This is a genomic window from Aestuariimicrobium sp. G57 (assembly GCF_050110855.1).
In the GTDB taxonomy this organism is placed as follows: Bacteria; Actinomycetota; Actinomycetes; order Propionibacteriales; family Propionibacteriaceae; genus Aestuariimicrobium.
The window spans coordinates 126407-180296 of sequence record NZ_JBNINW010000002.1 but is presented as its reverse complement, the minus strand read 5'-3'; the positions used below and the strand labels follow the sequence as shown (position 1 = coordinate 180296).

Below are 53890 nucleotides of genomic sequence, written 5' to 3'. Positions count from 1 at the left end.
CGGTGCCCGGCCCGGCTGCTTCGCCGATGACCGGACGAAGCCCCGCCTCGCGCAACAACCGCTGGCTCAGCACCGAATGGACCGACCACCACGCCGGCATCGCCAACCGCCTGCCCGAGAGTTGTTCGGTGCTGGTGATGTCGTCGGACACCGTCAGCGTCGAGCCATTGGTGTGGCCCCAGGCCACCACCTTCAGCGGCACCTGCTTGCCGAGCCGCAGCTGCAGGGCCAGCGGCATCAACAGGTGCACGGCGTCGACGGCGCCGACCGACAGTGCCTGCGCGAGTGCGTCCCACGAGCGGAACAGCACCGGCTTGGCCGACGGCAGGCCGGCGGCGGCCAGCATCCCGCGCTGGTGGGCGACCAGCAGCGCCGAGGCGTCGGTGATGGGCAGGTAGCCGATGCGCAGTTCGCGGTCGAGCACGGCCGCATCGCGCACCAAGTGGGGTTCGGCGGCGAGCCAGGCGCCGCGCGCGCCGAGGGTGGTGAGTCCGGCGGCGGCGCCGACGCGGCCTGCGGTGCGCAGCAGTGAGCGGCGGTTGAGGTCAGCCATGGCGGTGTCCGGGGGTGTAGTGGGTGGTGGTGGCGAAACCCGAGAACTCCGCGTCGTCGGGCTCGTTGACGGACTCATCCGCGGTGCCCGCGTCGTAGCCGCGCCGCAGTTGCGCCCGCAGCGGGTGGGTCAGCGCCGCGGTGGCATCAGCGGCCGGGGCATGGTTCGTCCAACCGTGCAGGATGTGCCCGGTGCGACTGACCAGCACGATGTCGTCGGCGACCACCAGTGCCTCGTCCAGGTCGTGGGTGACCAGCACGGTGGTGAGCTGTTCGGTGAACGCAGTGGCGCGCAGCCACTGCTGCAGCTCGTGGCGGGTGGCCGGGTCGAGTGCGCTGAACGGTTCGTCGAGCAGCAGCAGCCCGGGCGAGATCGCCAGCGCCCGCGCCAGGGCCGTGCGCTGGGCCTGGCCGCCGCTGACCTCGTCGGGGTAGCGGTCGACGACGTCCTCGAGCTGCAGCAGGGTGACGATGCGCTCGACCTCGGTGGCGCCGCCCGCAACCAGGTCGTGATTGGCGCGAAACCGCAGGCCGAGCTCAATGTTCTCGCGGACGGTCAGCCACTCGAACAGGTCGGGGTTCTGGCCCACGACCCCCTCGCGCGGCTTGGCATCGCCGTCGAACGTCACGGTGCCGGCCAGGGGCGCCAGCTCGCGGGTCAGCAGCTTGAGCAGCGTCGACTTGCCCGCGCCCGAGGGCCCGAGCACGGCGAGCTGCCGCCCCCGGACGATCTCGAGCGACAGGTCGTGCAGCACCGGCCGGCCGGCGTATCCGGCATCGACACCGGTCAGGCGAGCGAGGACAGTTCCCACCGCAGGTGTCCTTCCGAGGGTGACTGCACGGGCAGGAATGCGGCCTCGCGGAAGCGCCGGTTGGCGCCTGACGAGACCAGGTAGCCACGACCGCCGGCCAGCGTCAGCTCAAGGCGGGTGACCTGCTGGGCCAGGTGGCTGGCGTCGAGACGCAGCTGCAGCAGCTCGCGCACGGGGGCGGCGGTGACGTCGGCTGCCAGCCGCTGCCAGCGGTCGAAGAACTCGCCGACCTGGTCGCCCAGCTCGCGGGCCTCGGCACCGAACACCGAGTTCTCGGACCGGTCGAGTGCCGGCTCGAGCTCGGCCCACGACCGTTGGATCAGCCCCGCCGCGAACGAGGTCTGCAGCACCAGGAAGCTCGGCTTCACGGCACGGACGAACCCCGCCAGGTCAGTGCTGAGCACCTGGTGGGCGCCGATGCGCACACCCTCGAGCTTCAGCGTGCCCGAGGCGGTGGCATCGAGGGCCAGCAGCCCGTCAATGTGCCGCGGGGCCAAGCCATCGTCCCCGTGGCGCACCCACACGACCAGCCCGCCGCCGTCGGGCGTGCGGGCCGGCAGCACCAGCACGGCGCCGGGCACCTGGTTGCTGATCCAGGTGACCTGGCCGTCGAGTGTCCAGCCGCCGTCGGTGGTGGGGGTGGCGGTGATGCCCAGGTCGCCGAGCCCCGCGAGCGACTTCAGCGCCTGGGCCATGCCGGTGGCACCGACGACCTCACCGCGGCGCAGGTCCGCGAGCAGGGTGGTGGTCTCAGCGCTCGCCGGGTGCGCCGGGTCGAGCGTGCCACGGGCCAGGTAGTCGACCACCACGCGGTGGGCCCACACGGCGAAGCCCGTCGACAGGCATTCGCCGGCCAGTGCGGCGATCGTCTGGGCGCTGGCGCGCAGGTCGGACGACTCTGGGCGGGCCGCCAACAGGTCGTCGACGCCCTGGTCGAGCAGGCCGGCCTCGCCCAGGTCGCGCAGTTTCGGGGCGACGGGCGTCCCGAGGCTGTCGACATCGCGGGCGTCGGCGGCGAGCTGGCGCAGTGCGTGGCTGAGCGCGGGCGAGGTGAGCGCGGGGCTGGGGGCGGCGACGGCTGTCATGCGGATTCCTCGGCGAGCTGGATCTGGGTGAGCTGGTGCAGCCGGTCGATCGGGGTGCTGACGACGGCGCGGGCGCGTTCGATGGCGGCCTCGTCCGGGCCGTTGTAGAAGCACAGGCACTTCGCCATGTCTTCACGCACGTAGGTGCGCAGGAAGTCGACCTCGGGCACATTCGCGTACAGCGGGGTCTTCTCGGCCTTGCGGGTCAGGTAGGTGTCCATGTCGATGTGGCTCGGGATGTCCCACTCGACCAGGTAGCCGGCCTCGGGACGGGCGGCCTTGATGTCGTCGAGGTCGGCGCCGACCAGCCGCACCAGGGCGGGCTCGGTGGCGACCTCGGCGTCGAGGCCCTCGAGCAGCGCGGCGACGGTGTCGGTGGTGTCGGCCTCGATGATCGCGAAGATGCGCGACTGCTCGGCGGTGACCTGGGCCTCGATGAGCTGGGCATCGTGGGCCCGGGCGCGGTTGTCGAGGTCGGTCAGCGTGGCCAGGGCGTCGGGCTGGGTGGCGGCGGGGACGATCTCGACGAGGAACAGGTTGGACATGGTGGTGCTCTCTTTCAGGGTGTGTGGTGGTACCCGGCGTGGGTGTGGTTGCCCCCGGGTACGGCGAAGCGGCCCCAACGCAGGTGTGGGGTCGTTCGGGTGTGCGGGGGCATGCTGGCGCGAGGTCGCGTCAGCGGCTCAGGGATGCGCGGGCAGTCGTCGTCCGGGTGCGTGGAGCCGGGGACGGGAGTGCGCTCAGCGCGGGGTGTGCCCGCTCAGCGGGGGCAACAGGGGGCGTGCTGCATCTTGCCGGCGCGGCCGATGCTCGCAGCGGACAGGGCCAGGGTCGCGTTCTGCGACTGGAAAACCTGCATCATGATGTGAACCCTTCTGGACGTCCCGCAAGAAGCGGGCGTGGCACAGAAGCTACGCGAGGCGGTGGCGCGCCGTGAAGGGGTGGTCCAGAGCCTGAGAAATCTGGGTCGCGGGAATAATCCGGGGGTGGGGTGGGGTTCGCGGGCAGGGCTGGCTCAGCCGCCCATGGGGGCACACTGACACTCAGGGCACGCTGACACTCAGGGGCGCGCTGACACCCTTGTGAGCACGCTGACACCCGTACGCGGGTGTCGAGGTGCATCCAAAGGTGTCGGCGTGATCATCCGATGTGGATCGGCCCCCGCGCCCGTCTGCGGCATCGAAACCTGCACACGTGACCTGGGTGCCATGAATGCGCCTTGTCCCGGGCGAACGAACTGCGGACGAGGCACTGGTGCCACTTGTGCAAGATGTGGGGCTTGTCACGCCGGCCCCAACCCCACATCCGGTCCGCGGAGGGGGCTGAGGAGCTCCAGTCGGCCTCGTCCACGGGCCCTACCGCCATGCAGGGGCACGCTGACACCCTTGTGAGCACGCTGACACCTGCACACGGGTGTCGAGGTGTCTCGAAAGGTGTCGGCGCGCACATCCGATGGGGATCGGCCCCCCGGGCTCAGGCAGCCGCGGCCCGACGTGGGGCGAGCAGCTCGCAGCGGGTCGCCATCTCGTTGAGCATGGGGACGATGGCCTCGGTGGTCTCCGGGGCCGGGGTGAAGACCCCGTCGGCCACGCTCTTCATCGCGAACGGGATGGCCACGTGCTGGGTCACGACAGACATCTGCAGGGCGAGCAGTGTCTCTTTGAGGTGCGAGGCGGCGCGCAGGCCGGCCGAGACGCCGCCATAGCTGACCAGGCCGACCGGCTTGTTGGCCCATTCGGCGCTCAGGTAGTCGAGGGCGTTCTTCAGCGGTGCCGAGAAGCTGTGGTTGTATTCGTTGATCACCATGACGAACGCATCGCAGCTGCCGACGAGGGCGGCCCAGTTCTTCGTGTGCTCGTGCTGGTAGTTGCCCATGCGCGGGTGGAATGGCTCGTCGAAGAACGGCAGGTTGATCTCGGCCAGATCGAGCGTCTTGACCTCGAAGGCGCCGTGCTCTGCCGCCGCTTGCGCGACCCACTCGCCGATGGGCAGGCCGATGCGGCCGGGGCGGGTGCTGGCGATGATGACGCCGACGACAGGCTTCGTTGAAGATTCACTCATGGTGCCAGTCTTCCACTGGCGCAGGAGTGGTCACGTGCGTGCTCGCTCAGGCGGGCAGTGTGTAGGCCAGCTCGTAGTGGTGCACCCCGGCATCGTCGATCTCGAGGTCGAGTTGGCCGCGCAGGCCAGCGAGCTCACCGGTGCCGGAGCCGTTGACGACCTGGTAGTGCAGGATCTCGTTGCCGTCGTCGAGGTCGCCAAACTGCTGCAGCAAGAACGTGCCACCGCGTCCATGGACGGTGCCCTCGATGACCTCGATCGCGACATAACCGGCGTGGCCGGTCTCGGGGTCGCCGCCGGCAAGCATGACGCCCGTGCCGGTGCCGGTGATGTCGCCCGACCAGGACTTGGTGAGCCCGAAGCGGGCGACCTGGCCATTGACGACCATCTTCGGGGCCGACATCTCGATGGTGAACGTTCCCGTGGCAGTGGTCTGCATGGCCGTCACGTTACCCGCGTGCGTCGGGTCGGGACGCCGCTTCGAGCCGATCCCGGACAACCGCGGGTGGGGGGTTGGTGATGGCAATGCCGTCGAACACCACGGTCGGCACCACCTCGTTGCCCGCATTGACGCTGCGGACGAACTCGGCGGCCTGCGGGTCCTGCCAGATGTTGACCCACTGCGCGTCGTCGGCCAGGCTGCCAAGGGACGAGCGCAGCTGCGCGCAATACTGGCAGCCGGGGCGCCAGTAGACGACGACGGGACGATCCTGGTCGGCCATGGACATGTCCTCCTGGGTGGCGAATGCTCAGGGCCAGCTTTTCACGGTCTGGCCAACCGGGTCACGTTCGGTCTAGCCCGCCGGCCAGTAGGTGTTTGGGTCGAGCCGCGAGCCGAAGATGGCCTGGCCCACCCGCACGCAGGTGGCGCCGTGCTCGATCGCCAGTTCGAAGTCGCCGGACATGCCCATCGACAGCTCGTCCCAGCCCCCGCCGTCGGCATCGCGCAGCTCGCGCTGGGTCTGCTGCATCACTTCGAAGCATGCGCGGATGCGGTCGTGGTCGTCGGTGAACAGCGCCAGCGTCATCAGCCCGCGCACGTCGAGGGAGTCGAACGCGGCAATCTTGCGGGTGAACGTCAGCACCTCGGCGGAGGGCAGACCGAACTTCTGCGGTTCGTCGGACGAGTTCACCTGCACCAGCACCTGCAGGCGACGGCCCGCGGCCTGCAGGCGCTTGTCGAGCTCGGCGGCCAGCTTGAGTGACGACAGCGCCTGGAACTCGGTGGCGAACTCGGCGACGAGCTTTGCCTTGTTGGTCTGCAGGTGGCCGATGACGGCCCATTCGATGTCGGTTTCGGCGAGTTCGAGCCACTTGGCGTGGGCCTCCTGGGCCTTGTTCTCACCGAAGCGGCGGTAGCCTGCGGCGCGGGCCTCGAGGATGTCAGCCGGTGGCTTGGTCTTGCTGACCGGCAGCAGACGCACCTCGCCGGCATCACGCCCGACGCGGGCGGCGGCATCGGCGATGCGGCGTTCGACCGCGGCGAGGTTCTGGGCGATGGTGCTGGTCATGTGTCATGACTACCACGCCGGCCGGGCGGGACGTCACTCGATGCGGGGGCGTCGGCGGTGGTGGTGGCCAGAACCCGAGTGACCTGACGCGTGTGACCTGAACGCGTGTGACCTGAACGCGTGTGACCTGAACCCGGCCGGAGTTCGCCAAATGCGCCTGTGGCGGGCGGAATTGGCGAACTCCTGCCGGGTTCTGGACGGCCGAGCACAGCCCCGCGTCGCCAGGCGAGGGGGCGCCAGAGGAGGGGCGGGCTCCGCGGAGGCCGAGTGGGGCGGGAACTTGCACAAGTGGCAGGGGTGCCGCTTCTGCAAGCGATTCGGCCGCTGCGGGCTGCTTTCGTGGCGCTGGTGTCACGAGTGCAAGTTTTGGCTCGGGGCGCCGCCCGGAACCGGCGGCACCGACGGGCTCGACAAGGCGGACGCTCGTGCGGTGGCGGCTGGTCCAATCGTGTGACCAGAACCCGGCCGGAGTCGGCCGGAAGCGTCTGTGGCGGGCGGTCTTCGTGAACTCTGGCCGGGTTCTGGACAGCGTCCAGGCGTGTGACCAGAACACGGCTGGAGTCGGCCGGAAGCGTCTGTGGCGGGCGGTCTTCGTGAACTCTGGCCGGGTTCTGGACACGCATACCCGAACAGCCCCAGCCCAGCCGAGCCAGCCCAGCCCCAGCCCCAGCCCAGCCCCCGGGTCAGCCCTCGCGCATCGCCAGGAAGGCATCCACGAACTGGGCCACGCCGTCCTCCAGGTGGTGGGGCAGCACCAGCTTGGCGACGTCCTTGACCTCCTGGCGGGCGTTGTCCATCGCCATGGGCCAGCCGATGCTCGACAGCCAGCGCACGTCGTTGCCGCCGTCGCCGGCACCGGCCACCGTCTCCGGGTCGATGCCCAGGTGCTCGAGCAGGTAGTGCACACCGTCCTCCTTGTCCGAATGCGGCCCCGTGACCTCGCAGGCCTCATCCAGTGACAGCGACGTGTTCGGCGTCAGTGCCTGCACCTTGGGGAAGAACTGCGCCATGCGCTCGGCCGAGGTGCCCGGCATCAGCTTCAACATCGTGCCCGGGTCGACATCGCGCAGGTCGGTGATGATCGGCTGCATGCCCTCGTTGGCCGCGGGCAGGAAGTTCAGCAGCCAGTCGTCGCCCTCGGCACCCTGCTGCAGCAGGATCGCGTCGTCGGTGAACGCCGAGCACGGCACCTGTTCGGCATGGCACAGCTCGATGACCTGCCGCGCCAGGTCGGCCGGCACGGGGTCGCGGCGCAGCACCTCGCCGGTGGCGATGTCGGCGTTCAGCGCACCATTGGCGGCGCTCGTCCAACCATGCAGCCCCGCATCGTGCAGCGCCTTCGCGCAGGCATACGGGTGGCGCCCCGAGACGATGATCAGCTTGATGCCGGCCTGGTCGAGCTTGCGCAGCGCGTCGAGGCTGGCCGGGCTCACCTGGTGGTCGGCATCGGTGAGCGTGCCGTCGACGTCGAAGCACAGGGTGGTGACAGTGGCCATCTCGGCGGGGATCTGCATGGCACCTGATCCTAGGGGCTGCGGACGACGTGTGGCCCGGCGACCACAGCTGCTGTCGCGCCCACCGCCGGGGTTTGCTCGTGTGAGCGCAACTCAGAGCTCGTCGTCGAGGTCTGTGCGGTCCTGGGTGACCTCGACGCCCAGCGTGTCGACGCCCTTCCAGACCCGGTCGACCAGCCACGCCGGCAGCGTGATGCCGAACCCCACCGCCAGCGGCGCGAGCACCCACAGCGGCAGGCAGACCAGCACCGCGAACACCGCCGCCAGCGCGCGCACCGGGTGGGTGATGATCCGGCGCATGGTGACGTCCATGACCTGGTTGCGGGTGGCGGCGTAGGGCAGGGTGCCGGCCGCGTGGGTGTAGTTGACCAGCAGCAGCGCCATGATGCAGTACAGGAACAGCGCCCCGGCCAGCAGCCCCCACCTGGTGCTGCCCTCGAAATAGGCCCACGACGTGAAGGCCGTGAACAGGCCCAGGAAGATCAGCACCACCGACAGCAGGCTCATCATCCAGTCGCGTTTCAGGGTGCGCCTGACCTGGCGCAGCACCACCTTGTGGGCAACCTCAGCCTGGGTGTCCAGGTCGTCCATCACCCGCGTCGCGCCGGCCCACGCCGGCAATGCCGTGATGATGCCCATCGTGCACGCGAAGGCGACGACATTGGCAGCGGCCTGGCCAGTGCTGGCCCGCAAGATTCCCACGCGGTGATGCTACCGGGCGGCCGCACGCCGCCGCCCGGCCGCCCCGCCGCACGCTCGTCGTCAGGCCAGCAGCCGGATGCCCGTCAGCCCACTCGCGATCTCGGCCGGCCCTCCCCAGGTCGTGCCGTTGTTCCAATAGGCCCACAGCGTGCCGTCGGCGCGCAGCGAGACCAGGTCGCGGCGCCGGTCGTTGTTGATGTCGCCGGGTGAGGTCACCAGCCCCATCGACTGCCAGTTGCGGCCCACCTGGGCCACACCGGTGATGCGCCCGTCGCCGAACGCGTAGCGCAGCAGCGCCCCCGCCTCGGTCACGGCGAGCAGGTCGGGCACGCCGTCGCCACTGAAGTCGTCGGCGCTGGTGGTGAGCCGGATGCCGTCCCAGTTCTTGCCGATCACCCGCACGTCACCCAGGAACCCGCTGCCGCCGGTGAACGAGTAGCGCACCAGCAGCCCGTCGCCATTGCGGGCGACCAGGTCGGGACGACCATCGCCGGTGATGTCGTTGAGCACCGTCATCAGCGACATCGACCCCCAGCCGCGGCCGACCTGCTGGGCATCGCCGAACCGGCCCTCACCCACGCCGGCATAGGCCCACAGCGTGCCGTCGGCGCGCAGCCCGACCAGGTCGGTGCGGCCATCGCCGTCCATGTCGGGCACCAGCGAGAGCCAGCGGAAGTTGCCCCAGCCCTGCCCGACCGGTGTCGGCGCCGAGACGGTGGTGCCGAGCGTGGCATACAACTGCAGCGTGCCGTCGGTGTGCACGGCCAGCACATCAGGGGTGCCATCGGAATTGAGGTCGCCGAACTGGTTCACCTCGCCATAGCTGCACGCGCCACCTGCAGGCGCCGCGCAGACCCAGTACTGGCCAGAGGCGGTCTGCGAGGTGGTCGCGGTGACCAGGGCGTACAGTGCCGTGCCGGGCGCGGTCACCGTCAGCTCGTTGCAGGTCGCACCCGACCCGGACGCGCACGGCGCCGACGTGCCCAGCAATGACCCGCTCGGCGCGTAGAGCTTCAGCGTCAGGCCACGCCCCAGGCTGTCAGCCAGGTTGGTCGTCGAGAAGGTGTAGCGCTGGCCCGCCGTCGTCGCGACCCGGAACACATCGACATCAGTGCCCTCATGGGCATACGCGCCCGGCAGGCCGTACAGGCTCTGGGTGCTCCACCGGCCCAGGGCCAGCGGCGAGGCCGTGTTGAGTGAGTTGTTCGGCTCACTCGACGGGTCCCATGACATGTCCGCCGGGGCCGGCAGCACCCGCAGGCTGTAGTTGCCCGTGCGCCCCAGTGGGTGGCGCACCCGGACGAAGCGCTTCTGGCCGGCGCTGGCGTTGACCTCGAGCCTGGCCACCGTCAATCCCGAGCCGACGCAGCTTTCACCCGTCTTCGACTGCGCCTGGTTGTAACCGACGACGCAGGCACCGTCGAGCGCGGCCGAGGCGTTGTACAGCTCGACCGTGTACGTGCCCGTGGCGGGGGCGGTGAACGTGAACATGTCGAGGTCGCTGCTGCTCGACAGGGCGCCCGTGCGGCCGGTCAGGTCGACCGCCACAGGGGTCGCCGTGGCGAAGGAGTTGTTCGGTTCCGGGTCGCTGGCGTGCGCGGTGGCAGCGGGCAGCAGCGCCACCAGCAATGCCGTCGTAGCGACGACAGCCGCGGCTCGTGAGGGGATGGAGGATGATCTGCGGGGGAAGAAGCGCATGCCCCACACGGTAGAACATGCCTCTGACAAGTCCCACCCACGACGACCGGGGCGCCCCCGTGGGAGCGCCCCGGACTCAACCAGCGCTTGAGACTCGAACCCGGCCGACCAGCCCTCAGTCGAGCTGGCGGGCAGCACCCTTGTCAGCCGACTGGGCAAACTTCGCGAAGATCTTCAACGCATCCGAGACGTGGCGCTCCCGGTTCGCGGGCTTCCAGCCCTGCTGCTCCTGGTGGGCGCGTCGGGCGGCGAGTTCGTCATCGGCGACGTCCAGGTGGATCCGGCGGTCGGGGATCGAGATCTCGATCATGTCGCCGTCCTTGACCAGGCCGATGGTGCCACCGGATGCCGCCTCGGGCGAGATGTGCCCCAGCGACAGGCCCGACGAGCCGCCCGAGAAGCGGCCGTCGGTGATCAGTGCACACTTCGGGCCGAGCCCGACACCCTTCAGGTAGGAAGTGGGGTACAGCATCTCCTGCATGCCGGGGCCACCCTTCGGCCCCTCGTAGCGCACGACCACGACGTCACCGGCAACGATCCTGCCGCCCAGGATCATCTCGACAGCTTCGTCCTGGCTCTCGGCCACCTTCGCCGGGCCACGGAAGACCCACTGTTCTTCGGGCACACCCGCGGTCTTGACGATGCAGCCGTCCTCGGCGAGGTTGCCGTACAGCACGGCCAGGCCGCCGTCCTTGGTGTAGGCATGCTCGACCGACCGGATGCAGCCGTTCTCGGCATCGGTGTCCAGGCTTTCCCAGCGGTTCGTCGACGAGAACGCCTCGGTGGTGCGCACCCCGCCGGGGGCGGCGTACCAGAGGTCCATGGCCTGCTCGTCAGCGGTGCCGCTGCGCAGGTCCCACGTCTGCATCCACGACGCGAGCGTGGACGAGTGCACCGCATGCACCGACTCGTCGAGCAGGCCGCCGCGGTACAGCTCACCCATGATGGCCGGGATGCCGCCCGCGCGGTGCACGTCCTCCATGTAGTAGTTGTGCGTGTTCGGGGCCACCTTGCAGACGCAGGGGGTGTGGCGGCTCAGCCGGTCGATGTCGGGCTGGGTGAAGTCGACCCCAGCCTCGTGGGCGGCGGCCAGCAGGTGCAGCACGGTGTTCGTCGACCCGCCCATGGCGATGTCCACGGTCATGGCGTTCTCGAAGGCCGACTTGGTGGCGATCGAGCGCGGCAGCACCGACTCGTCGTCCTCGTCGTAATAGCGCTTGGCCAGGTCGACGACCAGTCGCCCGGCATTCAGGAACAGGTCGCGACGCTTCGACGCGGTGGCCAACGTCGAGCCGTTGCCGGGCAGCGACAGGCCGAGCACCTCGGTGAGGCAGTTCATCGAGTTGGCGGTGAACATGCCTGAGCACGAGCCACAGGTGGGGCAGGCCGATTCTTCGATGAGCGAGATGGTCTCGTCCGACACGTTCTGGTCGACGGCGCTGACCATGGCGTCGATCAGGTCGAGGCGGGTCTTCGCGGTGCCGTTGGTGGGGTCGATGACCGCGGTGCCGGCCTCCATGGGGCCGCCCGAGACGAACACCGTGGGGATGTTGAGCCGCAGCGCCGCCAGCAGGTGGCCCGGGGTGATCTTGTCGCAGTTGCTGATGCAGACCAGCGCGTCGGCCTGGTGGGCATTGACCATGTACTCGATCGAATCGGCGATGACCTCGCGGCTCGGCAGCGAGTACAGCATGCCCGAATGGCCCATCGCGATGCCGTCGTCCACGGCAATGGTGTTGAACTCCTTGGCCACACCGCCCGCCTCGTGCACGGCGCCGGCGACCAGCTGGCCCATGTCCTTCAGGTGCACGTGGCCCGGCACGAACTGCGTGAACGAATTGGCCACCGCCACAATCGGCTTCCCGAAATCCGACTCGGCGGTGCCGGTGGCGCGCCACAGCGCGCGGGCACCGGCCATGTTGCGGCCGTGAGTGGTGGTGCGGGACCGAAGTGCTGGCATTGAGCTGTATTCCTTCCTGGGGGCGCCGACGGTGACCGACGACCGGCAACAGTCTAGGTCGCAGCGTGGACGACGCCCGTCGCGCGTCGACATGCGACCCTGCCGCGGTGCGGGGCGGGCGACCCGGACGCGCGGCCGCCTAGGATGAACCCGACCGCGGCGGCGTCGAATGGGGGCGGAGGGGATGATGACGGCCATCTGGCACTTCATCGGCCTGGTGTTCGCATCTGCCGGCGACGTGATGCTGCTTCGTCCGCCCGCCGAACTGTTGCAGGGCGACGAGGTGCGCTGGGGTGTTGCCATCGCGGTGGTCGTGGTCTCGGCCATTTCGGGGCTGGTCGGCAAGGCCGGGTTCCTGGCGATCAACCGCGTGCGCGGGTTCGGCTGGGTGCTGACATTGCTGCTCGTCAGCCTGCAGACGCTGGTGGGTCTGGTGTTCCAGGGGCTGGTGCTGTGGGCGGCGGCGTGGGCCATCGTGAACGAGCCGCCCGACGTCGGTGTGGTCGTCAAGGTCGTGATGTTGTCGACGGCCCCGCTGTGGTTCTCGTTCTTCGGGGTGATGCCCTATCTCGGCACCCTGGTCGAGCGGGTGTTGTGGGCCTGGACGCTGGTGACGCTGTGGGCCCTGATGGACCACCTTTTGCCCAGTACCGCACCCTGGCTGGTGCTGGTGGTCGTGGCCGTCGGCTGGTTGGTCGCCCGGCTGGCCACGATGCTGCTGGGTGCGCCATTGCAGTGGGTGCGCCGCACGGTCTGGCATGCGGTGATGCGGCGGCCGTTGCAGCCGAGCGCCCGGGTGCTGCTGGATGCCGCCAGCCCGCAGGTGCTCGCCCAGCACCATGCCCCGCCCACCCAGGCCGTCGACGCCGGGTCGGTGCTGCATTCTGTGCCCGCAAGGTCGTCCCGGGGTGGTCGCTGATGGTGCAGGTCGTGCAGTCGCTGTTCGTGCTGGTGCTCGCGGTGGTCGTGATCGCCTGGGTGCTCTCGCCCCTGGAATCGCTTGCCTGGTGGACCGCCCGTGGTGAGAAGCAGAGCGCGAAGGCCGCCCTCGAATACGAGGCCGCCATGGAACAGCCCCTCGGCGACGAGCGGGTGCGGCGGGTCTTCGTCGTCTACTACTCCGGCATCGCGGCGTTCGACGATGACTTCCTGGCCCGGGCCGAACGGCCGATCCTGCGCCGGCTCGAGCAGCATTTTCCCGAGATCACCGTCATCGAGGAGCTCTATCCATACGCCGTTGAGAACCGGGGGCTGGTCGATGACAGGCGTTCGTCCCCGTTCTGGCGGTGGGTGGTCAAGGGGCAGAAGTCGAAGCGCTGGTCGCCGCTGTTCACCACAGTGCTGAACCTGCGCAACATCTACCAGGTGCTGGTCTCGGCCGACCCGCGCTATGGCCCGGTGTATTCGGCCGGCATCGCGCAGGTGGCGTGGACGCGGCTGGCCCGCAACGGCTACATCCCCGGGCTGGACGAGGTCATCCTGCTCGGCTGGAGCGGCGGCGCCCAGATCGCCGCCGGTGCCGCGTGGTACCTGGGGTCGGCGGGTGCCCGGGTGACGCTGGTCTCGCTGGGCGGGATCTTCACCAGCGACCCCGGTCTCGAGCGCTGCCAGCGGATCATCCACCTGACGGGCTCGAAGGACTGGCAGTCGCGGCAGATGGCGCCGATGGTGTTCCCCGGACGACGCTCGTGGGTGAAGCGCTCGGCCTGGAACCGCGCCAGGGCCGAGGGACGGGTGACCGAGCAGGTGATCGGGCCGTTCAAGCATGTGGGGCGCGGGTCGTACCTGTCGGCAACCAGGCTGGCGGACGGGCGGACGTATTCGGAAGCCACCTCGGATGCCCTGGCCGAGGCGCTGGAGCAGGCGGGCTTGTTGGTGCGGCAGGACTGAGCGGCTCCGTGTGCCGGACGACCTCAGATCCGGCTGCGTACTTCGCGCAGCAGGTCAGCGGGCGCCAGGTACATCGAGGGGTAGTCACCCTGCCAGAGCTGGTTGCCGTCCGCGTCAATCAGGACGAAGCCATGACCGGGCAGGCCGGCGTGCATGCCCTTGCCGATGGTGTTGTACGCCTTGGACACCGTGCCATCGTCGAGCAGGTAGGGCGTCGAGACACCGAACCGGGCAAGGTCGGGCTGGATCTCGGCGGCAGTGTTCATCACGATGGGCAGCACCACGATCCCCGAGGCTGCGAACTCCGGATCCTGTTCAATCAGGGCCATCTGTTGGGTGCACGAGGCGCAGCCGGCCCCCTCGTTGAAGTACAGCACGACAGGCTTGCCGCGGAAGTCCGACAGTGACACCTTCGTGCCCGCGGTCGTGGTGAGGGTGAAGTCCGGGGCCCTCCCGGAAGCGCTGCCTGAGGTGGGACGGGCGCTCCACAACCCGAACGCGACCACACCGGCGATCAGGAGCGCAGCCAGCACCGTGCCCGCCCGGAACAAGCGTCGTCGACGGGTCTGCGTGGCGGCTGCCCTGGCCCGCTGTTCATGCAGCTGTTGGCGTCGACCAGTCGTGGGATGCTGGCTCGGGGGATGGTGGCTGGTGGGCATGGTCATGACCTCGACTCTTCGGGCTCGGTGGCGGATGCATCGTCGGTGGCTGCTTCGTGGCAGTCCGCGGTCCCGGTGGCAGCCATCCAGTTCGTTGTCGCAGCAACGCGGCGGGTCGCGCGCCGCCTGTCGTGCAGGGTGAACCAGACCAGTCCGCCCGCGAGTGCCAACAGACCGAGGCCGAGCAGGGGGTCGGGCACGGGTGCCAGCCAGGTCAGGATCGCCTGGGCCGCGTCCGTGACCCAGTCGCCTGCAGCCTGCTGCACGGCGTTGCCCGAACCGGTCATGTTCGGTGAATCCGCCAGCGTGATGACCCACACGCCCATGACGACGAAGGCGATGGCCACCGCCAGGTTGAGGGTGTTCGTGCGCAGGGTGCGTCCCAGCACCGTCGGGCGCAGTGGCCGGGCTCTGATCCAGGTGCGCTCACCCAGGCGTGCGGCGTCCCACACCAGCGCCATGAGGAACAGGGGGATCACCATGCCGAAGACAAACGCAACTCCCAGCACGAGGCCGCCGATGGGGCTGCCCGACAGCGCCGAGAGTGTCATGACGCCCATCAGCACGGGTGCGCAGCAACTCGAGGCGATGCCCGAGAACACACCGAGGCTGAAGAACGTCGCTGAGTCGCTGCGGGTGGTGTCCGGGGCGCGCAGGGACGAGGGCATCGACCACATCTTTCCCGAGATGGCGAGCACCGCCAGGCCGATCATCAGCAGTCCCCCGGCCCAGTAGAGCACCGCGTGGTATTTCGCGATCGCGCCGGCGATCAGGCTGACGCCCAGCGTGATGGGTACGAGCACCAGCGCCAGCCCGGCCGCGAAGACGAACGTCAGGGGAAGCAGTCGCCACCGGTTGTTCTTGGCGGCAGCGGCCAGGTAGGACGGCGCCAGGAACACGATGCAGCAGGGGGCGAAGAGCGCCACCATGCCGGCAAAGAAGGCGGCCAGGATGCTGCCCGTGGCCAACAGCTCGGAGCCCATCAGGCACCCTGCCGCTCAGGGATCGCCCTGTCGAGCCTTCGGACGGGCAGTCGGCCGGCGCTGAAGAACTGCCCGTCCACCAGGGTGAGGGGGAACATCGCCGGACGATGCTGCGCGAGCAGTTGCTGGCCCCGTGGTGAGGTGGCCGGCAGCACCTCGAGGGTGATCTGCCCCCGCGCCTGCCTGGCGAAAAGTTCCTCATGCGCCGCGTCGCAGAAGTGGCAGGCCGTCGTCGTCACGAGCACGACATGTGGCAGGTCGGGGATGGTCCGGTGGAATGGGTCAACGGGCTGGCTGCTGGTCACGCTGTTCATGGTTTCCGACCGAGATCGGGCAGGCGTCAAGTCATGGTCAAGGCCCGGTCAAGACTGGGCAACAAGTGATCGCGGGTCACCGATGATGCTGGCGCCCCGGATGCGCTCGTTGACAGCTGGTCGGCTGGCATTGCCCTGAAGGTGGTGCAGTGCCGGTTGGCTAGCGACTGTGCCTTGAGTGGCCTGTTTCCGACGAGCGATTCATGAAGAACATCATCGCCGCCATGATGATCATGCAGAGCACAGGAAAGACCAGGGCCGAAAGACTGGCCGACCCCGTGGGGATCAGGTAGCCGACGATCAGGAACATCGGCAGGCACATGAGCACGTGCATCCAGTGGTTACCGTGGCGTGTGTGTCCCGTGCCCGCAGCATCCCGCTCGGGCAGCCGCGTCGAGGCGTACGGATCCGCCGCGAACCGGTCGTACTGCTCGTCAGTGACGCCGGTGACGGGGTCGCGGTCCTGGGTGCTCATGGAAGTCTCCTCACCTGGTAGTGGCTGTGTCCCCAGCCTGCCCGCCGTTTGTCGATCCGACATCGGCGGCAGGTCAAGAACGCCTCAAACCTTGGTGCTTCAGGCGCTCAGGCCACGTACTTCAAGGCGATCATCATCCCGGCCTCGGCGTGGTAGATGTTGTGGCAGTGCACGGCCCAATCGCCGACATTGTCCGCATCCAGGTCGATGGCCATTGACTGCATCGGCGCCAGCAGCACTGTGTCCTTGCGCAGGCCGGACGGCAGGGCAAATGTGTGCCCATGCAGGTGCAACGGGTGGGTCATCATGGTCATGTTCATGACATTGAGGCGCAGCCGCTGGCCGGACTTGACTGTCAGGGGCTTGTTCTCGCCGAACTTGGCGCCGTTCATGCCCCACTGGTACGGCTTCATCGAGCCCTCGAGCGTGAGCTGCTCCGTGGCGTCCACCCCCTTGCCCGGCAGCCGTGCGGAGTCCGCGGGTTGCAGCTGCGAGCCCATGAGCACCTCGCCCGAGAGCTCTGCAGGGCTGACATCGCGGCCCGGTGCCTGGCCGGCCCCGGTCTTGACCAGGGCCAGGGCCTGACCCCCGTCCATCTTGCCGAAAGGCCGTGCCACCAGCGGGAACACCCCGTCACCCAGGGTGACAACCGCGTCGAAGCGTTCACCCATGCCGATGTAGAAGGCGCCGACCTCTTGTGACACGACCGGGAACCCGTCGGTGTGGGTGAGCGTCATGCGGTGACCGCCGAGCGCCACGGTGAAGATGGTGTCGGACGCTGCATTGATGATCCTCAGCCGAATCCGCTGGCCCGGCTTGGCGGTGAAGACCTCGGGGGCGTCCGGCACTCGTCCATTGATGAGGAAGTGCGGGTAGGTGACGTCGCCGGCGTCACCCCACGGCTGCGTGCCCCCCATGCCGTGGGAACCGTGGTCCATGCCGCCCATGCTTGGGCCGGTGCCGCCATCGGCAATCAGCTTGGCCAGTACCCCGTCGGGGGTCTGCCCGGTGCCGTCCAGCCAGTCGTCGAGTACGACGACCCACTCGGCGTCGTACTTTCCCGGCTCCTGGGGGTCATCGATGATGAGGGGGGCGTACAGCGCCCGGTCAAGTTGTACGCCCACATGGGGATGGAAGAAGTAGGTGCCGGGGTCGGGGGCGGTGAACTCATAGACATGTTTGCCTCCGGAGGGGACGGGGTCCTGGGTCATCCCGGGCACGCCATCGGCGGTGTTGTTCAGCCGGATGCCGTGCCAGTGGATGGAGGTGTCTGCAGGGAGCTGGTTGTCGAGGGTGATGCGCAGGAAATCGCCGGCAGTGGCACGCAGCACGGCCCCGGGGGCGCTGTCGCCGTACGCCCACGTCGCATAGCGCGGCCCGCCAAGGTCGACGGTCACCGGCTTCGCGACGACGGTCTTCTGCACCAGCTTCTGTCCAGCGCTCGGTGTCGCGGGGGCGGGTGTGACAGGGCTGGTTGCAGAGTTGTCACTGCAGCCGGCGAGGGCGGCGCTGCCGACCCCCAGTCCGGCGACCAGCAGGTGGCGGCGGGTGAGCAAGTTCATGTATCGCCTTTCGGTCGGTGGGGGTGAAGGCCGGCCGGTCGCTGCCTGTCAGCAGGCCGCCGGCGCCGAGCAGGACGGCGATCCAGAGCGCGGCTACGCCCATGAGCAGTAGCAGCAACAAGCCCCAGCCCATGTATTGCCCTCCTCCGGCAGGGCGCCGGCAGTCGCAAACCGTCCGGCGTGACGTGTCGAGTGTGCTGGCGCAGCACGAAGGAAACGTCCTCGTTGGGTCAAGGTTTGGCCAAGATGACCCTGTCGTCCGGGCCGGGGCGGCGCAGTGCTGACCCGCTCGTCATACTGGGTGCCATGACCACAGCCGTGTCCGCAGGTGCCACCGTGCTTGTTGTCGACGACGAGAGGCCCCTGGCCGGAGTGATCGCGTCCTACCTTGCCAAGGCGGGATTCAGCACCCTGCAGGCGCACACAGGGCCGGACGCCGTGGCGCAGGCGAGGCTGCATGACCCGGACGTCATCCTGCTTGACCTCGGGCTTCCCGAGCTGGACGGCATCGAGGTGTGCCGGCAGGTGCGCACCTTCTCGGAGTGCTACATCCTGGTGCTGACAGCTCGCGGTGACGAGGTGGACCGGCTCATCGGGCTGTCGGTGGGGGCCGATGACTACCTGGTCAAACCTGTCAGCAACCGCGAACTGGTCGCCCGGGTGCAGGCAGTGCTGCGTCGCCCCCGCCGTTCCGTTGCGGCCCAGACCGAGCCCCAACGCGTGGTGGGTGCGCTGCGCATCGACCCCGGCGCCCGCGAGGTGTGGGTGGCCGGCCAGCCGGTGGCCCTCACGCGCACCGAGTTCGACATCCTCGACGTCATCTCGGCCCAGCCGCGCATCGCGCTCAGCCGTCGCCAGATCATCGACAGCGTCTGGGACGCCGCGTGGGTCGGCGATGAGCACGTCGTCGACGTCCATGTCGCGAACCTGCGCCACAAACTGGACGACGACCCTGCAGCGCCGCGCTACATCACGACCATCCGCGGCGTCGGCTACCGCTTGGGCAGGGGGTGACCCCGATGCGCGGACGGGTGGCATCGTGGCGACTCGGCACCCGCATTTTCGTCGCGCAGGCCGTCGTGCTGGTCGCCATCGTCGTGACCGCTGGCCTCGTGGCGACGTTCATTGGTCCCCCGGTCTTCCATTCCCACCTTGTCGAGTCGGGCCACGCCGAGAACACCGTGGGCCTCACCCACATCGAGCGGGCCTTCGCCGATGCCAGCCTGATCTCGTTGGCCGTCGGCCTGCTCGTGGCGCTCGCCTGCGCCCTCGTCATCACCTGGTTCCTCGCCCGACGGACGGGACGCCCGGTCGAACAACTCACCCGGGCCGCCGCGGCCTTGAGCCGGGGGCATTACGAGGCACGCGTCGATGTCGACTCCGGCGGCCCCGAGCTGGCGCTGCTGGGCACCACGTTCAACGCCATGGCCGATCGCCTTGCGAATGTCGAGAACACCCGCCGCCGCCTGCTCTCAGACCTCGCCCACGAGATGCGCACGCCCATCGCCACCCTCAACGCCCATCTCGAGGGCATGGCCGATGGCGTTCTGACGTGGGACGCCAACACCCGCGCCGTGGTGGAACAGCAGGCCGAACGGCTCACCCGTCTCGTCCGCGACCTGGACGAGGTCTCACGCGCCGAAGAGGGCCGGATCGTGCTCGAGCCCAGCCCGCAGCAGGTCAACGACCTTGTCGAGCCGGTCCTGCAGCAGTTCCAGCGCAGCTACGCGGCCAAGAGGGTGGAACTCACCAGCACCCCCTGCGAGGCAGTGGTGATGGCCGACCCGCAGCGCATCGCCCAGGTGCTGGGCAACCTGCTCAGCAATGCCCTGCGCCACACGTCGGCCGGCGGTCGGGTCAGCGTCACCTGCAAGCGCCGCAACGACGAGGTGACGATCACCGTGGCTGACACAGGCGAAGGCATGACCGATGACCAGCTGGCGCACATCTTTGAACGGTTCTACCGCGGTGACCATGCGCGGCAGGAAGAAGGTGGATCGGGGATCGGGCTCACCATTGCGCGCGCCCTTGCCGAGGCCCATGGGGGACGCGTGGTGGCCTACAGCGCCGGGGTTGGACTCGGGTCCCGGTTTCAGCTGACCCTTCCCAGCGTTGGCGGCAGCGGCGAGTGAGGCGGCCAGTCCTTGTGCCCCGGGTCGGCCGGACGACCTCAGCGCTCGCCAGACGGGGCCCAACCCAGGCGTGGCGCCAGTTCAGTGGCGATGTCATTGACGATCTGGTCGTAGTCGCTCGGCTGCAGCGTGAACGGCAGTGCGAAGGCCACCTCTTCGACCTGCCGGAAGGCGTCGCGGGCCAGCAGCTGCTCTGCCAGCTCTTCGCTCGTCCCCAGCAGGTCTGGCGCGAACTGGGCGTGCTTGGGGCCGAAGGTCTTGCCCACCCGCTGGTCGCGTTCGGCCTTGTAGGCACGGTAACGCTCGACCTGCTCAGGGGTCGCCGAGTCGGTGGGGATGACCACCAGCCCCTGCGAGACCCGCGCCTTGTCGCCGTCCTTGTGCAGCGAGCGGAACGCGCGGATCTGCGCTGCCTGGACGTCGTCGAAATCGCCCTCACCCATGATCACGCTGGACGTCAGGAAGTTGAGCCCGGCCTTCGCAGCGAACTCGACCGAGTTCTGGGAACCGGCGCCGTACCAGACGCGGTCGACCAGCCCGGGGGAATGCGGCTGCACGCGGTCGGAGAACTCCTCGATGCCCTTGCGGCCCGAGAACGTGCTCAGCGCATCGCCGCGCAGGGCCTCGATGAGCCGTTCGACGCGGCGGTAGCTGAAGTCCTCGTGCTCGGCGGTGTCGGGGTAGAGCGCGTGGGCGAAGTTCTCGTAGTTCATGGGGGCGCCGGTGCTGATGCCCGGGTTGATCCGCCCGCCCGACAGCACGTCGACGGTGGCCAGGTCTTCGGCCAGCCGCAGCGGGTTCTCGGCGCCGAGCGGGGTCACTGCCGTGCCGAGTTCGATGCGGGACGTGCGCTGGCTGGCGGCAGCCATCACCGCGATCGGCGACGAGATGCCGTGTTGGAAGTGGCGGTGGCGCAGCCAGACGGAGTCGTAGCCGAGGGCCTCGAGGTGTTCGATGAGGGTGAGGGTGTACTCATGCCCGGCGGCGGGGTTGTCACCGTCGAACGTGCCGAGGGTCAGCACACCGAGGCGGCGCAGGGGGCGATTCGCGGCGGGCTCGTGCTCTGGGTTCGCGGGGGGCTGGTTCTCGGTCACGGGCCCATTCTTGTGGGTCGGCCGTGCCGGTGTGGGGGTCGTCCTCTGTCAGCGAAAAACGGCTTGGGCGACCGATCTAGCATGGGGCATGGCCAGTGACCTGAACCCTGAACCGCCGCCGTCGGAACCGCTCTGGCGCGACCTGCTCGGCGGGCGTCTGCGCCGACGCCGGTATGAGCGTGGCGAGACCTTGGACGATGTCGCGGCGAGGGCCGGTGTGTCGCCGCAGTATCTGTCCGAGATCGAGCGTGGCCGTAAGGAACCCTCGAGCGAGATGGTGCAGGCGGTGGCGGGGGCCCTGGACCTGACCCTGCTCGACCTGACCACCGGAATCGCCCGCGACCTGACCGCCAGGCAGCCCCTGCCGTTGCGCCGCACCCCGGCGAGGTCTGGTTCGGTGTCGGCCTCGTCCGGGCTGCAGGGTGCGGGCAGGGTGCTGGCGCTGGCGGCGTGAGCTTCAGCGCTGGTGGATCACCTCGTCGAGCAGGCCGTAGCGGCGGGCGGTCTCGGCGGTGAAGACACGGTCATGGGCGGTGTCGGCACGTAGCGTCTCGACGCTCTGGCCCGTGTGTTCGGCGAGCACGGCTTCGATGTCGGCCCGCACGCGCACGACCTCGTCGGCCTGCAGGATCAGGTCGGGGATCGCGCCGCGGCCCTGGGTGGCGGGTTGGTGCAGCACCACCCGCGCGTGGGGAAGGGCGGATCGTCGTCCGGGGGCGCCGCCGGCCAGCAGCAGGGCACCGACGGCCACGGCCTGGCCCACGCACGTCGTCGCCACGGGCGGCTGGATCAGGCGCATCGTGTCATAGATGGCCAGGGCAGCACTCGGGTCGCCGCCTTCGCAGTTGATGTAGAGGTTGACCTCCTGGTCGGGGTTGGCCGATTCGAGGTAGAGCAGCTGGGCGATCAGGGCGTTGGCCACGCCGGCGTCGATGCCGGTGCCGAGGTAGACGATGCGTTCGGTGAGCAGGTGGGAATAGACGTCCATGACCCGCTCGCCGCGGGGGTGCTGGGCGATCACCTGGGGGATGGTGTAGGCGCTCATCGGGTCACCGTCTGCACTCGTTCGAAGCCGGAGCTGAGGCGGCGGCGGGGTCGGTAGTCGGCGAAGCTGTCGACGATGGTGTCGATGAACCCGTAGTCACGGGCCTGTTCGGCGGTGTACCAGTGGTCGTGCAGCGAATCTTCGAAAACACGCTCGGGCGGCTGGCCGGTGTCGTCGGCGATCAGGCGCAGCACGGTGTCGCGGGTGTGGCGCAGGTCGTCTGCCTGCAGTTCGATGTCGACGGCGGTGCCGCCGATGCCCGAGCTGCCCTGGTGCATGAGCACTCGGGCGTGGGGCAGGGCGCGGCGTTTGCCGTGGGTGCCGGCCGACAGCAGGAACTGGCCGGCGCTGTAGGCGATGCCGAGCGCCAGGGTCGAGACGTCAGTGGGGATGGTCCTGATGATGTCGCGGATGGCGAGCATGGCGGGCACAGAGCCGCCGGGGGAGTGGATCCACAGGTCGATGTCAGCGGATTCATCTTCGGTGGCGAGGGTGATGAGCTGGCTGGCCAGCAGCACGCCGTTGTCGTCGGTGAGCACGCCGTCGAGCACCAGCACACGGCGCTCATAGAACTCGCGGCGCACCGCTTCGCTGAACAGGGGCGGGGTGGGGGTGTCGTCCATGGGCCCACGATGGCGCGGGGCGGGCGGTGAGGGCGAGGGAATCTGCTGGGGGCAGGGCTGCTGTGGGCAGAGGTCTGGGGTAGATGGTGTCCAGAACCAGGCAGGAGTTGGCGGTGGGGGCTCTGGAAGGGCGCGGAATCGGAAGTTCGGCCGGGTTCTGGACACAGGTGCGGACAGCGATGAACATAACGATTGACGATAACAACGAGAGTCGTTATGGTGATGGTTGGGCCCACCCTCCAACCCCCGAGCAAGGACCACGCCATGTCCGCTGAAACGACCCCCGAGAAGCCGAACCCCCTCATCCGTCTGGTCAACACCCCGCCATCGACCGCAGACATCGTCGTGCTGCGGGCGTTGCTGGTGTTGATCATGATCGGTGCCGCTGTGGCCACCGTGGCCGCACTGTGGCCCACGAGCAGCATCAGCTACACCGCCCTGACCGATGACACCACCCCCGCACCCGGGCCCGCCGGCACAGCCGCCAATGTCTCGCTCGCCCATGCTGACGAACTGCTCTGGATCATCACCGACCCCACCCTCGGTCAGCGCCTGCTCGTGGCCCTGCCGGTGGTCTTCGTGGCCGCTTTGGTGGCTGTGGGGGCGTGGCTCGTGCTGGGCATCGTCACCAGGATCAGCCGGGGTGAAGCCTTTGGTCCGGCCGCCATCCGCAGGCTGTCCCTGGTGGTGCTGCTCGGCGGCATCACCGCCCCCTTTGTTGAGCTGGCCAGCAGGTTCGCCCTCAGCGCGCAGCTGCAGGACCAGCCCCAGGTGTTCTTCCGGTTCGAGCTGATGGACATCTGGCCGATCGTGGTGGGCATGGTGTTGTTGCTCATCACCCAGGTCTTCAGGCGCGGCGCCGCCATGACCGACGAGCTGGCGGGGGTCATCTGATGCCCGTCGACGAACCCCACCGGGTGGTCTGCCTGCTCGATGACGTGCTGACCGCGCGGGGCATGACCCTGACGGCGCTGGCCGACCAGGTCGGGGTCAGCGTGGTGAACCTCAGCATCCTCAAGAACAACCGCGCCAAGGCGGTGCGCTTCTCGACGCTGACGGCCATCTGCGATGCGCTCGGGTGCACCGTGGGCGACCTGTTCCAGGTGGTGCCGCCGCAGTGACCACAACCGGGCAGGAGTTCGCGAAAAGGCCCGTGGACCGGCGCCAATCCTGAACTTCTGCCCGGTTCTGGGCACGTGGCGCCGATGAGCGACCTCCAACCGCGCCGCGACCTCCGACCGCGCCCCGACCGCGCCCGAACCGCCCCCCAACCGCGGCCCGGACTCAGCCCCGGTCTCACTCCCGGCCCGGCACCGCCAGCCCCAGCAGCGGCACCTCATCGGCCGCAGCGCCGACGACGCCGGCCACCACACCCGCCAGCCAGCCCGTGGCCTGCTGCTTCAACTCCGGCGACAACCCCTTGATCGCCGTCAGGTAGTCATCGCCCGCCTCGGCCCGCGATGCCAGGTGCTCCACCAGCTGCGCCGGCGCCACCACCTGGCCCGACCCCGCCGCCGCAGCCAGGAACCCCTCGACATTCGCCACCAGCTCAGCCCTGGCCTCGTCCTCAGGCTCAATCCGTGCCACCAACGCCTGCAGCCGCTTCACCCGCTCCTTGATGCCGGCGGCCAGCTGCGCCTGGGCACCGTCCAGCACCAGGCCACCGAACTGCTGGCGGGCGAAGAACAGGCTGCGCACCTGCGCGTACCAGTTCTGCAGCGCCACCAGCGAACCGATGTAGCCCAGGTTCTTTTCGAGCAGCGGGTTCAGCCGACGGTACCGGTGGCGCTTGTTCGGCCGGCGCAATCCGGCGACCGCCTCGGGCAGCACCAGCACGCCGTCCTCGTCGATGTCGTCACGCAGCACCGACCCGGCGCCGACGACGACCCCGAACCCGGTGCGCACCGGCCCGACGGCGCCGCCCTGCCCGCCCAGGAAGATTGCCGGCTGGTCGACCAGCACCCCGCGCGGCACGTCGCCGAACAGTGACGGGGTGGTCTTGTCGCCGTCCGGGGTGAAATTGAAGTGGATATAGCTCGAGCCCACCTCGGAATGGTCCTTGGGTCCGGTGCCGCCGGTCAGCATCGCATCGCAGAAGTTGATCAAGCTGCCGAGCGTCGCGTACGGGAACAAGATCGTCTGCTTCAGCCCCACCGTGTGTGCACCGCTGGCATGTTCCTCGAGGATCGTCCCGGGCCGCACATGCGCCCCCAGCCCCATCGCCGCCCCCTGCAGGAACACCGCCCCACTGAAGAACCCGGCCTCGAGCCGCACATCGGGCCCGAGCTGGCAGTTCTCCACCGTCGCCGGCCCCTCGGCGCCGAGCACGCAGCCCGCCGAGATCACCGTGCGCGCGCCGCGCAGCCGCACCCCCGGGTGCAGCGTCACGTCGTCCGCGATCTGGTCGATGGTGACGTCGTCGTCGATGTCGACGCTCCAGGGGTTGGGCACGGACGCGCCGCGCGCGATCAGGGCCGCGACCTTCGCGGCGCCGCGCGGCGGGGGCAGGGGCAGGGCAGCTACGTCCATGGAGTCCTCCTGGGATGGTCTGGGACGCAGCCTAGTGTGACCGAGCGTTTCGTAAGCTGGGGGCATGGCCGAGATCCGAAAGTTCGCCCCGGGACGCGGGGGCGACATCGCGCAGGCCCTCGCGAAAGCGATGGGCGAGGGGGTGCGTCCGGCGACACCGGGCGCCGGCGACAAGCCGGCACCCCGCAGCAAAGCCCCGGCCGCAGGGCCGACGGCGACGTCGGGTGCGCTGTGGGACCCGTTCCTGAAGGCCACGCCGGCCAAGGTGGTGCGCAAGTCCGAGAAGGGCGAGGACGAGGGCACCGCGGGCACCGAGCAGGAGTGAACCCGCACCACCTGAACGTGCCCACCCGGCTCCGCTTGCCCTCGACCCTTTGTAGCAGTACATTGATTGTATCAATACGAAGGAGTCGCCATGAGCATCGCTGTCTGGGTCGCCATCTCGATCGCCATCGTCTACGCTTCGGCACCCGTGACCTCCGGAGGCCTGCGCACCCTCGACGACAAGGCGCTCGCGCGCTACGTGCACAAACGCGGCCTGCCGCTGCCGTACTCGTTGCGTGACCCTGTCATGAACCGCATCCGGGCCACCGAACGCGCGGCCGTCGCCTGCGGATCGGTCGGCGTGGTCGTCGGAGCGGTGCTCGCGTTCGTGCTCGAACGCGTCGGATCGGGCTCGACGGGCTGGGGCGCACTGGCCCTGGCCGGCGCATCCGTCGGTGCGGCGCTCGGCGGGTTTGTCGCCACCCGGCGCAGCCCACAACTCCTGCCGCACGCGCCACGGGTCGCCCGTGCCACCGCCACCACCGTGGCGGACTACGTCACCCCGGGGGAACGCCGGGCCTTCTGGCTCGTCCCCGGTGTGATCGCCGCGGGCATTGCCGCAGCCTGCGTCTGGTGGGCGCTGTTGTCGTCCAAGCCCGAAGGCCACCTGACGCTCATGGCCATCGCCACGATCGTCCCGCTGGTGCTGCTGGGCACATGGGCGCTGATGTTGCCGGCGACGAACCGCGTGCTCGCCGCGCCGCAGCGCGCCACCACCGACCTCGAGCTGGCCTGGGACGATGCCACCCGCAGCGATGCCCTGCGCGGATTGTTGGACGTCGGCATCACGGCGGGCTTCGCGGCCCCGCTGGTCTCGCTGTCGGTGGTCGCGAACCTGATGCTGACCGCCGACCTGGGCGACGACCTGGTCTGGATGGGCTTCGGCGCGCTGCTCACCGGGCTGGTGCTCTGGATCGTGCTGCTCATTCCGTACGCCTCGGGCCGTGCGGTGCGCAATCCGTCCCGGTCGCTGTGGGCGGGGCGAGCATTTGGCGAGGACAACCTGGGCGGGGCCACGGCATGACCCTGCGCATTGATCCCGGCGCCGTCCAGCCGCCATACGAGCAGCTGAAAGCCCAATTGGTCGACCAGATGACGTCAGGCCAACTGCCCGCCGGGACGAAGCTGCCGCCGGTCAGGCGGCTGGCGGCAGACCTCGGCATCGCGCCGAACACGGTGGCCAGGGCATACCGCGAACTGGAACATGCCGGGCTGGTCGTCACCGCCGGGCGACATGGGACGGTCGTGGCTGAGCACTCAGGCCTGGCTGCGGGCAGCAGCGGTGTGGACGACGCCCACACGCGCGCCGCGCGATTGGCCGCTGACTACGCCGCCGGCATGCAGTCGCTCGGGTTCAGCCACCAGGCCGCCATCGACGAGTTGGCGAGCGCCTGGCGCCGGGTCTGAACATACTGGCCGTCCCGAGCGGCGTCGTCGCGGGCGGGACTCAGCGCGGGCTAGAGTCAACTGCCATGCCCCGCATCGCCGCCCCCACGCTGCACCAGCACCGCGAACAGACCCTCGCGGCGCTGATCGACGCGGCTGCCGACCTGCTGCGGGCCGGGGACGGCCGCCAGATCACGGCGGGGGCAGTGACCCGGGCCGTCGGGATGTCGCGCAACAGCCTGTACCGCTACGTCGACTCCGTCGACGACCTGCTGGTGCTCGTGTTGAACCAGCACCTGCCGCTGTGGACCGGCACCGTGGAATCCGCGATCGCGTCCGCTGCCAACCCGCATGAGCAGGTGCTGGCCTATGTGCGCAGCAACCTTGAACTGGGCGGCCCCGGGGGCGAGGCGTGGCTCATGCGGATGGCCGGCGGCATCGCGGCCCGGGCACGGGCCGAACTGGCAGGGGTGCATGAAGACCTCGGCCGCATGCTCACTTCGGCGGTGGCCGCGACGGGGGTGGGCCAACCTGCGCTGGTCGAACGCATCGTCGGTGGCATCGTGTCGGCGGGGCTGGCCCGGCTCGACGCGGGTGATGACCCGCGGGCGGTGATCGAGCGGTGCGTGCGCTCGGCAGCCGCCGTGCTGTCGGCCTGAATTTGCCTCAACCCGGCGGCGTCAACCCAGCAAGGTCAACACCGCTGCCACCCGGCGGTGCACATCGGCGTCGGCGCTCAACCCGAGCTTGGCGAAGATGCGCTGCGTGTGCTTTTCGACCGCACCCTCGGTGACGAACAGCCGCTTCGCGATGCCGGCGTTGGTGTGGCCCTCGGCCATCAGTTCGAGCACCTCGCGTTCGCGCGGGGTGAGGGTGGCGACCGGGTCATCGCGGCGGCCGCGCCGCATCACCTGCGCCACCACCTCGGGGTCGAGCACCATGCCCCCGGCCGCCACGCGGTCCACGGCGTCCAGGAAGGTGTCGATGTCACTGACCCGGTCTTTGAGCAGGTAACCGATCGCGCCCGTGCCCGACGACAGCAGGTCGGTCGCATACGAGAGCACCACATACTGGCTCAGCAGCAGGATCGGTGCGTCGGGCCAGTCAGCGCGGATGCGCATCGCCGCCTGCAGGCCCTCATCGGTGTGCGAGGGCGGCATCCTGATGTCACTGATCACCAGGTCGGGACGACTGGCGAGCGCGCGGCCCACGAGGGCGTCGCCGTCCTCGACCATGCCGATGACCTCGTGCCCACCCTCGGCCAGGATGAGCGCGAGGCCCTCGCGCAGCAGCACGGAATCATCCGCGATCAGGATCTGCAAGGAATCACCGCTTCGATGGTCGTCGGCCCGCCCTCGGGCGAGGTCACGGTCAGGGTACCGTCGACACCCGCCACCCGGTCGGCGAGCCCCGAGAGGCCGTGGCCCTTCGCCAGGCTGGCGCCGCCCAGGCCGTTGTCGGTGATGGTGATGAACAACCACTGGTCCTGCACGCCGATGAAGACATCGCAGCTGGTGGCCTGCGAATGCTTGTTCACGTTGGCCAATGCCTCGCTGACCACGAAGTATGCGGCGGTCTCGACATGGTCGGGCAGGTCATCGGGCAGGTCGGAATAGAGCGTGACGGGCACGATCGAGCGGGCCCCGGCCTCGGTGATGGCCGCCTCGAGGCCCCGGTCGACCAGCACCGGCGGGGCGATGCCGCGGCTCAGCTGACGCAGTTCGGCCAGGGTCTGCTGGGTCTGTTCCATGGCGTCGCCGATGAGCTGCTCGGCGCGTTCGGGATCGTGGGCGGCCTGCCGCTTGGCGCGGGCGAGGTCCATGTTCAGGCGCACGAGCCGCTGCTGCGGGCCGTCATGGATGTCGCGCTCCAGGCGTCGCAGCGAGTCAGTCTCGGCCTTGCGCACGGCGTCCCGGCTGGCGGTGAGGTGGGTGATCTGGGCGCGGCTGTTGAGCAGCTGGTCGCTGAGCCCGGACTGCAGCCTGGCCCAGCCGCGCAGCACGAACGGTGCGGTGACGAGGAAGACCAGGCCGGCGAGGAACTGGGTGGCGACGTCGAAGAACAGCGGGAAGGGCACGCCCAGCAGGTCGCCGAGACCGGTCTGCTCGTCACCGAAGATCGACTCGGTGATGATGCTGGCCAGGGGGCCGCCGACGGTGCCGATGGCCCCGGCGAGCCAGGTGACCGCGATCGAGAAGCCGATGGTCGACAGGATGAACCCGACGGTGCTCCACAACACGTCGAGCCAGGCCTGCGGGTCGGCGAGGGGACGCAGCAGTTTGCCCAGGCCGCTGGCCTGCGGGGCTGCCGGCAGGTAGGGGTTGGCGGCGACGGGCTTGTTGTTCACCGAGGCGATCCAGCGACGCTCGACAGTGGCGAAGCCGCGGGCGACATAGGCGCCGGCGACCATGATCGGCAGGCCGACCCAGATGATCACCGTGCTGACGCCGACCGACAGCAGCGTGAAGACCAGGATGAAGGCGACCAGCATCATCGGCCAGTTGCCGAGCAGGTAGCCGACGTCGTGGCCGAACTGCTGGCGGCGCGTGCGCCGGGTGGGGTGGGAGTTCTGGGCGTGGGTGCCGGTGGAGGGGGTCGACGGTGGGGGCAGGGTCATCGTGTTCATGCCTCCAGCCTCGTCGCGATCGCCTGGGGACAGTATCCCGCAGGCTGGCCAATGGGGGTGGGGCTGGCCCGACAGTCGGCACCGTGGCTAGGTTGGGTGCACCGCACGAGAGAGGGAAGGCCATGTCGGACGAACGCGACGCCCTGTATGAGTGGCTGGCCATCTGGCGCGACCAGGTGGTGGGGCTGCTGACCGAGCGCGAGGTGCCGATGGTGACCGTCGAGCTGCTTGAGCTGCCCGGCGCCGCGACGATCAAGGTCTCGCCCCGCACCGACATCGCCCCCGTCATCGCCTGGGCCGAGCCCACGCTGGCATTCATCTCTCCGCCGGGCGACGAGCGGCCCTTCTTCATCGTGGGGCTGGTGGGTGGCCCGGGCCGCGAGGTCGTGCTCATCTGCGGCGAGCCGCCGTCGGCCCCGGACGAGCAGGTCGTCGAGCTCACGGAGGACGACGTCAACTGGACCCCGATCTTCGACCATGTCGAGAACGCCGTCGAAGAACTCATCGTGTCTGACAACTTCCACTTCGGCAACGCCGCCGCGGCCCTCACCGATGCCGCCCGCGTGCTCGAGTACGCCTTCCCCGAGGGGCAGACTGACGCCCAGACGCTGATGGTCGTGCAGTTCCCCGCGCTGCGCTTCGCCATGGTGCAGTTGATGGAGGAGGCCCGCACCCGCCAGAAGCGGATCCACCAGCGCCACCTGCTCGACCACCCCGAGCAGATCGCGCGTGAATTGCTCGCGGGCCCCGACGTCGCGAGGTTCGAAGGCCTGACCATCACTGCCGCCACCCCCGAGGTCTACCGCATCCTGAAGTCGCATGACCCGTGCGTGACCAAAGAGGCCTGCGCCCCCGTGGCCCGGGCGGTGGTCGCACAGTTGCGGCGACGGTAGCCCGCGGCAGGGGTGACAATGGCCATGTGGACCCCGTCTTCGTGACCCACACCCCGCCGCCGCAGTTGCGCCCATTCGTGGCCAGCGCCGTCGGCTACCACGTGCCGGCGGCACCCGCCGGCGTGCATCGCGGCCTGCCCTCGCGGCACCTCACGCTCGTCATCGATCTCGACCAGCCGCTCGAGGCAACGGCACCGACCGGCAGCACCTCGGCTCGCGCGATGCTCGGCGGGTTGTCGACCTCACCCGTGCTGCTTGCCGCGGCCACCCCGCAGCGCGGCATGCAGTACGCACTGACGGTGCTCGGCGTGCATGCGCTGCTGGGGGTGCCGTCCAGGGCTGTGGCTGGGCTCAACCTCGACCTCGTCGACGTGCTCGGCCCCGATGCGGCGCGGCTGCTCGACCGTCTTCATGAGGTCAGTCCGCCCGGGGGCGCCACACCATGGGCGGGCTTCGACATCGTGGACGACCTGCTGACCGCACGCCTCACTGCGGTACAGGGCCCGCCGCCCGAGGTGACCGAGGTCTGGCGAGCGATCTTTCGCCCCAGCAACCCCTTGACAAGGGTCGATGCCCTCGCCAATCACATCGGCTGGAGCCGGCGCCACCTCACCGAGCGCTTCGGTGACTCCACCGGCCTCACCCCGCAGTCGGCGATCCGGCTGGCCCGGTTTGAACGCGCCCACGACCTGCTGCTGGCCCCTGCACGGGCACCCCTCGCCGCCCTCGCCCTTGCGGCCGGCTACGCCGACCAGGCCCACCTGTCCCGCGACTGGCGCGAGTTCAGCGGCGACAACATCAGCACCTGGCTGCGTGAAGAGCTCCCATTCGTTCAAGACCGCCCGGCCGACGCAGGCACAGACTGAGGTCATGAACCAGCACACCTTCACCACCCCGCCGCCGCCCACCGTGTGGCCGTCCGTGGGGTTCACCAATCCAGATGCCGGCATTGCCTTCCTCGAGGGGCTCGGCTTCGTCGTCACCGCCCAGTACCGCGACGAGGACGGCACCATCCAGCATGCAGAGGCCCGCTGGCCCGACGGCGGCGGGGTGATGTTCGGCAGCCGTGGCAAACCCGGCGACTGGCGCGCACTGGGCCCTTCTGGCTGCTACGTCGCCTGTGCCGACAAGGTCCGGGTCGAGTCGGCGCTGGCCGGGGTGCGCGGGCTCGAGGGCGTCGAGGTGCTGGCCGAACCTGAACTCACCAGCTACGGCTCGTTCCAGTTCAACGTGCGCGATGCTGACGCCAACCTGTGGTCGGTGGGCACCTACCTGGGCGAGTAGCCGCCCGCGCCCGGTGGCCACCCCTGACCAGAACCCGGCGGGAGTTCACGGATTCACCCCACCAGCGGGCATATCTGCAAACTCCTGCCGGGTTCCGGTCACGTGCCCACCAGATCACCGTGCCCACCAGATCACCGTGCCCACCAGATCACCGTGCCCACCTGAACACACGACCGCGGCGTAGCGTGGATGGGGATCCGACAGGAGGCACCACGATGCCAAAGGCAACACGGTCAGGCCGCGCCAAAGTGGGCGAGATCCCCGAAACCCTCGAGCGGTCGTCGCAGAAGGCCCAGGACACGTTCGCCCAGACCCACGATTCCGCCATGGAGCAGTACGACGACGAGGAACGCGCCGCCCGGACGGCCTGGGCCGCCGTCAAGCACAGCTTCGAAAAGGTCGGCGACCACTGGGAGGCCAAGCAGCAGCCCGGCCCCTCCGATTCCCGCTCCGAAAAGGGCGGTCGCACCGGTGGCCGCACCCACGGTGGGGTCGACGCCAATGCCACCAAGCAGCACCTCTACAGCATCGCCCAGCGGCTCGACATCACGGGCCGGTCGTCGATGACCAAGGCAGAACTCGTCGAGGCCATCGACGACGAGAACCAGAAGCGCACCCGCACGGCCGCCGACTGATCCAGCTCAGGCTTCGTCGGTCGCGGCAGTGGCCGTTTCCCCGAGCCGGTGCTCAGGGCTGGTCCCATGCATCGTCCTCGTCAGTGACTAGGGGCACGAACAGGTACAGGCCGTGCTGGGTGTCGCTGAGCGTGCCGTCGGCCCGTTTGCGGACGCGGTGCATGACCCCGCCCACGGGGATCACCATCACCCCCGGTGAGGCCAACTGGTCGACCAGTTGTTGCGGCATCGACCCGGCCATCGCCGAGACCAGGATCCGGTCGAACGGGGCCTCATCGGGCAGCCCGAGCACGCCCGCAGGGGCTTGGTGCACCTCGGCCCACGGCAGCTGCTGGCCGGCGACCGCAGCCCGTGCCCGGGCCGTCAGGTCGGGAATGCGTTCGACCCCGAACACGCGCCCCGAACTGCCCACCAGTGCCGCCAGGATCGCGGTCGTCCAGCCCGAACCGCAGCCGACGTCGAGCACTTTGGCGCCCGGGACCACCTCGAGCAGCGCGATCATCTCGACCACCGTGCTGGGCTGGGAGTTCGTCTGGCCGTGCCCGATCGGTAACGGGTGGTCGCGGTCGGCGAAGCGGCGCTCCGACCACGGCAGGAAGGCGGTGCGGCGAAGGGTGCGCAGCACCGTCCAGACCTGCTCGCGGTCGGCGGGCCGTTCGGTCATGGAACCGTCCTCGGCACCTTGCCGCCGAGCTTCAGCAACGCGCACATCACCTTGTGCGCCGGGTCAGAGGCCTCGCCGAACATCAGTGGGCAGCCGCCCTCGATGACGGTCATGCCGTGCTCGCGGCCCCACTCGGCCGCCTCCGGCGAGACGCTGCCGGCGTCGACCGAACGATGCATCCAGACGTGCGTGATGCCGAGTGCGGACGCCTCGCGGACGGTCTCGTCGGCATGCTCGGGGCTGGTGGCGATGACGACGGCCTCGACACCGCCCGGGATGGCGGCCAGGTTCGGCCAGGCGGGGTCGCCCTCGACCGTCTCAGCATGGGGATTCACGGCAAACGTCTCGAACCCGCGCTCACGCAGGCGCTGGTAGACGGTGTTGGCGCCGTGACCTTGTGGGGTGCGCGACACCCCGGTGACTGCGATCCGCCGACAGGACAGGAAGTCCTCGGCGGCCTGCTTGATCTTCATTGATCCGACTTTCCACCTGGTGGTGGCCCTGGGCAGGGTCGCCTGGTTCAACGCTACGCCGCTGGTGGCGGATCGGCGACAGCGGGGCCCGGTATCGACCCGGTAGTTCTGTGCACGCAAAGTTCTGTGCACGCAAAAGTTCTGTGCACGCAAAAGTTCTGTGCACGCAAACCGGGATTCCGCCCTGGATCAGGGCAGAATCCCGGTTTCGATGCACGCAACTTCGCAGCTGGCTACTTCGCCTCGCGGGTCAGGTTGCGCCAGACCCCGATCGCTCCCGGCACGATGATCCACAGGCTGACGGCTGCCGCGAGCTTCACCCACCCCATCGTGGTGGGGTCATCCGCCGTCAGCACCTGCGAGGTCGTGGCCACGTCGATCCAGCTGGCGATCCGTTGCCCGGTCTCGCCGAACATCCCGATGGTCTGGACCACGCTCGGCAGGGCCATCACCATCACGATCGCCGCCGGTGAGTTCATGATCACCAGCGCGAACGCCGCCGCCATCGCGCTCGAGAGCAAGAACGTGCCGAGCTGCCCCAGCAACATCCGCGGCTCGAAGCCCCAGTCGGCGGCCTGGTCGATCACACCCGTGCCGACAAGGGTGGTCACCGCTGACAGGCCCTGGCTCAGCGCCCAGCCGAGCACCGAGATCACCAGGGCCACCACACCCTTGGCGGCCAGCACCCGGCCGCGCCGGGGCTCCACCGCGAAGGTGGTCAGCATCGTGCGCTGCCCCCATTCCTGGGTGAACAGCAGCACGACGGCGATCGGTACCAGCAGCGTGATGGGAAAACTGATGAACGCCGCAGGCACCGCCCACCCGGTGCCGAAGATGTCCGCGAACGGCCGGTACAGGGCGGTGATGCCCACTGCCACCCCCACGGCTCCGAGCACTGCGATTGCATCCAGGGCCAGGCTGGTGCGGGTGTCGACCAGCTTGCGGAATTCCACGGCGACCAGCCGTCCGAAAGTGACCCGTGGCGCGACCTCGACGTGCGGCAGGGCGCGGGGGCCGGCACCGGGCCGGTCGGACGACTCCCGCTGGTGGGTGTCGGTGCTGGTGATGAGTGGCGAACCGGTCTTGGTGGTGGTCATGCTGCGTACCCTTCGCGAGAGGTGGACATGGTGCGTTCGAGGAACATTTGTTCGAGGTCCTGGCCGTCGGCCAGCAACTCTTCGACAGGGGCATCGGCGACGATGCGGCCGTGGCCGATCATCACGACGCGGTCGGCGACCTGTTGCACCTCGTGCAGCAGGTGCGAGCTCAGCAGCACGGTGCCGCCGCGGTCGGCGAAGGTGCGCAGCAGCTGGCGCATCCAGTGGATGCCGTGTGGGTCAAGGCCGTTGGCCGGCTCGTCCAGGATCAGCACCTGCGGGTTGCCCAGCAGCGCATGGCCGATGCCGAGCCGCTGGCGCATGCCGAGTGAATACTTGCCGACCCGCTGGCGCGACTCCTTCTTGGTGAGGCCGACCGTCTCGAGCACCTGGTCGACCCGTGACGAGGGGATGCCCATCGCGAGGGCCCCGAGGGCGAGCACTTCGCGGCCGGTGCGGCCGGCGTGCTGTGCCGAGGCATCGAGCAGGATGCCGACGTGGGCGGCGGGGTTGGGGATGTCGGCGTAGCGCTGGCCCAGGATGGTGACGTCGCCGGCGGTGGCACGGGTCAGCCCGACGGCCACCCGCATCGCGGTCGACTTGCCGGCGCCGTTGGGGCCGAGGAAGCCGGTGACGAGTCCGGGCTCGGCGGTGAATGACACATTGTCGACGGCGGTGAGGTCGCCGTAGCGCTTGGTCAGGTTCGTGAAGGTGATCATGACTGGGAATCTGCTCTGGCCAGCCGGGTGGCCGCCACTGGCAAAAGGCTGCGGTTGGCTCCACCGTTGGCGTGCTCGTCCGATCAAAGGGCAGGGCAGCATGAGACCAAAGTCGATCCCACTGCCGACCGTTGGCGGGCCGCGTCCGTACGCGGTCCCCATAGGCTGGTGGGCATGTCGTCCGAGCCCATGCCCGCACAGAGCCGCCCCCGCGGGTGGGCGCTGACGTGGCGTTATGGCCTGGCGATCGGCTACCTGCTGGTGACGCTGCTGCTGGGCATCGCCGCTGCCGCGGTTGACCAGGTCGCCCCGTCGCTTGCCGTGACCGAGGTCGTGTTCGGCATCGCCGGGCTGTTCCTCATCCGGCTGCGCCACCGTCGTCCGGTGACCACGGCCGTCGTGCTGCTGCTGATGGCGAGCCTGGCCACGACGGTGGGCCTGCTGGTCGCGTGGGCGCTCGCGCACGTCGCGACCCGCCGCCGGTGGAAGGAGATGCTTCCGCTCGGGCTGCTGGCCCTGGTGTTGTCGCTGGTGACCGTGTGGTTGCAGATCGAGGTCTTCAAGACGCTCGACACCGCGGGTATCCCCGGCTGGTTGATGTATCTGCAGATCGCCGTGTTCGCCGTCCTCGCCATCGCGGTGTCGCTGGCCATCGGGTTCTCGGTGGGCGCCCGCCGCGACCTGCTCGCGTCGCTGCGCCAACGCGCCGAACAGGCCGAACTCACCCAGGAACTCATGGTGTTGCAGGGCCAGGCCGCCGAACGCAACCGCATCGCCCGCGAGATGCACGACGTGCTCGCCCACCGCATCTCGCTGGTCAGCATGCACGCCGGCGCGCTGGCCTACCGCACCGACCTGCCGCCCGACGACGTGCGCCAGGTCGCCGCACTGATCCAGGAGAACGCGCACCAGTCGCTCGAAGAACTGCGGGCGGTGCTGGGTTCGCTGCGCGAGGACGCCCCGGCCGCGGCGGTGGCCGGCTCGGGTGCCGGGGCGTCAGCCGTCGCCAAGCCGCAGCCGACCATCGCCCAGGTCGACGACCTCGTCGCCGACGCGCGCGCGGCCGGTGCCAGGGTCGACTACACCAACACGGTCGAGCACCCCGAGCTGCTGCCCACCTCGACCGGGCGCCACGTCTACCGGGTGGTGCAGGAGTCGCTGACGAATGCCCGCAAGCATGCGCCCCATGCGCGGGTGACGGTGCAGTTGTGGGGACGACCGGGCGACGGCCTTGCCGTGCGGAGCACCAATCCCACCTTGCGGAGCAGCAATCCCACCGTGCGCAGCACCAATGCAGTGGCGACGGCCTCGTCCACGAAGGCATCGGGCGAACCGGTCGTGCCGGGCGCAGGCGTGGGACTGCTGGGGCTGGCCGAACGGGCGCAGATGTCCGGTGGCCGGATCAGCCACCGGGTCGATGAGGATGGCGTCTTCGAGTTGGAGGTGTGGCTGCCATGGTGAGCGCAGGAACAATTCGAGTGGTGCTGGTCGATGACGACCCGCTGGTGCGGGCAGGGCTGAAGCTGATCCTGGGGGGCAGCCCCCAGATCGAAGTGCTCGGTGAGGCAGCCGACGGTGCCGACGCCGCGGCGCTCGTCGACGAGTTCGCGCCCGATGTGGTGCTGATGGACATCCGAATGCCGCGGCTGGACGGGCTTGCGGCCACCGAAGCGTTGCTGAAGCGGCCGAACCCGCCGCGGGTGATCATGCTGACGACCTTTGATGCCGACGACATGGTGCTGCGGGCGCTGGCCGTGGGGGCAGCGGGATTCCTGCTCAAGGACACCCCGCCGGCCCGCATGGTCGAGGCGATCCAGCAGGTGGCCTCGGGTGAGCATTCGCTCTCGCCGACCGTCACTGCCCAGGTCATCGCCGCGGCGACCCAGGGCGAGGCGGCGTCCCGGCGCGCGGAGGCGCTGGACTCTCTGGCCACGCTCAACGACCGTGAGCGTGAGGTGGCGCTGGCGATCGGGCAGGGCCTGACGAATGCGCAGATCTCGCAGACGTACTTCATGTCGGTGGCGACGGTGAAGGCGCATGTCACGCGGATCCTCGAGAAGCTCGGGGTCACGAACCGGGTGCAGGTGGCAATTCGGGTGCACGACGCGGGATTGGGCTGAGGTTCACGCACCCGTTGGGTTCATGCCGCTCCCCCTGACGCGCACGACGCCCCCTTTCGGTGCACGCCGCACCCCGTGGGGCGGGATACAAGGGGAGCGGCGTGGACCCACAGGGAGCGGCGTGCACTTGACGGGGAGCGCGCTGCCCTCACGGGGGGCGTGGTCATGCCTGCGCGATGCGGGTGGGGGGTGGGTTCGCCCCTGCGGATGGCGCTCTCAACGGGTATCACGCACCAGTCGGTACTGCACCGCATGCTGGTTCAGCTCATGGCATTCGCGGGTGCGCTCGAGTCGTTCGATCTGACGGTGGTGCCACGCCCGCAGCAGCGAGCGCAGTCGGGTGGACAGGGTCTTTCGGGGATGCATGACATGCCTCCGCCCCTGGGGGCTGGGTTGTGGCTTGGTGATCCAACTGTCGGCCGAGCGAGGACGAGTGCCATCAGCCAGATCGAGGCATCTCGTGCGCCGATCGTTGACCGGCGCCGGCAGTGACTACGTGGTGACGTCGTCCCATTCCGGGATGACGTCTTCGGCTGGGGCCGGCCGCCCCGGCAGCAGGAACCCTGCAATGACGGCGCTGGCCAGTGCGATGCCAGCGGCGACGGCGTAGCCGCGCTGGAATCCGGCAGTGACGCCGAGCAGCAGCCCGGACGCCGCCACGCTCGACATCAGCGCGGCCCCGAGAGAGGCGCCCAGCTCGTGGAAAGTGCTCAGCAGCCCCGAGGCGACGCCCGCCTCGTGCGGTGCCACGCTCGAGAGCACGGTCACCGAGGCCACCACGAACAGTGCCCCGAGGCCGGCCGAACCGATGCTGGTGGCCGTCACGACGAGGCTGGTGCTGCTGCCGGTGGCTGTCAGCGACAGCCCGGCGGCGGCGAGCACCAGACCCGCCACGCCCACTGCACGTGCACCCAGGGGGCCGATGGCTCGTCCGGCGGTCTGCGCACCGACCATCGTGGCCAGCGCCACGGGCAGGAACAGCAGGCCCGTGGTGAGCGCGTTGTGGCCGGCCGCGCCCTGCAGGAAGAACGTGCCCAGGAAGAACACCGAGACCATCAGCCCGGTGCCCACCAGCAGCACCATCGACCCGGCCAGCACCGGCCGGCGGCCCACCAGGGCGGGGTCGACCAGCGGCTGGGGTCGTCCACGCAGCCAACCGGCGAGCGCCAGGAACAGCAGCACACTCACCGCGAGCGCTGCCAACGGGCGGGTCGAGACCAGCCCGGCAGAACCGGCATCGATGCAGGCGAAGATGAGCGACCCGAAGGCGAGGGTGCCGAACAGCGCGCCGACCAGGTCGAGCCGGGCACCGGCTGCCCCCGCAGGCAGCCTGGGCAGCACCGCGGGCAGGGCGACCAGCACCACGACGCCGACGGGCACGTTCACCAGGAACACCCACGCCCAGCCGGGGCCCGCGGTCAGCAGCCCACCGACGAGCACGCCGACGGCCGCTCCGACCCCGCCGAGCGCCGACCAGATGCCCAGGGCCTTGTTGAGCTCATCGCCCTGGAACAGCCGGACGATGACCGACAGCGCGGCGGGTGACATCAGCGCGGCGCCGATGCCTTGGGCGACCCGGGCGACGATGACCAGCGTGCCGGAATCGACGAGCCCGGCAGCGAGCGAGGCCGCCGTGAACAGGGCCAGGCCGATCATCACGATGCGGCGAGGTCCGACGAGGTCGGCGAGGCGGCCGCCGGTGAGCAGCAGCCCGCCGAAGGCGAGGGTGTAGGCGCTCATCACCCAGGTGAGGGCCTCACGGCCCATGCCGAGTTCGGCGCCCATCTGGGGCATTGCGATGGCGACGACGGTGATGTCGAGGATCAGCATCAGCTGGGCGACGCCCAGCAGGGCGAGGGCCTTCCAGCGGCGGGGGTGGGGCGGGGTGGTGGGCATGGGCTCATTCCTTCTGAAACTTGAACGGTCGTGTACAAGTTGAAGCTAACAAGGTGAATCGCGTGGTTCAAGTTAATTTTGAACACGTGTGTACGAACTTGCGGTGGGAGTGAGCGATGCAGGGGGCGTCGGCCCTGGTCTGGCCCAGCAACGTGGGCTTAACAGCCTTAAAAAGACCTGCTCTGTTCGATTGGCGCATCGACCGGCGTCAAACAGCCCTTTTCGGGCCGGTTGACGCCGGTCGATGCACGCTGCTGGGTGGAGTGGCTGGGGGAGAGCTGGGTGGAGTGGCTGTGTTCAGGGGCTGGGTTGAGGGGCTGGGGGAGGGCTGGGTTCAGGGGCTGGGGGAGGGCTGGGTTCAGGGGCTGGGGGTGGTGCCCTGGCTAATGCGCCGGGTGCCCGCCCGTGCCCGTGCCGACCTCATCCGGCTTGCGCAACAGCAGGCTCGCCGCCACGGCCAGCACCCACACGGCGCCGGCGCCCAGGAAGGCCCAGTGTGAACCCCGCAGCATCGCCACCGCGTGGCCGGCGCCCCCGCTGGCAGCGGCGTCGGTCTGCATCGCGAAGATGGTGACGAACAGGGCCGTGCCGGCCGCGCCGGCCACCTGCTGGATCGTGCCGAGCATCGCCGAGCCGTGCGAAATCAGCCGCCCCGGCAGCCCGCCCAGGGCCACCGTGAACAGCGGGGTGAACGTGAAGGCGAACGAGGCGCTCATCAGCATGTGGCCCACCATGACCAGCCACCACGGGGTCGAGGGCGTCAGCATCGAGAACCCGACGAAGACCGCCAGGATCACCAGGCTCGCCGGCGCCACCAGCACGCGCGGCCCGACCCGGTCATAGAGTCGCCCGACGATCGGCCCCAGCACGCCCATGAGCAGGCCACCCGGCAGCATCATCAGGCCCACCTGCAGGGGCTCGAGTCCATAGACCTGCTGCAGCAGCAGCGGCAGCATGATGATGGTGCCGAACAGTGCCATCATGCCGATCGCCATCATGGTCACCGCGATGCGGAAGCTGCCGATCCTGAACGTGCGCAGGTCGAGGAAGGCCCGGTCGCGTGCCTGCAGCACGAACTGCCGCGCGATGAACGCCCCCAGCCCGGCCACGCCCATGCCCAGGGCGACCACGGGCTGCCAGGTGGGCACCAGCGGGTTGCCGATCAGCGAGAGTCCATAGACCAGGGGGCCGAACGCCACGACCGTCAGTGGGATCGACCAGCCGTCCAGCGGCACCGGCCGCGGGACGTTGGCATTGCGCAGCTTGAGGCGTCCCAGCGCCAGGATCGCCAGCGCAATGGGCAGCACGAACGCGAAGATGTAGCGCCACGACCCCAGCTGCAGCAGCACGCCAGACAGCGTCGGGCCCACGGCCGGGGCGACCGAGATCACCATCGAGATGTTGCCCATCATCTGCCCGCGGCCCTTTTCGGGGACGAGCTGCATGACGGTCGTCATCAACAGCGGCATCATCACGGCCGTGCCCGAGGCCTGGACGATGCGTGCGCCCAGCAGCACTTCGAACGTGGGCGCCAGCGCGGCGATGGCCGTGCCGGCGCTGAACAGCGACATGGCAAGGGTGAACACCGTGCGGGTGTGCAGCCGTTCGAGCAGCCAGCCCGTCACCGGGATGACCACGGCCATCGTCAGCATGAACGCCGTCGTCAGCCACTGCGCCGCGCGCTCGGTGACGCCGAAGCTGCCCATGATGCGCGAGAGGGCCACGTTCATGGTCGTCTCGTTCAGGATCACCACGAACGCCGCCACCAGCAGGATGGCAATGATCGAGCGGTTCTCGCCGGCATCACGCCCGGACGACGCCAGCTCGCGCGCGTCCATGGTGGTAGCGGCGCCACTGCGCGTGGGGGAGGGGGTTTCTCGTGGGTCAGTGCGCATCCGGGGGGCACTCCTTCCAGAAGGTAGACTTGGGTGTCCGAGTTGGAACGCTAGCAACACAAACCTTCTGGTTCAAGATAAATTTTGACATGCAAGTCCAGATTCCGGTGCGGACGCCCGGGCACCACGAGTCGCGACAAGGAGGAGGCAGCCATGCCCGCCACTGAGGCACCCACGACCGGTTCGCTCACCACCGATGAGCAGGAGACCAGGCGAAGGGCCGATGCACGCCGCAATTCAGCGGCGATCCTTGACGCGGCCACCCGCTGCCTGGCGCGTGACCCCGACGTGAGCCTGAAAGAGATCGCGAGTGAGGCAGGCGTGGGCCGGGTCACCCTGTACGGCCACTACGAGACGCGCGCGAACCTGATCGACTGTGTGGTCGACCGGGCCATCAGCCAGACCGAGGCCGACCTCAAGGAGCTCGACCTGTCGGGGGACCCGGCCGAGGCGATGGTCTCGCTCATCGCCGTGACCTGGGACTTGACCCACCGGTTCGGCGCCCTGGTGGTCGCGGCCGAGCGGTCGCTGCCGCCGGGCCGCATCAGCGACCTGCACCGCGAGCCCGCAGTCCGGGTGCGTGAACTGCTCACCCGGGGACGCGAGAGCGGGGCGTTCCGTGACGACATGCCCATCGAGTGGCAGGTCGATGTGATCCGTTCGCTGGTGCATGCCGGGGTCGATGCGGTCTATCGCGAGCAGTTGAGGGCCGAGCGGGCCCGCGAGCTGGTGCCGATGACGGTGCTGGCGTCGTTGACGGTGTGATTCAGGTGCTGAGTTCAAGGCCGAGCGCGGTCGCCGGTGTCGGACGCCGCGCGGCCAACAACTGGGTCGGGGACTCGCCGGCATAGCGCGTGACCGCCCGGGTGAAGTGGCTCTGGTCGGCATAGCCGTGCTTGGTCGCCAGCTCGGCCAGTGACAGCCGGCCGAGGTCGGCCGATGCCTGTTCGAACCGCACGATGTCGGCTGCCTGCTTCGGGCTCAGCCCGGCGTACGCAGTGAAGGTGGTCGTGACGTGACGATGGCTCCATCCCGTCTCGGCGACAAGGTCAGCGATGCGGACGCGGCCCCCGCTTGCGCTCATCCGGTTCCACAACCAGACCACCCAACCGGGGGTCCCTGCGTCATCCCGGGACGCCCACTGCTGCACCTGTGCTTGCACCAGTGCGAGGCGTTCAGCCCATGAATTGCGGTCCGCGAGCTGCTCGGCGAGCAGGCCAATCCCTGGCAGCAGCTCGTCCAGCGGGGTGACCCGGCGCGACACCTGTTCGGCGGGCAACCCCAGCACACGGCTGACCCCGAGGGGGTACAGGTAGACCTGCACACAGTCCTGGCGCCCGATGAAGCTCGTGCTGGCATGTCCCGGCGAGAACCCCGCCACGAACGACCCGTACCCGCGCCCGGCCCCGGTGGCGTCCGAGAGGTGGTCGCCGTGCAAGGGGGCGCTGAACGAGATCACCAATGGCACGAGGCTGCCGGCTGGTTGGCAGCGTTGGACGAGCCCGGACGCGCGTTCGGAGATGCCGACGAGGCCCGCGACCAGCCCCCGCAGTGGTGGTGCTGGCCCACGCTGGACGAGTGTGATCTGGTGCTCGACCATGGGGCCCCCTCGCCTGGTGGGTGGTCGAAAAGGTTCAAGACATCGAGACTACGTCGGGCAAGCATGGCGGTATGAGAAACCTTGCGATCATTGAATTCATCACCGTCGACGGGGTCATGCAGGGCCTGGGTTCACCGGACGAGGACACCGACGACGGCTTCACCCGCGGCGGCTGGGGGGCGCCTTATGCCCCGGCGATCCACGAGGCCGTCGCGGCTGAGGATTCGGGCCAGACCGAGGCCTTCCTGTTCGGCCGGCGCACGTACGAGAAGATGGCGGCCTTCTGGCCCCACCAGCCCAATGCCAACCCGATGGCGCGCCAGTTGAACGAGACGCCGAAGTACGTGGCGACAAGGACGTTGGCTGGGCTGGACTGGTCGGGTGCGCAGGTATTGCGGGGCGACCTGGGGCCTGCGGTGGCCGACCTGAAGGGCGGCGGCGATGGCGACATCGTCGTGCTGGGCAGCGGGCACTTGGTGGCCCAACTGATGCAGCTCGGGTTGGTCGATGAGTACCGGCTGTTCATACACCCGCTGCTGTTGGGTGCGGGCAAGCGGCTGTTCGGGGCGCTCGCTGCGCCGGTGAACCTACGGCTGGAGTCCGTGAGCGCGACCAGTCTGGGCACGGTGGTGTTGAGGTATGAGTGCTGCTGAGACGTGGGCGAAGTTGCGTGAGTCAAACGGCTGATCGGGCCTGTGGGCGGCTGGTGTGGCGGTTTCGCTGCACAAAACTTCGGCGACTGGCAGGCTCAGGGCTCGGGTTCCGTTTCGGGATCCTCAACATCCGGCCGCCCCGGCCGCAGCGGCCCGGACGGCGTGTCGAACACGGGCAGGGGCCGACCCTGCGTGCGTTCGTACCAGTCCGCGTACGCCCCCACGGCCGTCGGCAGCGTCGGGAACAGGTTCTGCTCGCCCACCTTGTCGACGAACCCGGCCCGCAGCAGCTCCTCGCGCAGGTCCTCCTTGACCCGGGCCACTGCCAACCGGATGCCGTCCTGGTCCAGCTGGCGCCGCAACTCCTCCAGAGCATCCACCGCAGTCAGGTCGACCTCGACATTCGCCTCGACGTTCAGCAACAGCCAGAACACCTCACCCCGCTCGCGGGCCTCGTCAACCGCAGCCAGCGCCCGGCGGCTGAAATCGCTGGCGTTGGCGAAGAACAGGGGCGAGTCATAGCGATAGACCACCAGCCCCGGCACCTGCACCGCCTCGGGGTAGTCGTCAATGTCGTGCATGCCGGCCACCTGCGGCACATAACCCAGGATGCCGTCATGCGGGTGGACGATGCGCCTGATCAGGTCGAGCACCGACAGCCCGATCGCGACTCCGACGCCGACCAGTACCCCGAACACCAGCACGGACGCCGTCGTGGCCAGCGCCAGCACCAGCTCGCTGCGACGAAAGGCGGCGATGCGGCGCAACTCGGCCACATCAACCAGGCGCACGGCTGCGAAGATCACCACCGCCGCCAGCGCCGCCGTCGGGAACCGTCCCACCAGTGGTCCGAGCCACAACAGCACCGCCACCACGAGCACCACCGAGACCAGCGAATGCAGCTGGGTGCGCGCCCCCATGCTGTCGGCCAACACCGTGCGGCTGCCACTCGAACTGATCGGAAAGCCCTGCATGAATCCCGCGGCGATGTTCGCCCCGCCCAGTGCCAGGAACTCCTGACGGGCGTCGACCTGCTCGCGGTGTCGTTGCGCGAACGCGCGTCCGGTCAACACGTTGTCGGTGTAGGCGACGATGCTCACCCCGAGCGCGGCCGGCAGCAGCGCCCACAGGTCGATGCCGCCCAGGTCGGGCGCGCGCGGTCGCGGCACGCCCGCGGGCACGTCACCGACGATCAGGACGCCGTTCGTCGCGAGGTCGAAGACCGCCACGACGACCGCGGCTGCGACCATGCCGATCAGCGGCCCCGGCCATTTCGGCGCGAACCGGTGGACGACGAACAGCACCACCAGCACCCCGGCGGTGAGTACGAGCGTCGGCCAGTGCACCTGCTGGGCGTTGCGGACCGCGGAAGTGACCTCCTGGATGACACTGCCCGAATCCACGGGGATGCCGGTGGCCTTGGTGATCTGGCTCACGATCATCAGCACGGCGATGCCGGCCAGGTAGCCCACCAGCAGCGGACGTGACAGCAACTCGGCCAGGAACCCGAGCCCGGCCAGCCAGCCGACAAGGCACAACACCCCCACCGCGATCGCCATGGCGGCGGCGACGTCGGCGTAGCGCCCGACGCCCACCGCGGTGATCAACCCGCCCACACCGGCGGCGGTCATCAAGGCGGTCGTCGACTCGGGGCCCACCGACAACTGCCGGGACGACCCGAGGACGGCATAGACGAGCAGTCCGGGGCCGACGGCCCAGAGCCCGGTGATGGCGGGCAGGCCGGCGACCTCGGCATAGGCCATCACCTGCGGCACGAGGTAGGCGGTGACGGTGATTCCGGCCATGATGTCGCCGCGCAGCCACGCGCGTTGGTAGTGCATCAGCACCGCAACCCCGGGCAGCAGCCGTTGCCAGCGCGGGGTGGTGTCAGTGCCGGGTTGCCGGATCTTCGTCGACCGGGGCATCTGCCCACGATACCGCCGCGGGTGGGGGCGGCGTGGGGCGGGTGGCGGTCAGGGAAGCTCATGCAGACTTGCTGGACTGCTCCCGATCGTTGGTCTGCTCTGCGGGGTCGGCCTCTGCCTCGAGCTCGGCCATCGGGCCGCTGCGATCGGTCGCGTGCCGGGTGGCCTCCCAGTCGGGGTTGCCGGGCAGGCCGTCCAGTCCGGGGTTCGGCTCGTCCTGACCCGCGATCGCCGAACCGCGCCGCGAGCTCGAGATGACCCCTGCGATGGCGATCACGGCGGCCACCCCGGCGATGACGTAGCGCAGCCAGCTGGGGTCGTCGCCGAGGGCCGACATGCTCACCGCAGCCGGTGCGACCAGCACCGCGACCAGGTTCATCACCTTGATCAGTGGGTTGATGGCCGGGCCGGCGGTGTCCTTGAAGGGGTCACCCACCGTGTCGCCGATGACCACTGCGGCGTGGGCGTCCGAGCCCTTGCCGCCATGGTGGCCGTCCTCGACGAGCTTCTTCGCGTTGTCCCAGGCGCCGCCCGAATTGGCCAGGAACACTGCCATCAGGGTGCCGCAGGCGATGGCGCCCGCCAGGTAGCCCGCCAGCGCGGGCACGCCCAGCCCGAAGCCCACCGCGATCGGCGCGAGCACCGCGAGCAGGCCCGGCTTGAGAAGTTCACGCAGCGAGTCACGGGTGCAGATGTCGACCACGCGACCGTACTCGGGACGACCGGTGCCGTCCATGATGCCGGGGATCTCACGGAACTGGCGGCGCACCTCGAAGACCACCGCACCGGCTGCACGGCTGACGGCCTGGATCGCCAGCCCCGAGAACAGGAAGACGACTGCGGCGCCGATGATGACGCCCACGAGAACGCTCGGTGAGAACACCACCGACTGCAGTTCGAACTCGGTGTAACGGCCGCCAAGCACGTTGGCGACGGCATCGGTGAAGGCCCCGAACAGGGCAGTGGCGGCGAGCACCGCGGTGGCGATGGCGATGCCCTTGGTGATGGCCTTGGTGGTGTTGCCGACCGCGTCGAGCTCGGTGAGGATCTGCGCGCCCTCGCCATCGACGTCACCCGACATCTCGGCGATGCCCTGGGCGTTGTCAGAGACGGGTCCGAAGGTGTCCATGGCGACGATGACGCCCACCGTGGTCAGCAGGCCGCAGCCCGCCAGCGCGATCGCGAACAGGCCCATGACACCGGCCCCGCCCAGCATGAATGCCCCGAGCACGGTCAGGGCGATCAGCACGGCGGTGAACACCGCCGATTCGAGGCCCAGCGAGATGCCCGAGAGCACCACCGTCGCAGCACCTGTGACCGAGGTATTGCCGACGTCCTGCACCGGCTTGTGCTCGGTGCCGGTGTAGAACCCGGTCAACGCCAGGATCAGCGCCGCCAGCACGACGCCGATGGTCACCGCTGCGAACGCGACGATGCGGGGGTCGTCGATGGGCCCGCTGAAGTTCTCGACCCCCAGCGCCGCGAACGAGTCGGGCAGGTAGACGAAGGCCGCCACGCCCGACAGCACCAGCGAGATCACGGCCGAGGCATAGAAGGCCTTGTTGATGGTGGCCAGGCCGTTCTCGCCCGCCCGGGGGCGCATCAGGTAGACACCGGCCAGCGCGGTCAGCACACCGATCGCCGGGATGATCAACGGGAAGATGAGCCCCTGCTCGCCCCACGCGGCCCGGCCCAGGATCAGCGCGGCCACCAGCGTCACGGCGTACGACTCGAACAGGTCGGCGGCCATGCCGGCGCAGTCACCGACGTTGTCACCGACGTTGTCGGCGATGGTGGCAGCGTTGCGGGGGTCGTCCTCGGGGATGTTCTGCTCGACCTTGCCGACCAGGTCGGCGCCGACGTCGGCGGCCTTGGTGAAGATGCCGCCACCGACACGCATGAACATGGCCAGCATTGCTGCGCCGAAGCCGAAGCCCTCGAGGATCACGGGGGCATTGCCGCGGAAGATCAGCACGACCAGCGCGGCGCCCAGCAGGCCGAGGCCAATCGTGGCCATGCCGACGGCAGCGCCGGTGCGGAACGCGATCTTCATGGCAGGGTCGCGTCCCTGGTCACGGGCTGCGGCGGCCACGCGCACGTTGGCCCGCACCGCCAGCCACATGCCCATCCAGCCGATCAGTGCCGAGAAGCCTGCGCCGGCGACGAAGGCGAGTGACCGGGCGATGCGCAGCACCCAGCCGTTGCCGTCACCGTGGATCGGCAGGGCGAGCAGCACGAAGAACGCCACCACCGCGAAGATGCCGAGCGTGCGGAACTGCCGGGTGAGGTATGCCGAGGCGCCCTCTTGCACGGCGAGGGCGATCGCGCGCATGTTGTCGGTGCCGTCGGCGGCGCGCAGCACCTGCGCGCGGTAGACCAGCGACATCGCCACTGCCACTGCCGCGAGCGCCGCGATGACGATGACGATGGACACGCTGCCGGACGACAGGGACACTTCGAGGGGACGGTGAAGCATGGGCGTTCCTCCAATGGGTGCGCGGCCCCGTTGCCACGCCATTGACCCGGTTCAGGTCGATCGTCGTGAGCCTACATCGCAGGGCTTACTCCAGTCCGAGAAACGCCACCATCGCGTTGACAAGCTCATGCGCCTCGTCCCCGGTGCGGGCCTCGGCGAAGATGCGCAGCACCGGCTCAGTACCCGAGAAGCGGCACACCAGCCAGGCGTCGTCCTCGAACCTCACCTTGGCGCCGTCGACGTAGTCGACGGAGGTGACCGGTCGACCGAAGTCGGGCAGCTCGCGGCGCTCGAACAGCTGTGCCATGAGTTCGCTGCGGCGTCCGGGGGTGAAGCCCCATGCTGTCTCGACCATCTCGAGGCTGCCGTACTCGGCGACGATGTCGGCCCAGTGCTCGCTCAGGTGGCGTTTGCTGGCCGCGAGCATCTCGACGAGCAGCGAGGCGGCATAGACGCCGTCCTTACCGGCGATGTGCCCGCGCACGGTCAGGCCACCGGACGATTCACCGCCGATGATCGCATCATGTTCGGCCATGGCAGCGCTGATGTGCTTGAACCCGACGGGCACCTCGTGGGCGCGCTGCCCGTGTTTCTCGGCCACCCGGTCGAGCAGGTGGGTGGTGGCGAGGTTGCGCACCACCGGGCCCTGCCAGCCCTTGTCGACGAGCAGGTAGCGGTAGAGCAGCACCAGGATCTGGTTGGCCGACAGGTAATTGCCCAAGTCATCCACGATGCCGAGGCGGTCTGCGTCGCCGTCGGTGCCGATGCCCAGGTCGGCGTCACCGTCGCGCACCCGCTGGCGCAGCTCGTGCAGCGTCTCGAAGTTCGGCGACGGCAACTGGCCGCCGAACAGGGTGTCGTGGCGGCTGTTGATGACCTCGACATCACAGCGCGCCGTCATCAGGATCGTCTGCAGGCAGGTCTGCGAGACGCCGTACATCGGGTCGAGGATCACCTTGAGGTGGGCATGGCGGATGGTCTCGGTGTCGACCTGGTCGAGGATTGAATCGATGTACCAGTTCATGGACTTCTGCACCGTGACCAGCGGGTGGGTGCTGATCTCATGTGCGGGGGTGCTGGTGACGTCGTCGACCGTCAGGGCATTGATCTCGTGCTGCAGTTCGGCAGTGACGGCGGCATCGGCATCGCGGCCGCCCTCGGTGAAGACCTTGACGCCGTTGTAGAGCGCGGGGTTGTGCGAGGCGGTGACGGCCAGGCCGTAGGCGGTGTTCTTGCTGCGGACCGTGAACATGATCATGGGTGTGGGCGCGGCCCGGTCGATCACGGTCGTGGGGATGCCGTTGCCGACCATGACCTCGGCCAGCCACCAGGCCGACTCGCGGCTGAGGAACCGCCGGTCATAGCCGATGACGATGCCGCGCTCGGCGACGCCTTCGCGCTGCATGCGGTTGGCAAGGCCCTGCCCGAGCAGGCGCAAGTTGGCGAGGGTGAAGCCGTCGGCGATGATGGCACGCCAGCCGCCGGTGCCGAATTCGATCATGGCGCCAAGCTATCGCGGGGGTCTGACAAGTTTTCGGCGCGCGCAGTGCTGGTGATCAATCGCTCAGGGCGGGGTGTCGGATCGGGCTGGGGTCGGGCGAGCGCTTCGCGACGCTGGGGCAGGGGGACAGCTGCCCGGCACCTCCAACGGCCCGACCGAGGCGATCAACGGCCGGCTCGAGCACCTCCGCGACTACACCCCCTCGAGTGGGATGAGCCCTCTATCATCGGTCCATGACCACTCGGCTGAACCCCTACCTGAGCTTCGCGGGTGATGCCGCGGACGCCCTGGCGTTCTACCAGGACGTGTTCGGCGGCGATCTCACGATCAACCACTTCGGCGACTTCGGCACCGACGACCACGGCATAGGCGGCCAGGTCATGCACGGCCAGCTGGAAACAGCGTCTGGCCTCACGCTGATGGCCGCCGACATGCTGCCGGGCGAGACGTTGCGGCCCGGAAACAACCTCGCGGTCAGCCTCGGCGGGAACGACACCGAGGAGCTGCGCGGCTACTGGCGGGCGCTGTCGGACGGAGGGACCGTGACGGTTGACCTGGCCACCCAGCCGTGGGGCGACGAGTTCGGGATGTGCGTCGACCGGTTCGGGACCTCGTGGCTGGTCAACATCGCCGGGGGCGGCTGACCTACCCGATCCGCGGTGCGCACCCTCGATTGGGGATGAGCCGAGTTGTGCCCGGGGTGGTCGAAATCCTCGGGCCTCCCTGGCGGCCAATGCCCGCTGTCCGGAACCGGGCCGGAGTTCTTGGATCGGGGTGTGGTGGGGCGGGAATCGGGAACTCCGGCCGGGTTCTGGACAGCGGCTCCACCGGCCGTTCAGTCGAGCAGCCCAGTGCGTCGCCCAGCCGCCTCAGGCCGACACGTGGATGGCGATCTTGCCCCGGCCATGCCTGGTCTGGCTCAACCGGAACGCTTGCGCGGCGTCGGCCAGGTCGAACACCGCCGCCAGCACCATCTTCACGCTGCCGGCATCGAACAGTTCGCCCAGGGCTTCGAAGTCTGCGCGATTGGCGGCCACTTGCAGGTAGTGCCCGCCGCGCTCGACAATCTGGCGGTCGGTGATCGAGGCGTGCCGCCCTTCGGGGGCAAGCACCGCCATGGTCTGGTCGGCGACCCCACCCCCGACAAGGTCAACCACCACGTCGACACCCTGCGGGGCCAGCGCACGCACCTGGTCGACCAGGCCATCGCCATAGGTCACCGGTTCGGCCCTGAGACCACGCAGGAATTCATGATTTGGCGCGGAGGCCGTGCCGATGACCCGGCCAGCCCCGAGCGCCCGGGCGATCTGCACCGCCAGGTGACCCACCCCACCCGCTGCGGCGTGCACCATGACCGTGTCGCCCTCGCCGACCCCGGCCAGCCGCAACACCTGGTAGGCCGTCAGGCCTGCGCAGGGCAGCGCACCCGCCTCGTCCCAGGTGAGCGAGCGCGGCTTCGGGCCGAGTGCATCGGCCGGCACCGTCATCAATTCCGCGTAGCCGCCGCTGCGCACACCGCGGCCCTCATGCCCGTAGGTGACGACTTCATCACCAATGGACCAGCCCGTGACACCTTCGCCGACCGACTCGACCACCCCGGCGGCATCACGTCCGGGGATGGCCGGAAAGGCGACGGGCATGTCCGGGCGGCCCTTGACGATCTTCCAGTCGACGGGGTTGACCGACGAGGCCTTCACCGCAATCCGCACCTCGCCGGGGCCGACGGTGGGCTCGGCCGCCGCGTCAGACAGGTGCAGCACCTCTGGCCCGCCGTGCTCTGTGTACTCGATCGCCAACATGGCCCGAGTCTAGGTCGCGGGGGCGGACAGAGCGGTGCCTGGTGCCGGTGTCGATTTCCGGGCCAAAGCCGGTGATTGGGGCTGACTGGGGCGCCCCTTCGTGAACTCCTGCCGGATTGTGGTCACCCCCCGGTGTGACCTGCCCCCGGTGCGACCTACCGCCCGCCACCGCCGGTCGGCTGAATAAATGCGTGGCGCCACGCCCCCGCGCACTGCCACCATGGACGCGCCGCCGCCCACGCAGCCGCACCGGGATACCGGCCGCGGTCCTGCACATTGGGGCAACGGCCCAACCTCCGGTTGGTGGCAGCTGACAAACAGCCAAGGGTTCGACTCCCGGTCTCAGCGGGCACCACATCGATACGGGTTCACCCACGCCTTGCGCCCTCCGCGCCCTGCCCACGGGCACCAGCGGAACGGCCCGCCGCGGTGCGCCCCGGTGTGGTGCCTGCGCCACCGCCCCACCCCGCCCCCACCCCACCCCGACCCACCCCACCCCAAACCCGAACCAACTCACCCAATCCCGACACCAACCACCACCAGGCGCATCGAAGGAGGTCGCCATCATGAAGTTCACCCCGTTTCACCTCACCGTCTTCCCCGGTGAGTGCGCACTGCGCTACCGCCACGGCCGGTTCCAGGGCGTGCTGACCCCCGGCCGCCACCCGCTCCGCCTCGGCGACGAGTTCGTTGAGGTGCTGGTGAAGTCGCGCACCACGGCCCTTGCCCCGCAGGAGGTCGGCACCGCCGATGGCCTGGTCGTGCGTGCCACCGCCGTGACCCGCTGGCGAGTGGTCGATGCCCGGGCATTCCACGAGCGCGACGCCGACCCGGCCTTCGTGCTCTACCTCGCCGTGCAGCTCGCGCTGCGTGACCTGGTTGCCGACATCGAGGCGCCCGTGCTCGTGCAGCGGCTGCGCACCGAGCCCGACCTCGGCCACCGGCTGCGCACCGCCGTTGCCCAGGCCGTTGCCGAGCTCGGCATCGAGGTGCTCGAGGTCGTCGTGCGTGATGTCGTGCTGCCGCACGAGGTGCGCCGCATGGCCATCGACCTCGCCACCGCCCGCGGACGCGCGCTCGAGCAGCTCGAAGAGGCCCGTGCCCGCACGGCGGCGCTGCGGGCGCTCGCCAACGGAGCCAAGCTGCTCGACGACCACCCGGCGCTCGCGCGTCAGCAGTTGGTCGCGTCGATGCCGCCCGGTACGCAGCTGGTGCTCAAGCTGGACGACACCGACGCCTGAGCAAGCCCCCCGCCCCACCCCGGCCCCCAGCCGGGGTGGGGCGGGCCCACGCCTCCAGCGCTCAGCCCGTCACCGCACCCATCGCCGCCGACTTCACCAGCTGCGAATACTTCGCCAGCACCCCACGCGAATACCTCGGCGGCAGCGGCGCCCACCCCTGCCGGCGGGCCTCGAGTTCAGCCTCGTCGATGAGCACGTCCAGGCTTCGTCCAGCGATGTCGACCCGCACCCGGTCACCATCTTGGACGAACGCGATCGGCCCGCCGTCGACCGCTTCGGGGGCGATGTGGCCGATGCAGAGCCCGGTCGTGCCCCCCGAGAACCGGCCGTCGGTGAGCAGCAGCACGTCCTTGCCGAGGCCGGCGCCCTTGATCGCCGCCGTGATGGCGAGCATCTCGCGCATGCCCGGCCCACCCTTCGGCCCCTCGTAGCGGATCACCACCACGTCGCCGTGGTTGATCTGCCCGGCTTCGAGCGCATCCATCGCGGCACGCTCGCGTTCGAAGACGCGCGCCGGGCCCTCGAAGACATCGGCATCGAACCCTGCAGACTTCACCACGGCACCGTCCGGGGCGAGCGAGCCGTGCAGGATCGTCAGCCCACCGGTCTTGTGGATCGGGTTGTCGATCGCATGGATCACCTTGCCGTCGACAGCGGGCGGGTTCAGCTCGGCCAGGTTCTCGGCCACCGTCTTGCCGGTAACGGTCAGCGCGTCGCCGTGCAGCAGCCCCGCGTCGAGCATCGCCTTCATGACCACCGGGATGCCGCCGTGCCGGTCGACATCGTTCATGACGTACTTGCCGAACGGCTTCATGTCGCCCAGGTGCGGCACTTTGTCGCCGATCCGGTTGAAGTCATGCAGGGTCAGGTCGACGTCGGCCTCGTGCGCGATGGCCAGCAGGTGCAGCACCACATTGGTCGACCCGCCCAGCGCCATCGCCAGGGCGATCGCGTTCTCGAAAGCCTTGATGGTCAGGATGTCGCGGGTCGTGATGCCCTGGCGCAGCAGGTTCACCACCGCCTCACCCGACCGGTGGGCGAAGTTGTCGCGCCGACGGTCGGCGCTCGGCGGGGCCGCCGACCCGGGCAGGCTGAGCCCGAGCGCCTCGGCGACCGAGGCCATCGTGTTGGCCGTGTACATGCCGCCGCACGCACCTTCGCCCGGCGCAAACGCGCACTCGATGCGTTTCAGGTCATCGCGGCTCATCCGCCCGGCCATGCACGCCCCGACGCCCTCGAACGAGTCGATGATCGTGATCTCGCGTTCGGTGCCGTCGCTGAGCTTCACATGTCCCGGCGCGATCGACCCCGCATACAGAAAGACGCTCGACAGGTCGAGCCGGGCACTGGCCATCAGCATGCCCGGGATCGACTTGTCGCAGCCGGCCAGCAGCACGGTGCCGTCCAGGCGTTCGGCCATCACCACGGTCTCGACCGAATCGGCGACCACCTCGCGCGAGACCAGCGAGAAGTGCATGCCCT

At 69.3% G+C, this 53890-nt stretch carries 58 protein-coding genes (2 of these 58 cut by a window edge); 22 read left to right on the top strand and 36 right to left on the bottom strand.

Annotation, left to right across the window (positions count from 1 at the left end):
* The 12 genes from ACQCX5_RS04885 to ilvD (ACQCX5_RS04830) form a co-directional block, all read right to left on the bottom strand.
* Positions 1 to 553 carry the 5' end (the start) of an ABC transporter substrate-binding protein gene (locus ACQCX5_RS04885; protein WP_434540891.1) on the bottom strand. The gene continues 605 nt to the left of window position 1, outside the view, so the window shows 553 of its 1158 coding nt (coding positions 1-553); its start codon is at positions 551 to 553; the stop codon falls past the left edge of the window.
* Positions 546 to 1364 carry an ATP-binding cassette domain-containing protein gene (locus tag ACQCX5_RS04880; protein ID WP_434540890.1) on the bottom strand — a complete coding sequence of 273 codons (819 nt, stop codon included), beginning with the start codon at positions 1362 to 1364 and terminating at the stop codon, positions 546 to 548. The genes ACQCX5_RS04885 and ACQCX5_RS04880 overlap by 8 nt, the downstream gene beginning before the upstream one ends.
* Complete coding sequence (locus ACQCX5_RS04875) at positions 1340 to 2449, bottom strand: hypothetical protein (protein ID WP_434540889.1); 1110 nt, start codon at positions 2447 to 2449, stop codon at positions 1340 to 1342. Before ACQCX5_RS04875 ends, ACQCX5_RS04880 begins: the two co-directional genes overlap by 25 nt.
* On the bottom strand, positions 2446 to 2994 hold the full coding sequence (locus tag ACQCX5_RS04870; protein WP_434540888.1) for a DUF4242 domain-containing protein: 549 nt from the start codon (positions 2992 to 2994) through the stop codon (positions 2446 to 2448). The genes ACQCX5_RS04875 and ACQCX5_RS04870 overlap by 4 nt, the downstream gene beginning before the upstream one ends.
* A 928-nt stretch (positions 2995 to 3922) precedes the next feature.
* Positions 3923 to 4510 (bottom strand): NADPH-dependent FMN reductase, encoded by a 588-nt coding sequence (locus tag ACQCX5_RS04865; protein ID WP_434540887.1) that lies wholly within the window; start codon positions 4508 to 4510, stop codon positions 3923 to 3925.
* 46 nt (positions 4511 to 4556) lie between these two features.
* The gene (locus ACQCX5_RS04860) at positions 4557 to 4949 is read right to left on the bottom strand and encodes a DUF3224 domain-containing protein (protein ID WP_434540886.1); all 393 of its coding nucleotides are present in this window, start codon (positions 4947 to 4949) and stop codon (positions 4557 to 4559) included.
* A gap of 10 nt (positions 4950 to 4959) precedes the next feature.
* A complete protein-coding gene (locus ACQCX5_RS04855; protein ID WP_434540885.1) occupies positions 4960 to 5232 on the bottom strand; it encodes a glutaredoxin domain-containing protein in 273 nt (90 codons plus the stop codon).
* A gap of 72 nt (positions 5233 to 5304) precedes the next feature.
* Positions 5305 to 6021, bottom strand: coding sequence for a YggS family pyridoxal phosphate-dependent enzyme (locus ACQCX5_RS04850; protein ID WP_434540884.1), 717 nt, complete (start codon positions 6019 to 6021; stop codon positions 5305 to 5307).
* A 683-nt stretch (positions 6022 to 6704) separates the two neighbouring features.
* Positions 6705 to 7535, bottom strand: coding sequence for an HAD family hydrolase (locus ACQCX5_RS04845; RefSeq protein WP_434540883.1), 831 nt, complete (start codon positions 7533 to 7535; stop codon positions 6705 to 6707).
* Between the two features lie 93 nt (positions 7536 to 7628).
* A complete protein-coding gene (locus ACQCX5_RS04840; RefSeq protein ID WP_434540882.1) occupies positions 7629 to 8237 on the bottom strand; it encodes a hypothetical protein in 609 nt (202 codons plus the stop codon).
* A gap of 60 nt (positions 8238 to 8297) precedes the next feature.
* Positions 8298 to 9935 (bottom strand): FG-GAP repeat domain-containing protein, encoded by a 1638-nt coding sequence (locus ACQCX5_RS04835; RefSeq protein ID WP_434540881.1) that lies wholly within the window; start codon positions 9933 to 9935, stop codon positions 8298 to 8300.
* A gap of 115 nt (positions 9936 to 10050) precedes the next feature.
* Positions 10051 to 11895 (bottom strand): dihydroxy-acid dehydratase, encoded by a 1845-nt coding sequence (gene ilvD, locus ACQCX5_RS04830; RefSeq protein ID WP_434540880.1) that lies wholly within the window; start codon positions 11893 to 11895, stop codon positions 10051 to 10053.
* Positions 11896 to 12082: 187 nt separating this feature from the next.
* Between ilvD (ACQCX5_RS04830) and ACQCX5_RS04825 the strand changes: the two genes are divergently transcribed.
* A complete protein-coding gene (locus tag ACQCX5_RS04825; protein ID WP_434540879.1) occupies positions 12083 to 12814 on the top strand; it encodes a hypothetical protein in 732 nt (243 codons plus the stop codon).
* Positions 12814 to 13785: a hypothetical protein gene (locus tag ACQCX5_RS04820; RefSeq protein ID WP_434540878.1), complete on the top strand. Its 972-nt coding sequence runs from the start codon at positions 12814 to 12816 to the stop codon at positions 13783 to 13785. Before ACQCX5_RS04825 ends, ACQCX5_RS04820 begins: the two co-directional genes overlap by 1 nt.
* 23 nt (positions 13786 to 13808) lie before the next feature.
* On the opposite strand, the gene ACQCX5_RS04815 is transcribed toward ACQCX5_RS04820, so the two are convergent.
* The 5 genes from ACQCX5_RS04815 to ACQCX5_RS04795 form a co-directional block, all read right to left on the bottom strand.
* A complete protein-coding gene (locus ACQCX5_RS04815; RefSeq protein ID WP_434540877.1) occupies positions 13809 to 14450 on the bottom strand; it encodes a peroxiredoxin family protein in 642 nt (213 codons plus the stop codon).
* Positions 14447 to 15427, bottom strand: a complete 981-nt coding sequence (locus tag ACQCX5_RS04810; protein WP_434540876.1) for a cytochrome c biogenesis CcdA family protein — start codon at positions 15425 to 15427, stop codon at positions 14447 to 14449. The genes ACQCX5_RS04815 and ACQCX5_RS04810 overlap by 4 nt, the downstream gene beginning before the upstream one ends.
* Positions 15427 to 15732 carry a glutaredoxin gene (locus ACQCX5_RS04805; protein WP_434540875.1) on the bottom strand — a complete coding sequence of 102 codons (306 nt, stop codon included), beginning with the start codon at positions 15730 to 15732 and terminating at the stop codon, positions 15427 to 15429. Before ACQCX5_RS04805 ends, ACQCX5_RS04810 begins: the two co-directional genes overlap by 1 nt.
* A 169-nt stretch (positions 15733 to 15901) precedes the next feature.
* Positions 15902 to 16216: a hypothetical protein gene (locus ACQCX5_RS04800; RefSeq protein ID WP_434540874.1), complete on the bottom strand. Its 315-nt coding sequence runs from the start codon at positions 16214 to 16216 to the stop codon at positions 15902 to 15904.
* Between the two features lie 107 nt (positions 16217 to 16323).
* Positions 16324 to 17778, bottom strand: a complete 1455-nt coding sequence (locus ACQCX5_RS04795) for a multicopper oxidase family protein (RefSeq protein ID WP_434540873.1) — start codon at positions 17776 to 17778, stop codon at positions 16324 to 16326.
* Here ACQCX5_RS04795 and ACQCX5_RS04790 point away from each other — a divergent pair.
* The 3 genes from ACQCX5_RS04790 (at position 17765) to ACQCX5_RS04780 (ending at position 19910) form a co-directional block, all read left to right on the top strand.
* On the top strand, positions 17765 to 17890 hold the full coding sequence (locus tag ACQCX5_RS04790; protein ID WP_434540872.1) for a hypothetical protein: 126 nt from the start codon (positions 17765 to 17767) through the stop codon (positions 17888 to 17890). The two genes, ACQCX5_RS04795 and ACQCX5_RS04790, sit on opposite strands and share 14 nt — an antisense overlap.
* A gap of 194 nt (positions 17891 to 18084) precedes the next feature.
* Complete coding sequence (locus tag ACQCX5_RS04785) at positions 18085 to 18792, top strand: response regulator transcription factor (protein ID WP_434540871.1); 708 nt, start codon at positions 18085 to 18087, stop codon at positions 18790 to 18792.
* A gap of 5 nt (positions 18793 to 18797) precedes the next feature.
* Complete coding sequence (locus tag ACQCX5_RS04780; protein ID WP_434540870.1) at positions 18798 to 19910, top strand: sensor histidine kinase; 1113 nt, start codon at positions 18798 to 18800, stop codon at positions 19908 to 19910.
* Between the two features lie 38 nt (positions 19911 to 19948).
* Here the strand turns inward: ACQCX5_RS04780 and ACQCX5_RS04775 are convergent, their stop codons facing one another.
* Positions 19949 to 21004, bottom strand: coding sequence for an LLM class flavin-dependent oxidoreductase (locus ACQCX5_RS04775; protein WP_434540869.1), 1056 nt, complete (start codon positions 21002 to 21004; stop codon positions 19949 to 19951).
* A gap of 88 nt (positions 21005 to 21092) precedes the next feature.
* Here ACQCX5_RS04775 and ACQCX5_RS04770 point away from each other — a divergent pair, with 88 nt between their 5' ends.
* Positions 21093 to 21458: a helix-turn-helix domain-containing protein gene (locus ACQCX5_RS04770; protein WP_434540868.1), complete on the top strand. Its 366-nt coding sequence runs from the start codon at positions 21093 to 21095 to the stop codon at positions 21456 to 21458.
* 3 nt (positions 21459 to 21461) lie between these two features.
* Here the strand turns inward: ACQCX5_RS04770 and ACQCX5_RS04765 are convergent, their stop codons facing one another.
* Both ACQCX5_RS04765 and ACQCX5_RS04760 read right to left on the bottom strand, forming a co-directional pair.
* Positions 21462 to 22049, bottom strand: coding sequence for a ClpP family protease (locus tag ACQCX5_RS04765; protein WP_434540867.1), 588 nt, complete (start codon positions 22047 to 22049; stop codon positions 21462 to 21464).
* Positions 22046 to 22672, bottom strand: coding sequence for a ClpP family protease (locus tag ACQCX5_RS04760; RefSeq protein WP_434540866.1), 627 nt, complete (start codon positions 22670 to 22672; stop codon positions 22046 to 22048). Before ACQCX5_RS04760 ends, ACQCX5_RS04765 begins: the two co-directional genes overlap by 4 nt.
* A 264-nt stretch (positions 22673 to 22936) precedes the next feature.
* Here ACQCX5_RS04760 and ACQCX5_RS04755 point away from each other — a divergent pair, with 264 nt between their 5' ends.
* Together ACQCX5_RS04755 and ACQCX5_RS04750 are read left to right on the top strand one after the other, a co-directional pair.
* Positions 22937 to 23566, top strand: coding sequence for a DUF2975 domain-containing protein (locus ACQCX5_RS04755; protein ID WP_434540865.1), 630 nt, complete (start codon positions 22937 to 22939; stop codon positions 23564 to 23566).
* Positions 23566 to 23793, top strand: a complete 228-nt coding sequence (locus tag ACQCX5_RS04750) for a helix-turn-helix domain-containing protein (protein WP_434540864.1) — start codon at positions 23566 to 23568, stop codon at positions 23791 to 23793. The genes ACQCX5_RS04755 and ACQCX5_RS04750 overlap by 1 nt, the downstream gene beginning before the upstream one ends.
* A gap of 175 nt (positions 23794 to 23968) precedes the next feature.
* Here ACQCX5_RS04750 and ACQCX5_RS04745 read toward each other — a convergent pair whose 3' ends face one another.
* Positions 23969 to 25201, bottom strand: a complete 1233-nt coding sequence (locus tag ACQCX5_RS04745) for a UDP-N-acetylglucosamine pyrophosphorylase (RefSeq protein ID WP_434540863.1) — start codon at positions 25199 to 25201, stop codon at positions 23969 to 23971.
* 64 nt (positions 25202 to 25265) lie between these two features.
* On the opposite strand from ACQCX5_RS04745, the gene ACQCX5_RS04740 reads away from it, so the two are divergent.
* The 4 genes from ACQCX5_RS04740 to ACQCX5_RS04725 all read left to right on the top strand — a co-directional run bounded on the left by ACQCX5_RS04740 (position 25266) and on the right by ACQCX5_RS04725 (position 27570).
* A complete protein-coding gene (locus ACQCX5_RS04740) occupies positions 25266 to 25526 on the top strand; it encodes a hypothetical protein (protein ID WP_434540862.1) in 261 nt (86 codons plus the stop codon).
* Between the two features lie 90 nt (positions 25527 to 25616).
* Positions 25617 to 26549 (top strand): hypothetical protein, encoded by a 933-nt coding sequence (locus ACQCX5_RS04735; RefSeq protein ID WP_434540861.1) that lies wholly within the window; start codon positions 25617 to 25619, stop codon positions 26547 to 26549.
* On the top strand, positions 26546 to 26932 hold the full coding sequence (locus ACQCX5_RS04730) for a GntR family transcriptional regulator (protein ID WP_434540860.1): 387 nt from the start codon (positions 26546 to 26548) through the stop codon (positions 26930 to 26932). The genes ACQCX5_RS04735 and ACQCX5_RS04730 overlap by 4 nt, the downstream gene beginning before the upstream one ends.
* Before the next feature lie 65 nt (positions 26933 to 26997).
* Positions 26998 to 27570: a TetR/AcrR family transcriptional regulator gene (locus ACQCX5_RS04725; protein ID WP_434540859.1), complete on the top strand. Its 573-nt coding sequence runs from the start codon at positions 26998 to 27000 to the stop codon at positions 27568 to 27570.
* Positions 27571 to 27591: 21 nt separating this feature from the next.
* Here ACQCX5_RS04725 and ACQCX5_RS04720 read toward each other — a convergent pair whose 3' ends face one another.
* Both ACQCX5_RS04720 and ACQCX5_RS04715 read right to left on the bottom strand, forming a co-directional pair.
* Positions 27592 to 28233: a response regulator gene (locus tag ACQCX5_RS04720; protein WP_434540858.1), complete on the bottom strand. Its 642-nt coding sequence runs from the start codon at positions 28231 to 28233 to the stop codon at positions 27592 to 27594.
* Positions 28221 to 29537, bottom strand: coding sequence for a sensor histidine kinase (locus tag ACQCX5_RS04715; RefSeq protein WP_434540857.1), 1317 nt, complete (start codon positions 29535 to 29537; stop codon positions 28221 to 28223). The genes ACQCX5_RS04720 and ACQCX5_RS04715 overlap by 13 nt, the downstream gene beginning before the upstream one ends.
* Positions 29538 to 29659: 122 nt before the next feature.
* Here ACQCX5_RS04715 and ACQCX5_RS04710 point away from each other — a divergent pair, with 122 nt between their 5' ends.
* The 4 genes from ACQCX5_RS04710 to ACQCX5_RS04695 all read left to right on the top strand — a co-directional run bounded on the left by ACQCX5_RS04710 (position 29660) and on the right by ACQCX5_RS04695 (position 32349).
* Complete coding sequence (locus tag ACQCX5_RS04710; protein WP_434540856.1) at positions 29660 to 30430, top strand: hypothetical protein; 771 nt, start codon at positions 29660 to 29662, stop codon at positions 30428 to 30430.
* Between the two features lie 26 nt (positions 30431 to 30456).
* A complete protein-coding gene (locus ACQCX5_RS04705; protein WP_434540855.1) occupies positions 30457 to 31296 on the top strand; it encodes a helix-turn-helix domain-containing protein in 840 nt (279 codons plus the stop codon).
* Positions 31297 to 31300: 4 nt separating this feature from the next.
* On the top strand, positions 31301 to 31714 hold the full coding sequence (locus ACQCX5_RS04700; protein WP_434540854.1) for a hypothetical protein: 414 nt from the start codon (positions 31301 to 31303) through the stop codon (positions 31712 to 31714).
* Between the two features lie 215 nt (positions 31715 to 31929).
* The gene (locus tag ACQCX5_RS04695; RefSeq protein WP_434540853.1) at positions 31930 to 32349 is read left to right on the top strand and encodes a ChaB family protein; all 420 of its coding nucleotides are present in this window, start codon (positions 31930 to 31932) and stop codon (positions 32347 to 32349) included.
* 52 nt (positions 32350 to 32401) lie between these two features.
* Here ACQCX5_RS04695 and ACQCX5_RS04690 read toward each other — a convergent pair whose 3' ends face one another.
* The 4 genes from ACQCX5_RS04690 to ACQCX5_RS04675 all read right to left on the bottom strand — a co-directional run bounded on the left by ACQCX5_RS04690 (position 32402) and on the right by ACQCX5_RS04675 (position 35302).
* A complete protein-coding gene (locus ACQCX5_RS04690; protein ID WP_434540852.1) occupies positions 32402 to 33013 on the bottom strand; it encodes a protein-L-isoaspartate O-methyltransferase family protein in 612 nt (203 codons plus the stop codon).
* Entirely contained in the window at positions 33010 to 33486 is a 477-nt protein-coding gene (locus tag ACQCX5_RS04685; protein WP_434540851.1) for a CoA-binding protein, read from the bottom strand. Before ACQCX5_RS04685 ends, ACQCX5_RS04690 begins: the two co-directional genes overlap by 4 nt.
* Positions 33487 to 33719: 233 nt before the next feature.
* Positions 33720 to 34583 carry a hypothetical protein gene (locus ACQCX5_RS04680; protein WP_434540850.1) on the bottom strand — a complete coding sequence of 288 codons (864 nt, stop codon included), beginning with the start codon at positions 34581 to 34583 and terminating at the stop codon, positions 33720 to 33722.
* The gene (locus tag ACQCX5_RS04675; protein ID WP_434540849.1) at positions 34580 to 35302 is read right to left on the bottom strand and encodes an ABC transporter ATP-binding protein; all 723 of its coding nucleotides are present in this window, start codon (positions 35300 to 35302) and stop codon (positions 34580 to 34582) included. Before ACQCX5_RS04675 ends, ACQCX5_RS04680 begins: the two co-directional genes overlap by 4 nt.
* 174 nt (positions 35303 to 35476) lie before the next feature.
* Here ACQCX5_RS04675 and ACQCX5_RS04670 point away from each other — a divergent pair, with 174 nt between their 5' ends.
* Together ACQCX5_RS04670 and ACQCX5_RS04665 are read left to right on the top strand one after the other, a co-directional pair.
* Positions 35477 to 36763: a sensor histidine kinase gene (locus ACQCX5_RS04670; RefSeq protein WP_434540848.1), complete on the top strand. Its 1287-nt coding sequence runs from the start codon at positions 35477 to 35479 to the stop codon at positions 36761 to 36763.
* Positions 36757 to 37422 carry a response regulator gene (locus ACQCX5_RS04665; RefSeq protein ID WP_434540847.1) on the top strand — a complete coding sequence of 222 codons (666 nt, stop codon included), beginning with the start codon at positions 36757 to 36759 and terminating at the stop codon, positions 37420 to 37422. Before ACQCX5_RS04670 ends, ACQCX5_RS04665 begins: the two co-directional genes overlap by 7 nt.
* Positions 37423 to 37638: 216 nt before the next feature.
* Here the strand turns inward: ACQCX5_RS04665 and ACQCX5_RS04660 are convergent, their stop codons facing one another.
* The 3 genes from ACQCX5_RS04660 to ACQCX5_RS04650 all read right to left on the bottom strand — a co-directional run bounded on the left by ACQCX5_RS04660 (position 37639) and on the right by ACQCX5_RS04650 (position 41156).
* Complete coding sequence (locus ACQCX5_RS04660) at positions 37639 to 37788, bottom strand: hypothetical protein (RefSeq protein ID WP_434540846.1); 150 nt, start codon at positions 37786 to 37788, stop codon at positions 37639 to 37641.
* A gap of 126 nt (positions 37789 to 37914) precedes the next feature.
* Positions 37915 to 39318: an MFS transporter gene (locus tag ACQCX5_RS04655; RefSeq protein ID WP_434540845.1), complete on the bottom strand. Its 1404-nt coding sequence runs from the start codon at positions 39316 to 39318 to the stop codon at positions 37915 to 37917.
* A 383-nt stretch (positions 39319 to 39701) separates the two neighbouring features.
* A complete protein-coding gene (locus ACQCX5_RS04650; protein ID WP_434540844.1) occupies positions 39702 to 41156 on the bottom strand; it encodes an MDR family MFS transporter in 1455 nt (484 codons plus the stop codon).
* A 210-nt stretch (positions 41157 to 41366) separates the two neighbouring features.
* Here ACQCX5_RS04650 and ACQCX5_RS04645 point away from each other — a divergent pair, with 210 nt between their 5' ends.
* Complete coding sequence (locus tag ACQCX5_RS04645) at positions 41367 to 41978, top strand: TetR/AcrR family transcriptional regulator (RefSeq protein WP_434540843.1); 612 nt, start codon at positions 41367 to 41369, stop codon at positions 41976 to 41978.
* A gap of 1 nt (position 41979) precedes the next feature.
* Here the strand turns inward: ACQCX5_RS04645 and ACQCX5_RS04640 are convergent, their stop codons facing one another.
* Complete coding sequence (locus tag ACQCX5_RS04640; protein ID WP_434540842.1) at positions 41980 to 42813, bottom strand: helix-turn-helix domain-containing protein; 834 nt, start codon at positions 42811 to 42813, stop codon at positions 41980 to 41982.
* 71 nt (positions 42814 to 42884) lie between these two features.
* Between ACQCX5_RS04640 and ACQCX5_RS04635 the strand changes: the two genes are divergently transcribed.
* Positions 42885 to 43466: a dihydrofolate reductase family protein gene (locus tag ACQCX5_RS04635; RefSeq protein WP_434540841.1), complete on the top strand. Its 582-nt coding sequence runs from the start codon at positions 42885 to 42887 to the stop codon at positions 43464 to 43466.
* Positions 43467 to 43561: 95 nt separating this feature from the next.
* Here the strand turns inward: ACQCX5_RS04635 and ACQCX5_RS04630 are convergent, their stop codons facing one another.
* The 3 genes from ACQCX5_RS04630 to ACQCX5_RS04620 all read right to left on the bottom strand — a co-directional run bounded on the left by ACQCX5_RS04630 (position 43562) and on the right by ACQCX5_RS04620 (position 49368).
* Positions 43562 to 45391, bottom strand: a complete 1830-nt coding sequence (locus ACQCX5_RS04630; RefSeq protein ID WP_434540840.1) for a SulP family inorganic anion transporter — start codon at positions 45389 to 45391, stop codon at positions 43562 to 43564.
* A 58-nt stretch (positions 45392 to 45449) separates the two neighbouring features.
* Positions 45450 to 47867, bottom strand: coding sequence for a sodium-translocating pyrophosphatase (locus tag ACQCX5_RS04625; protein WP_434540839.1), 2418 nt, complete (start codon positions 47865 to 47867; stop codon positions 45450 to 45452).
* Positions 47868 to 47952: 85 nt separating this feature from the next.
* Positions 47953 to 49368 carry a phosphoglucomutase/phosphomannomutase family protein gene (locus ACQCX5_RS04620; protein ID WP_434540838.1) on the bottom strand — a complete coding sequence of 472 codons (1416 nt, stop codon included), beginning with the start codon at positions 49366 to 49368 and terminating at the stop codon, positions 47953 to 47955.
* Positions 49369 to 49601: 233 nt separating this feature from the next.
* Between ACQCX5_RS04620 and ACQCX5_RS04615 the strand changes: the two genes are divergently transcribed.
* Positions 49602 to 50012 carry a VOC family protein gene (locus ACQCX5_RS04615; protein WP_434540837.1) on the top strand — a complete coding sequence of 137 codons (411 nt, stop codon included), beginning with the start codon at positions 49602 to 49604 and terminating at the stop codon, positions 50010 to 50012.
* Between the two features lie 225 nt (positions 50013 to 50237).
* Here ACQCX5_RS04615 and ACQCX5_RS04610 read toward each other — a convergent pair whose 3' ends face one another.
* Positions 50238 to 51167, bottom strand: coding sequence for an NADP-dependent oxidoreductase (locus ACQCX5_RS04610; RefSeq protein WP_434540836.1), 930 nt, complete (start codon positions 51165 to 51167; stop codon positions 50238 to 50240).
* Positions 51168 to 51733: 566 nt separating this feature from the next.
* On the opposite strand from ACQCX5_RS04610, the gene ACQCX5_RS04605 reads away from it, so the two are divergent.
* Positions 51734 to 52408 carry an SPFH domain-containing protein gene (locus tag ACQCX5_RS04605; RefSeq protein ID WP_434540835.1) on the top strand — a complete coding sequence of 225 codons (675 nt, stop codon included), beginning with the start codon at positions 51734 to 51736 and terminating at the stop codon, positions 52406 to 52408.
* Positions 52409 to 52469: 61 nt separating this feature from the next.
* Here the strand turns inward: ACQCX5_RS04605 and ilvD (ACQCX5_RS04600) are convergent, their stop codons facing one another.
* On the bottom strand, positions 52470 to 53890 hold the 3' portion of the coding sequence (gene ilvD, locus ACQCX5_RS04600; protein WP_434540834.1) for a dihydroxy-acid dehydratase. 349 nt of this gene lie beyond the right edge of the window; only the last 1421 of its 1770 coding nucleotides appear in the window; its start codon lies off the right edge, out of view — the gene reads right to left on this strand; the stop codon is at positions 52470 to 52472.

Excerpts from the sequence above, each read along its gene's own strand:
- ACQCX5_RS04875 (WP_434540889.1), bottom strand. The coding sequence starts at position 2,449 with ATGACAGCCGTCGCCGCCCCCAGCCCCGCGCTCACCTCGCCCGCGCTC.
- ACQCX5_RS04870 (WP_434540888.1), bottom strand. The coding sequence starts at position 2,994 with ATGTCCAACCTGTTCCTCGTCGAGATCGTCCCCGCCGCCACCCAGCCC.
- ACQCX5_RS04865 (WP_434540887.1), bottom strand. The coding sequence starts at position 4,510 with ATGAGTGAATCTTCAACGAAGCCTGTCGTCGGCGTCATCATCGCCAGC.
- ACQCX5_RS04860 (WP_434540886.1), bottom strand. The coding sequence starts at position 4,949 with ATGCAGACCACTGCCACGGGAACGTTCACCATCGAGATGTCGGCCCCG.
- ACQCX5_RS04855 (WP_434540885.1), bottom strand. The coding sequence starts at position 5,232 with ATGGCCGACCAGGATCGTCCCGTCGTCGTCTACTGGCGCCCCGGCTGC.
- ACQCX5_RS04850 (WP_434540884.1), bottom strand. The coding sequence starts at position 6,021 with ATGACCAGCACCATCGCCCAGAACCTCGCCGCGGTCGAACGCCGCATC.
- ACQCX5_RS04845 (WP_434540883.1), bottom strand. The coding sequence starts at position 7,535 with ATGCAGATCCCCGCCGAGATGGCCACTGTCACCACCCTGTGCTTCGAC.
- ACQCX5_RS04835 (WP_434540881.1), bottom strand. The coding sequence starts at position 9,935 with ATGCGCTTCTTCCCCCGCAGATCATCCTCCATCCCCTCACGAGCCGCG.
- ilvD (WP_434540880.1), bottom strand. The coding sequence starts at position 11,895 with ATGCCAGCACTTCGGTCCCGCACCACCACTCACGGCCGCAACATGGCC.
- ACQCX5_RS04825 (WP_434540879.1), top strand. The coding sequence starts at position 12,083 with ATGACGGCCATCTGGCACTTCATCGGCCTGGTGTTCGCATCTGCCGGC.
- ACQCX5_RS04820 (WP_434540878.1), top strand. The coding sequence starts at position 12,814 with ATGGTGCAGGTCGTGCAGTCGCTGTTCGTGCTGGTGCTCGCGGTGGTC.
- ACQCX5_RS04815 (WP_434540877.1), bottom strand. The coding sequence starts at position 14,450 with ATGACCATGCCCACCAGCCACCATCCCCCGAGCCAGCATCCCACGACT.
- ACQCX5_RS04810 (WP_434540876.1), bottom strand. The coding sequence starts at position 15,427 with ATGGGCTCCGAGCTGTTGGCCACGGGCAGCATCCTGGCCGCCTTCTTT.
- ACQCX5_RS04800 (WP_434540874.1), bottom strand. The coding sequence starts at position 16,216 with ATGAGCACCCAGGACCGCGACCCCGTCACCGGCGTCACTGACGAGCAG.
- ACQCX5_RS04795 (WP_434540873.1), bottom strand. The coding sequence starts at position 17,778 with ATGAACTTGCTCACCCGCCGCCACCTGCTGGTCGCCGGACTGGGGGTC.
- ACQCX5_RS04785 (WP_434540871.1), top strand. The coding sequence starts at position 18,085 with ATGACCACAGCCGTGTCCGCAGGTGCCACCGTGCTTGTTGTCGACGAC.
- ACQCX5_RS04780 (WP_434540870.1), top strand. The coding sequence starts at position 18,798 with ATGCGCGGACGGGTGGCATCGTGGCGACTCGGCACCCGCATTTTCGTC.
- ACQCX5_RS04770 (WP_434540868.1), top strand. The coding sequence starts at position 21,093 with ATGGCCAGTGACCTGAACCCTGAACCGCCGCCGTCGGAACCGCTCTGG.
- ACQCX5_RS04765 (WP_434540867.1), bottom strand. The coding sequence starts at position 22,049 with ATGAGCGCCTACACCATCCCCCAGGTGATCGCCCAGCACCCCCGCGGC.
- ACQCX5_RS04760 (WP_434540866.1), bottom strand. The coding sequence starts at position 22,672 with ATGGACGACACCCCCACCCCGCCCCTGTTCAGCGAAGCGGTGCGCCGC.
- ACQCX5_RS04755 (WP_434540865.1), top strand. The coding sequence starts at position 22,937 with ATGTCCGCTGAAACGACCCCCGAGAAGCCGAACCCCCTCATCCGTCTG.
- ACQCX5_RS04750 (WP_434540864.1), top strand. The coding sequence starts at position 23,566 with ATGCCCGTCGACGAACCCCACCGGGTGGTCTGCCTGCTCGATGACGTG.
- ACQCX5_RS04745 (WP_434540863.1), bottom strand. The coding sequence starts at position 25,201 with ATGGACGTAGCTGCCCTGCCCCTGCCCCCGCCGCGCGGCGCCGCGAAG.
- ACQCX5_RS04740 (WP_434540862.1), top strand. The coding sequence starts at position 25,266 with ATGGCCGAGATCCGAAAGTTCGCCCCGGGACGCGGGGGCGACATCGCG.
- ACQCX5_RS04735 (WP_434540861.1), top strand. The coding sequence starts at position 25,617 with ATGAGCATCGCTGTCTGGGTCGCCATCTCGATCGCCATCGTCTACGCT.
- ACQCX5_RS04730 (WP_434540860.1), top strand. The coding sequence starts at position 26,546 with ATGACCCTGCGCATTGATCCCGGCGCCGTCCAGCCGCCATACGAGCAG.
- ACQCX5_RS04725 (WP_434540859.1), top strand. The coding sequence starts at position 26,998 with ATGCCCCGCATCGCCGCCCCCACGCTGCACCAGCACCGCGAACAGACC.
- ACQCX5_RS04715 (WP_434540857.1), bottom strand. The coding sequence starts at position 29,537 with ATGAACACGATGACCCTGCCCCCACCGTCGACCCCCTCCACCGGCACC.
- ACQCX5_RS04710 (WP_434540856.1), top strand. The coding sequence starts at position 29,660 with ATGTCGGACGAACGCGACGCCCTGTATGAGTGGCTGGCCATCTGGCGC.
- ACQCX5_RS04700 (WP_434540854.1), top strand. The coding sequence starts at position 31,301 with ATGAACCAGCACACCTTCACCACCCCGCCGCCGCCCACCGTGTGGCCG.
- ACQCX5_RS04695 (WP_434540853.1), top strand. The coding sequence starts at position 31,930 with ATGCCAAAGGCAACACGGTCAGGCCGCGCCAAAGTGGGCGAGATCCCC.
- ACQCX5_RS04690 (WP_434540852.1), bottom strand. The coding sequence starts at position 33,013 with ATGACCGAACGGCCCGCCGACCGCGAGCAGGTCTGGACGGTGCTGCGC.
- ACQCX5_RS04685 (WP_434540851.1), bottom strand. The coding sequence starts at position 33,486 with ATGAAGATCAAGCAGGCCGCCGAGGACTTCCTGTCCTGTCGGCGGATC.
- ACQCX5_RS04680 (WP_434540850.1), bottom strand. The coding sequence starts at position 34,583 with ATGACCACCACCAAGACCGGTTCGCCACTCATCACCAGCACCGACACC.
- ACQCX5_RS04675 (WP_434540849.1), bottom strand. The coding sequence starts at position 35,302 with ATGATCACCTTCACGAACCTGACCAAGCGCTACGGCGACCTCACCGCC.
- ACQCX5_RS04670 (WP_434540848.1), top strand. The coding sequence starts at position 35,477 with ATGTCGTCCGAGCCCATGCCCGCACAGAGCCGCCCCCGCGGGTGGGCG.
- ACQCX5_RS04665 (WP_434540847.1), top strand. The coding sequence starts at position 36,757 with ATGGTGAGCGCAGGAACAATTCGAGTGGTGCTGGTCGATGACGACCCG.
- ACQCX5_RS04660 (WP_434540846.1), bottom strand. The coding sequence starts at position 37,788 with ATGCATCCCCGAAAGACCCTGTCCACCCGACTGCGCTCGCTGCTGCGG.
- ACQCX5_RS04655 (WP_434540845.1), bottom strand. The coding sequence starts at position 39,318 with ATGCCCACCACCCCGCCCCACCCCCGCCGCTGGAAGGCCCTCGCCCTG.
- ACQCX5_RS04650 (WP_434540844.1), bottom strand. The coding sequence starts at position 41,156 with ATGGACGCGCGCGAGCTGGCGTCGTCCGGGCGTGATGCCGGCGAGAAC.
- ACQCX5_RS04645 (WP_434540843.1), top strand. The coding sequence starts at position 41,367 with ATGCCCGCCACTGAGGCACCCACGACCGGTTCGCTCACCACCGATGAG.
- ACQCX5_RS04640 (WP_434540842.1), bottom strand. The coding sequence starts at position 42,813 with ATGGTCGAGCACCAGATCACACTCGTCCAGCGTGGGCCAGCACCACCA.
- ACQCX5_RS04635 (WP_434540841.1), top strand. The coding sequence starts at position 42,885 with ATGAGAAACCTTGCGATCATTGAATTCATCACCGTCGACGGGGTCATG.
- ACQCX5_RS04630 (WP_434540840.1), bottom strand. The coding sequence starts at position 45,391 with ATGCCCCGGTCGACGAAGATCCGGCAACCCGGCACTGACACCACCCCG.
- ACQCX5_RS04625 (WP_434540839.1), bottom strand. The coding sequence starts at position 47,867 with ATGCTTCACCGTCCCCTCGAAGTGTCCCTGTCGTCCGGCAGCGTGTCC.
- ACQCX5_RS04620 (WP_434540838.1), bottom strand. The coding sequence starts at position 49,368 with ATGATCGAATTCGGCACCGGCGGCTGGCGTGCCATCATCGCCGACGGC.
- ACQCX5_RS04615 (WP_434540837.1), top strand. The coding sequence starts at position 49,602 with ATGACCACTCGGCTGAACCCCTACCTGAGCTTCGCGGGTGATGCCGCG.
- ACQCX5_RS04610 (WP_434540836.1), bottom strand. The coding sequence starts at position 51,167 with ATGTTGGCGATCGAGTACACAGAGCACGGCGGGCCAGAGGTGCTGCAC.
- ACQCX5_RS04605 (WP_434540835.1), top strand. The coding sequence starts at position 51,734 with ATGAAGTTCACCCCGTTTCACCTCACCGTCTTCCCCGGTGAGTGCGCA.